Raw genomic sequence first — 50,736 nt, 5'->3', positions numbered from 1 at the left:
TGTTGGATCTTGCTCCGGATTGTCAGTAACAGGTTTAGCTACTGGATCTTGCACTTGTTTATTAGTATCCTGTTTGGTGCCATCTTCTTTAGAGTCTTCTACCTGAACAGGAACTGATATAGGTTGAACGATTGTTCCTAAAGGAAAAGCGATTTGAACTGATTTTTCTCCAGTTTTTAAAGTTGAGTTAAACACGGTATCAACTTTAATTTTTCCTTTAGCGTCTTTCAAATTTTCTACTTGATCATTAAATATCAATTTTAATTTATTATCTTTAGCTGTTATAAAATATTGACCAATATTTTTTTGATCTGTTACTAAATCCCCTTGCAAATCTTTAGATACTTTTAATGCAAGTGGTATTTGGACTACTGCTGTATCATTTGCATGTGCAACTTGTTGATCCTTTATTGACCAAGCGTATTCTACTTGAATGGTTGATCCTATCTTTATTAAGTTGTTAGGATTTTTTGCTTCGTCAATAATATGATTCGTTGCATCTTTCATTTCAACAGTGTCAAATAAGGAATCTCCTGTTAAGGTTTCCGCTTTTACTTGATTGTATGGAAAACTAGCAAGCTGCGAAAATAGTACGAATACAATTAAACATACATTGAAAAGTTTTTTCATTTTTCCTCCTCTGAACATTCATTTGTCCATTGGGGACTTATTCCACATGAACAAATGGAATATTAAAAGTATTTGTTATAAGCTATTTGTTTTTGCTATCCCTCCGTTTCTATACGCGTTCTCAGACAAACTGGGTTATGTTCAAAGTAATATTATTTAACGTAAAACAAAATGTATATTTACACAGTTATTTGGAAATATACACAATTCGACAAAAAATGTCGAAAAAAATACTGATATAAAGAATGATATCAGACCTTTATATGTGAGATAGTTTTCATGTATATCTAGTAAAAAAGAATGGTTATAAAGGTAAGTTTTACGATACATACTAACCAAGGTAGTGTATCCCCTTGTGAAGGCTTATTTTTGCCTTAAAGTTATGTGGAAATAAAAATCTAGATAGGGTTGTTTTTGGTCAGAATGAAGACAATATGTACTTTGAAAATAGTCATCTATTTTGTCTAAAGAGAGTTGTACGATTAGTGGACCGAAGTTGAAAGACGATAGTTTCTTACATTGTTAGAGGAATATAAGGATTACAGAATATTCGACTAACCCGTTACTACGGTCATTTTTGAGACTGTTTAAACAATAAAAAAGAAGGTGTTTTCCTCCTTAGCTACAATATCTTTTTAGTAAAGATAAGCTTAAGTAACCTCCGCTAAAGATTATATACTTAAATGATAAAGAGTTCAACAATAGTTCACATATTTTCCCAAAATTAAAAAACGGCTGTTTTATGTGGAATAAATCTACAAAACAGCCGTTTTTTTATATTAGATTTCTGTTAAGATTATTGGTTCGCCGCGTGTTACGACAACGGTATGTTCACATTGTGCAACAAGACTTTTATCAGGTGTAATGAATGTCCAACCGTCGTCACCACGCTCAATAATATGATCAGCTTTCATAGATATGAACGGTTCTACAGCGATAACAAGACCGTCTTTTAGAAGCGTATTATCCATTGGATCATAGTAGCTTAAAATGTGATTTGGTGCTTCATGTAAGCTAAGACCAATGCCGTGACCAGTTAAGTTTTGAATAACATTGTATCCACTTTTATGTGCGAAGTTTGAAACAGCACGACCAATTTGATTTTGTTTTGAGCCAGCTTTAACCTTTTTCATTGCTGCCCAAAATGCATCAACCGCTGCTTGGCAAAGCTTTTCTTTTGCCTCGTCTTCTCCAAGTACAAATGAAATACCTGTATCAGCATAATAGCCATCAAGTGCAGCAGATACATCGACGTTTACTAAATCGCCTTCTTTTAATACACGATCTCCTGGAATACCATGAGCAACTTCTTCATTTACACTAATGCAAGTTACACCTGGAAAATCATATTCTTTTTCAGGTGCAGAAATAGCACCATGCTCATCTAATACTTTTTTACCGATCAAATCAAGCTCTTTCGTTGTCATACCTGGCTTCGCTTGTTTTTTCATTTCTTCACGTGCAAGCGCAACGATGCGGCCGATTTTTCGTAAGCCTTCTAAATCTTGTTCATTACGAATAATCATGAAAACCACTGTCCTTCCTCGAATATATATCTTATCCGATTGTATCATGTTTATTTTCGTCCTGCTACTTGCTTGCGGTATGCGGGCTGATTCCTCTCACAAGGAATATATGACAATTGTCATATCGATGTCATGACGTATCATACTGTTTCCTAAGTTTTCCAGGTAATACAATGTAAATATAAGAAACAGTGGGGGTGGAGAGATGGAAAAGATTATTGAAGTAAATGGTGTTTCTAAAACATTTAAACATAAAAAAGCAGTAAATAACGTTTCATTTCACGTGGATAAAGGAGAAATAGTAGCATTACTTGGACCAAATGGTGCGGGGAAGACGACGATAATTTCGATGATGCTTGGATTAAAAGATCCTACAGAAGGTACGGTTTCTATATTTGGAAAGAGTCCAAAGCAGAGAGGCGTTCGTAATAATCTTGGGGCAATGTTACAAGAAGTAAGTGTGATTGATAGCATTACAGTGGAAGAGGCAATAGAGCTATTCCGCAGTTATTATAAGAATCCTGTAGCGAAAGAAACGTTACTGCAGTTATCAAATTTAGAATCAGAGCGAAAGCAAAGATGTGAGAAATTATCAGGTGGGCAAAAAAGAAGGTTAAACTTTGCGCTTGCACTTGCGGGAAATCCGGATTTGTTATTTTTAGATGAGCCGACAGTCGGAATGGATATTACGTCTCGAAGAACGTTTTGGGAAACGATTCGAAAGTTAGCAAGTGAAGGGAAAACGATTATTTTAACGACGCATTATTTAGAAGAAGCAGATGCTTTAGCAAATCGTATCTTATTATTTGCGAACGGAAAGATTATCGCAGATGGTACACCAGACGAAATGAAAGCAACGATTTCGAGAAAAACAATCACATTTTATTCGAAGGAAAGCATTCCTACAAAATTACTAAAGGAATTACCAAATGTAACAGAAGTAAAGTCAAACGAAGGACGCTTCATTTTAACAACGGAGGATACGGATGCAACTTTAAAAGCCATTTATCAAAGGAGTTTACCTGTAACAGATGTTTCAGTTGAACGTGGAAGCCTTGATGAGGCATTTGAACAGTTTGTCGCAAATCAGAAGGGGGAAATCGCATGAGAGCGTTATGGATGCAATGCAAAATAGAAATTTTACGTACATTCCGCAATAAATTATTTGTTTTTTTCTCATTATTAATGCCTGTTATGTTTTACTACATTTTTACAAATGTTGTTCAAGTACCACAAAACGGAGATGCGTGGAAGGCACACTATTTAATTTCGATGGCAACTTTCAGCATTGTAGGGACTGCACTCTTTAGTTTCGGTGTGAGACTTTCTCAGGAAAGAGGGCAAGGGTGGACACATCTTCTAAAAATTACACCGCTTCCAGAGGGAGCATATTTAACAGCAAAAATTATCGCTCAAACAGTAGTAAATGCTTTTTCAATATTAGTTATCTTTATTGCAGGGATACTAATTAATCATGTTGAGTTAACGGTAGGGCAATGGATTGGTGCGGGGTTATGGTTATTGTTAGGGGTAACACCATTTTTAGCATTAGGAACAGTAATAGGTTCCATTAAGAAGGCGGACGCAGCTGCTGGCTTAGCAAATATCTTAAATATGAGTTTAGCTATAGTTGGTGGGTTATGGATGCCGATTGAAGTATTCCCAAAAATATTAAGAACAATTGGTGAATGGACACCAACATACCACTTCGGAAGCGGTGCGTGGGATATTGTAGCTGGAAAATCAATTGGATGGGAAAATATCGCGGTATTAGGAGGTTATTTCCTTATATTTGTTGTAGTATCAATATATATAAGAAAAAGACAGGAAGCGGTATAAATGATAGAGAAAAAGAGGATTGAGGTTTTTCCGAAACATATGGGGTTCTTTCCGTATATGTGGCTTGTGTATTTAGCGTTTCCGATTTATGCACTTGTACAAGAGGAGGGCTTAAGGTTAATGTTTGGGACTGGTATGCTAATTCTTTTTGTATTAGCATACCGGCAGCTGTATTTTGTTACAAAAATGTTCGCGATGTGGGCTTGTATGCAAATGGTTATAGCCTTGTTATTTAGTTTTTTTTATAGTCCGTATCTTATTTTTTTATGTTTTTTCACATCAAATGCCATAGCATTCGCACCTACGAAAAAAATGTTTCGAATACTATTGGGATTATTAGTTGTAACACTTATAACATTTGTATATGGTGCGGGTTTTTCATTTACAAGCTTTATAAATACTGTACCGATGCTTATTTTAATGCTTGTTGCGCCTTTTGGGATGCACAATTTTAATCAAAAAAAGATATTAAGAAATCAATTAAACGAAGCAAACGAGCAAATTAAAGACTTAGTAAAACGTGAAGAACGGCAGCGGATTGCGAGAGATCTTCATGACACATTAGGGCATACGTTATCTCTTATTACTTTGAAAAGCCAGCTTGTAGAGAAGTTAATTGTGAAAAATCCAGAGCGTGCAAGTGTGGAAGCGAAGGAAATTACACAAACGTCTCGTACAGCCTTAAAGCAGCTGAGAGAATTAATTTCTGATATGCGTATGATTACGGTAGAAGAAGAGCTAGAGCAAATAAAGGCAATCTTACAAGCAGCTAATATTGAATTAGAAGTGAGGCAAGAAGCAAGCTCGAGCTCGTTATCACCAATTGAACAAAATATTGTCGGGATGTGTTTACGTGAGGCCGTTACAAATGTTGTAAAACATAGTAAGGCAAAGCGGTGTGCAGTTTCTGTATTAGAATCGCAAGGTGAGCTGATTTTGAAAGTAGAAGATAACGGAATTGGTTTAACAGATCAAAATCATGATGGAAATGGTATCCGCGGCATGAAAGAACGAATTGCTCTTATTGATGGATTTGTTGAACTAGGTACAATCAATCCAGGGACGTTGTTAACAGTAAAAGTTCCAGTTGTTATTAGAACAGGAAAAGATGAGGTGAGGGCATGATTCGAATTATTATTGCAGAAGATCAACGGATGCTTCGTGGTGCATTAGGTGCCTTACTTGATCTAGAAGATGATATCGAAGTAATTGGGCAAGCGGCAAACGGGGAAGAGGCGCTAAAATTAATTGAATCGTTAAAACCGGATATCAGTATTATGGATATTGAAATGCCAATTCAAAGTGGATTAGATGTTGCTGAAGCGTTAAAGAAAGAAAAATCACCATGTAAAGTTATGATTTTAACAACATTTGCACGGCCAGGATATTTTGAAAGAGCAATGAAAGCTGGCGTGCACGGCTATTTATTAAAAGATAGCCCAAGTGAAGATTTAGCAGCAGCAATTCGTAATGTAATGAAGGGGAAACGAGAGGTCTCCCAAGAGTTAATGTTCGGTCTATGGCAGGAGCAAAATCCGTTGTCAGATCGCGAAAAGGAAGTATTGTTGCTTGCGAAAGAAGGAAAGACGGCAAACGAAATTGCGAAGGCACTTTATCTTTCACCGGGTACAGTACGTAATTATATTTCTGAAGTATTAACGAAGCTCGATGCGAAAAATAGAATTGAGGCAATTACAATTGCGGAAGAAAAGGGTTGGATATAAGAAGAAGTTTACCTAAGAGGAGTAAACTTCTTCTTCTTTGTTATTGTACTTCTATTACCTTATTTACTTTTTGTAACGACTTGTAACCATGTGCTTCAAATGCCTTTGCAAATTCATTTGATACGGCAGTGCCATATAAATCTTTTGCAGCTTGTACGATGTGAGATTGAAGTGATTCAAAGTCTTCAGCGGAAGTTGCATAATTTTGCAATGCACGCATAACAACTTTGCTTACTTTTTCATTGCCTTGTTTTTGAACAGCAACACCGTTATATGTTTTACCTTCAGCTAATTGATATAATACGTGACTGATAATACCAGAATTCACGTGTGATTCTTGATTATTACCATCATTATAGAAATCTTTTAAATTTGTATATAATTTATGACCGCCGTCACCAATTTCCCTTGGGATATCACGAATTGTTAGGCCACCTAATGTATCGCCCATAATCCAGTTTCCTTTATCTTTCTTTACGTAATATTCGATTTGTGTACCCCAGAAATCCGCTAATCCCTCGTTTAGTGCAGATGTTTCAGCGCTTGGATATCTCACGACTTTATTTTTCGTCGTGCCACTGAATACAGCATGTCCAAATTCATGAGCTGTTACATCAAGAGCTGATGTTAGTTTGCCGTCTAAACCATCACCAAATACCATTTGGTTCCAAGCGGGATGCCAAAACGCATTTACATAGTCTTCTTTTATACCATCACTAACTTCAGTAGAATCAAAACCGTGTACACTAGCAACAACTTTTGAATCTTTATTATCGTAACTTTTTAGATTATGTTCTTTCTTAAAGTAATCATAAATATCACTCATGTTCTTCATAGCGCCCGCGGCTTCTTTATCTGCAAAATTAGGAGTGCTACTTGAAATTAGTGTCCCTGGATAACCAGCTTGACTATATCCCCCGAGGGAATCGGCGTAGTTTGCATTATAAATATAAATACCATTTCCGCGTGATAAATCCGCTAAATAAAATTTCCCATCAGTTCCTTTGGCAATATTGAAAGAGATGTTTTCTTGAAGTGCATTTTTCCCAGTTCCTTGCTCACTTGCAGTGGATAATCTAGGTGATGTTACTTGATTTATAGTCTTATTCTCTTTGTTTTTAATGAATTTTTCTTGGAAAAGTACTTCGCCAGTTTTTAGATCAACGATAGCATTGCCATTTATAATTTGTTCATTGTTTTCATAAGTAAATGTAATAACAGTTGCGAATGTATAATAGCCATCTTTTTTCTTATAAACAACGGTTTCGCTAGAGAATTCTGTCTCAACCGCATCACTTGGAATTTGAACTATATCGCGTAATTTAGATTTCACTTCATTTTTCGACAAAAAATTTGTTATAGTAAGATTAGGTTGTTGATTTAAATTTTGAACAACTTTACCACTAACAGTTGTGATCACTCCATTTTTATCTACTTTTACAATGAGATCTTGGCCATATACTTTATAGTTTTTATATGTTTGTGCAAGGCGAACTTCGGTTTGATTTTCTTTGGTTTCTTTATTTGTAGGTTGGAAATCTACATTTTTTTCAGTAGTGACTTGTTCTTGTTGAGCTTTAGCCCCATCTACCTCACCTTTTAAATACTTTTTAGCAATATTTTCTTTCGTATCATTTTGAGGTTGTGTTAATTTCCCGATTGTTAAACCAGGCTGAGCAATTTCAACTTTGACTGCACTTTTGTCTAATTCTTGAGCATGAATAGCTTCTGTTGATAAAGGGTAAAGAAGACCGAATGTAACGAAAGCACTGGCAAGTTTTCTATAATTCATCTATAACACTCCTAATCTATTATTGTATGTGAGATGAATTGTATGAAAAATTTGCCGAATTTTATATATATTATGCATTATTTCATATCAAAAATTGTCGAATGCACATTATTGTAGTGGTATGACAACTTAAAAAATTAGATTGTTATAATGGGATGGTGAGTAAGTATGCAAGCAGAGAAATTAGGAAGTGAAATTAAGAAAATTAGAGTGTTAAGAGGACTAACACAAAAACAGTTATCCGAGAACATATGTCATCAATCGGAAGTAAGCAGAATTGAATCGGGTGCAGTATACCCAAGTATGGATATATTGCAAGGTATTGCAGCGAAATTACAAATTCCCATTATTCATTTTTATGAGGTACTCATTTATTCGGATATTGAAAGAAAAAAACAGTTTAAAGATCAAGTCATTATGCTTTGTAAGCAAAAAAGATATAAAGAAATTTATAATAAAGTATGGAATGAGCTGAAAAAGGAAGAATATCATCCTGAATTCCAGCAATTTCTTCAATGGCAATATTATGTAGCTGCTTACGTGTTGAAAAAAGTCGATTACGAATATTGTATTTTAGAATTAAAGAAATTGCTCAATCAACAATTGACAGGAATTGATGTATATCAGAATCTTTATATTGAAAACGCAATTGCAAACATTTATGCTGAAAATGGCTATTTGAAGAAGGGTATTGATTTATTTGAACAAATATTAAAACAATTAGAGGCATTGCATGATAATGAAGAATTTGACGTGAAGGTAAGGTATAATCATGCAAAAGCATTATACTTAGATAGTCGATATGAAGAATCACTTTATCAAGTAAATAAAGCGATTGAAATATCATGCCGAATTAATAGTATGGCATTAATTGGACAGCTATATTATCAAAGAGGTGAATGCCTAAGGAAGTTGGAGTATGAAGAGGCAGAGATTGAAGATGCATATAAGAAGGCAAGTTTCTTTTTTGATATATTAGAAATGCATGCATATAAAGAAGCGCTCGTAAATAAAATCAGCAGATAAACAACCTAAAAAGTGGATATGCATAATTGCATACAATGTGAATAAATTTTCATGATATATTAAAAGTAAAAAATGTGGGTGATGGAATATGAAGAAATTACTTATTGGTAGTTTATTAACGTTAGCAATGGCATGGGGTATTTCATTAGGTGATACAACATTAGAGAAAAGTCAAATAATTTCTCATAATGATCAAGAGGTACAAGTAGCTGCAGATTTACCTTTTGAGTTTTAAAAAACAACCGCCTTATTTAGACGGTTGTTTTTTTATGGAGTAACATCCAAACGTCTTTACTAGAAACAGGTTTGCTAATAAAGAATCCTTGAATGTGATCACAATTTTGTCTATGTAAAAATTCCCATTCTTCTTCCGTTTCTACACCTTCTGCAATCACTTCTAAATTTAGTTCTTTTGATAGTGTAATAATGGAAGAGACAATTGCTTCTTCTAAAGGACTATTTGTAATTCCACAAATAAACTCTCGAGCAATTTTTAATGTGTTGATTGGATATTTTGTTAAATAAGCTAAAGAACTATAACCAGTTCCAAAGTCATCGATTGAAATTTGAATGCCGAGATTTTGAAGCTGTTCTAGTTTTGCAACTACAGATTGATTTTGATTAATTGCGATGCTTTCCGTAATTTCAATATCTAGTGCTTCTGGTTTCAGTTCTGTTTCTTCTAACACCTTTGAAATAGTTGGGATTAAATCAGCATGGTTAAATTGAACAACAGATAAATTCACACCAACTTTTAAGTGAGAAAAACCTTGATTATGCCATCTTTTTGCCTCTAAACAGGCAGTACGTAAAATCCAATTACCAAGTTCAATAATAAAACCAGTTTCCTCTGCTAGAGGAATAAATTGGGCAGGAGATACGATACCGAGTTTTGGATGCTTCCAACGTATTAATGCTTCAAAACCGATAATTTCTTTTGTTTTTGTGCTTACTTGTGGTTGGTATTCAAGGAAAAATTCATTTTGTTGTAATGCTTTTGAAAGTTCACCTTCTAAGAATTGAATTTCATTTTGAGCGATACTCATTTCTTTTGAGAAGAAAACAAATCTGTTTTTTCCATTTGCCTTCGCACGGTACATAGCCATATCAGCATTTTTCATTAACTCATTTACATCAGTTCCATAATCAGGATACATCGCAATTCCGATACTCGGTGTAATAGAGAGTTCTTCGCCTTGAATGAAGAATGGTTTGTTTAAAATAGTTAAAATCTGTTCAGCTATAAAAATTGCACTTTTTTCTGAGTACATTTCTGGTAATAGAATGGTAAACTCATCTCCACCTTGGCGAGCGACGACATCTTTTGAACGCAAGCAACCGCGTAGTCTGTTTGCTACTTCAATTAATAATAAATCTCCGACGTCATGACCAAGTCTATCGTTAATTTTTTTAAATCGATCTAAATCAAGGAACATGACGGCGACATCATTTGCGTTAGTTTGGGCTGTATTCAAAATGGCTTTTAAATCTTTTTCGAACTTTCGGCGATTTGGTAATCCAGTAAGTGCATCGTGAAAGGCTAAATGTTCTACTTGTTTTTGTTTTTCATATAAAGTGGTAATATCACGCGCTATCCCAAACATTCCGACCACTTCTTTGTTTATAAAAGTAGGGATAAGTGTAATATGGAGATAATAATAATAGCCTTCTTGTTCTTTTGTACGAACTTCTAACGTTTGTGGCTTACCTTCCTTTGTAATTTGTAAAGCCTTCTTAAGTAGTTCGTGGTCTTTTGAATCAATGAAGTGTACCAGAGAATAGCTTGCCACTTCGCAATAATAGGCAGTAAATAAGCTTTCGCATGCCTTATTAGATTGTTGAAAAATGCCATTCATATTTAAAGAGAAAACGGCATCGGGATGATCTTCGAATAAAGATTTATAGCGTTGTTCACTTTTTGATAATGCAAATGCACCTTCTTCAACTTCGCCCTCTAGTTGTGTAGTCAACTGTTCATATGTATGGATTAGTGCTTGATTATCTTTCCACATGTAAAGTTGCCGCAAGAATAACAAAATAAGTGATAACACGAGGCCGATTAACATGAATTTATCATCCCAAGGTTGAATGATAATAAAAGAAAAAGTAATAATTATACTAAAATAAGGTAGTATAAAACGTATATAATCGAATCGATAATATTTTGCTTTCGTTTCATGCTGCATTGGTTTATCCAAAATATATAGTATGGAAGAAAGTCCAATTAATAAAATAGAAGCAGTGTGTATTAAATAATTAATTTCAGCGGAAGTTTTCATCCCAAAATTCAATTGAAACAGATGAATATAACCGTATACGAGTATAATAGTGAAACCGATAATTAATGCGATTCTACTAGAAGAATATTGTTCTCTTCTATATAGGCTAATAACGGCGTAAATTACTAATGATTGTGCAATAAAATACCCAATTAAAATCCAAGTGTCCTTTGTTAACATGCGGAAGCTTGAAATATCTAAGATAAAAGTTAAGGTGAAATAAATGTTCATAATAATAATAAAGATGCTATCGAATGAGAATTGAGAAAGTCCCTTAATAGAGTAATTTTTTATAAACTTTATAGCAAATCCAACAAAGAGCAAAATATATTGTATGATAAAAAAAGGTAATGCTTTATATGAAAATATAGATTGATTATGCATGGAAATCGAACTAAGAAATAGGGTTATCTCCATAACTAATCCACATAGGCAAGTGCATAGTAATAAAATCCAAAATAGTTTATCACTGCGTTTCATTTTTTTAATAGCTTTATATAAACAGTGGCAAGAAAAAAGTGCAGCAAAACAGAATAAGAAAAGAATCCCAATTTCCTTTATATGCGACTCATTTGGAATAAAGAGTATCCAAAGAGCAAATATAGATATGTATATTATGACAAATTGTACATACTTTTTTTGATTAATCATATTATGACTCCGTTTCAATAAAGTTGAATCTCGGGGGAATGCTAATTTAAATAATAGCATATAAAATAGGATGTTTTTTACTATAAAAATTACTTTTTTGAAAAAATGGTGCAAAGTTACAATTTACCACTGTAACATTGCACCACTTATTCTTTTAATGCCTCTTATAGCAGAAAGTTCATCTATTAATCGGAATAGTGCTAAGTCTTTTTGTTTACTTTCAATCATAATATCGAAATTATGATTGTTTTTTTTTGCAACGTGTAAGAAGGGCTTAATAAACTCTAAATCGATATATTCAGCATGAGCCCTAAATTCTTTTTCCGATCTTGGGGAGGAAATGTGAACTTTAGGAGAGATATTTGTATGTGACCAAGTTTCAAAAATTGCAGGAAGCAACTCTTCTAGTGGTTGCTCGCAAAGATTGGCCATATGATGATGATAATCAAATACAAATGGGATATTTTCTTTTTGGCAAATTGATAAAGTTTCAGAAGTTGTATACGTTTTATCATCGTTTTCAAGGGTCATTTGTTTTTTTATATGTGCAGGAAGTTTTTTTATGTTTTCATGGAAGCGCTCAATTGCCTTTTCTTTATTTCCATAGGCTCCACCTACATGAATATTAATGTAAGAAGAATCTGCAATGCCTATAGCATCCAATATTTTATAATGATAAGTCATATCCGTAATAGCGTTAGTAGTAATATGTGGCTTGTCACTTGTAAATAAAGTAAATTGATTTGGATGAAAACTTATTCGTAAATTGTGTTCTTTAATTAAAGCCCCTATTTTACGCCAAAGTGGTGTGAATACCCCAATATAGTCAAACTCGACTTCGGGATGTGTTGCAAGTGGGACGATGGAAGACGATAGGCGATATAGCGGGATTTCATGCGCTATATTGTAATGAAGGATACGTATTGTGTGCTCTAAATTTTGCCTTATAACATGGTACAATTTGTCTTCTCGCTCTTGTTTGCTGAGTTTCTTAAAGCTTGTAAACGTCATTGTTTTGGCAGGAGAACAGTCCCAGAGTGCCATTGCATGTGAGACATATCCAAACCGCATAATCATATGAGATACACCTCTTTTATTCATTGTCTTTCCTATAAAAAGAAAGCAAGCATTGTTCCAATCCATTCTTTTCCTCTATCGATAAGAGAAGGTGGGTTTACATCGCTATAGGAAAGTACGGATGCATTCTCTAGATCTTCATGGAATTTATTTTTTACTGTTCGAATGAAATGTTTATTATATAACAGGCAGTTTATTTCATGGTTAATATATAAACTTCTCATATCAAAGTTTGCTGTTCCAATATCACAAATATCATCATCCACTATAATAATTTTGGCGTGAAAAAAACCTTGTTGAAATGCGTAAATATTGCAACCAGCCTGTATTAATTTTCGGCAGTACGGGAATTTTGCTTCTCGAACGAGAGGGTGATCAGCTTTTTCTGGAACGAGAATTGTGATTTGAACCCCTCTCTCTCTTGCTTTTAATAAGGCATTCATAATTTTTTTTCCAGGAATGAAATATGGTGTACCAATACAGATTTCTTTTTTTGCTCCGTTAATTAAATGTAAAAAAGTATGCTGTAAATAAGCACCATCAGTCGGAATAAATTGATGCATTATGGTACCTGGGTTTTGTTTTGGAAAATAAAGAGAAACATCCAATAAATTCTGTTTCGTATCATCAAACCAGTCATGCAAAAATTGCTTTTGTAAATCTTGAACCCCTTCTCCTGTAAGACGTAAATGATAGTCTCGCCATAATCCTAAATATTCATTATGCCCTAGATACTCTTCGCCGATATTAAAGCCCCCGATATAGCCAGTTTTCCCATCAATCACTGTAATTTTTCTATGATTTCTTTGATTGGCAGAAAAGAAAAGTAGAGGAAATTTTATCTTATGACAAAATGAAAAAGATACACCATGTTTTCGCAGGGAGCGAATAGCTTCGTTTGATAAATAATGGCTGCCAAATCGATCAAGTAAAAGTCGTACTTCAATTCCTTCCTGAGCCTTATCAATCAGCAACTTTAAAAATTCACGACTGATTTTATCGTTTTTTACAATGAAGAATAAAATATGAATGTGGTGCTGTGCTTGTTTTATATCAGTAAATAAGGCGTCATACAAATCTTTCCCGTATGTATAAAGGTGAAAATCACTTTGACGTAAAGGGAAAGTGCGAGAGCTTACCCGCTTTAAATGAAGAAGTCTCCCGTATGAAAGGTCAATTGTAATCCAAAGAGCAACGGATATTAACAAAAGAGATAAGTAGAGCATCAGTGAATTCCCTCCTTCGCATTCTTTTCACCTTCAGTGTGTTACAAATGATACGGGTAGCACGGTTGTTATTATAAATTTCATCAGAGGATAGTATGTTGCACTGATTAAAGTTTCACTTTATAGTTTCACCGAAATAAACAGCTTTATGAAAAAATGTGTTGTTCTATAACAAAAAACTGTTGACTGAATGCTCACTCATTATATAATGGGGGTAGGGGATATAATTCAGAAAATTATATATTTTTGAAGATTCTAAAAAGAAAGAGGGCTTACAAAGAGAGGGGTAGCATAAAAATGAATAGCTTACTGATCATTAATTGGCTGGCTGCCATTGCTGTTATTGCTTATGCAGGATATTTGTTTGTATATCTTATACGGACGAGAATAGCCTACATACAATTAGGAAAAAAAATTGAATTTGACCGTCGTTTTAAAGAGCGTTGGGATCTTCTTAAGGTCAATGTTTTCGGTCAGAAAAAGCTGCTGAAAGATAAGAAAAGCGGCATCATTCACGTTATGTTCTTTTACGGATTTATTCTTGTCCAATTTGGAGCAATTGACTTCGTTTGGAAAGGACTCGCACCAGGATCACATCTTCCACTTGGACCACTATACCCTGCATTTACATTCTTCCAGGAAATTGTCACACTTGTTATTTTAATTGCAGTATTTTGGGCTTTTCATAGACGTTATGTAGAAAAGCTTGTTCGTTTAAAACGTAACTTCAAATCAGGTCTTGTTCTTATCTTTATCGGTGGTTTAATGATCTCTGTGCTACTTGGTAACGGTATGGGACTTATATGGCATGGCGAGGAGCTTTCATGGAGTGAACCAATTGCTTCTGCAATCGCTTACGTTTTTAGCGGGATAAATGAAACCGTAGCCATTTCAGTGTTCTATTTCTCTTGGTGGGTGCATTTACTAATTTTGTTAACGTTTTTAGTGTATGTTCCACAATCAAAACATGCGCATTTAATTGCGGGACCAGCTAATGTATTTTTCGGTCGTATTTCAAATCCAGGGAAGCTTGAAAAGATTGATTTTGAAGATGAAACACAAGAAACATTTGGTGTTGGTAAAATTGAAGACTTTAGACAAAATCAACTTATTGACTTATACGCTTGTGTAGAGTGTGGCCGTTGTACAAATATGTGTCCAGCAACAGGCACAGGGAAAATGTTATCGCCGATGGACTTAATATTAAAACTTCGCGATCATTTAACTGATAAAGGGGCTGCGGTAACATCAAAAGCACCGTGGGTTCCAGTAGTTGCCTTCAATAATACACAAGGAAATCAGTTAGCGATGATGGCAGCTGGAAAAGGACAACAAGAATCAGCGGCTACAACGCTCGCTTACGATCCGAGTTTAATCGGAGATGTTATTACAGAAGAAGAGATTTGGGCATGTACAACGTGTCGTAACTGTGAAGATCAATGTCCAGTTATGAATGAGCATGTTGACAAAATTATTGATTTACGTCGATATCTCGTTTTAACAGAAGGAAAAATGGACGCGGAAGCACAACGCGCGATGACAAACATCGAGCGTCAAGGAAATCCGTGGGGTCTGAACCGTAAAGAGCGTGAAACATGGCGCCAAGGTGATGACGAAGTAACAGTTCCAACTGTAAAAGAAAAATCAAAAGCTGGTGAGGAATTCGAGTATTTATTCTGGGTTGGTTCAATGGGATCATACGACAACCGTAGTCAGAAGATTGCAATATCATTTGCGAAGTTAATGAACGAAGCAGGCATTTCATTCGCAATTCTCGGTAATAAAGAAAAGAATTCTGGAGATACACCACGTCGCCTCGGAAATGAATTTGTATTCCAAGAGATGGCTACAAAGAATATCGAAGAATTTGAAAAGGCAGGAGTGAAGAAAATCGTTACGATTGATCCTCATGCTTATAACACATTTAAAAATGAGTATCCGGACTTTGGCTTGCAAGCAGAAGTCTATCATCATACAGAATTGTTAGCCCAGTGGGTGAAAGAAGGGCGTTTAAAGCCTGTTCATGCTATTGAAGAAACAGTTACGTACCATGATTCCTGTTATTTAGGAAGATACAACGAAGTGTACGAAGCGCCACGTGACATTTTGAAAGCGATTCCTGGAGTGAATCTTGTAGAAATGGCACGTAACCGTGAGACTGGAATGTGTTGTGGCGCAGGTGGTGGCTTAATGTGGATGGAAGAAACAACAGGCTCTCGTATTAACGTTGCTCGTACAGAACAAGCATTAGCTGTACAGCCATCCATTATCGGTACAGGTTGTCCATATTGCTTAACGATGATCAGTGATGGCACGAAAGCGAAAGAGGTAGAAGAAAAAGTTCAAACTCTTGATGTGACAGAGATTTTAGAACGATCTGTTATCGGACAGAAAAAAGAAGCGATGTAGTTTATAAGAATGTATACAACTTTAGAAAGAGGTGCAATGATTGCACCTCTTCTCAACGTAGGGATACCGAGCGAGCGCTCAGTGTTAAAAAATGAAATGGGGGAAAGAAACATGAGTAAAACAGTTATTTTAAGTGCTGCAAGAACACCAGTTGGAAAATTCGGAGGATCTTTAAAAGATGTAAAAGCGACGGAACTTGGAGGAATTGCAATTAAAGCAGCGCTTGAAAGAGCAAATGTTGCAGCTAGTGATGTTGAAGAAGTTATATTTGGAACGGTTATTCAAGGTGGACAGGGACAAATTCCATCGCGCCAAGCTGCAAGGGCTGCAGGAATCCCTTGGGAAGTGCAGACGGAAACAGTCAATAAAGTTTGTGCATCAGGCCTTCGTGCGGTTACGTTAGCGGATCAGATTATTCGTACTGGCGATCAATCACTGATTGTAGCTGGTGGTATGGAGTCGATGAGTAACAGTCCTTACATTTTACGCGGAGCAAGATGGGGATACAGAATGGGCAACAACGAAGTTATTGATTTAAACGTTGCTGACGGTTTAACATGCGCATTTTCAGGTACACACATGGGTGTTTATGGCGGAGAAGTTGCGAAGGAAGATGGAATTTCTCGCGAAGCGCAAGATGAATGGGCATATCGTAGCCATCAGCGTGCGGTTTCAGCGCATAAAGAAGGACGTTTTGAAGAGGAGATCGTTCCAGTAACGATCCCGCAAAGAAAAGGCGATTCTATTGTCGTTGCAAAGGATGAGGCGCCACGTGAAGATACAACGATTGAAAAGTTAGCAAAGTTAAAACCTGTATTTGATAAGACAGCGGCGGTGACAGCTGGTAATGCGCCAGGCTTGAACGATGGTGGTGCCGCACTTGTATTAATGAGCGAAGACAGAGCGAAGCAAGAAGGAAGAAAGCCATTAGCGACAATTTTGGCGCATACAGCAATTGCAGTGGAATCTAAAGATTTCCCAAGAACGCCAGGTTATGCAATTAACGCATTGCTTGAAAAAACAGGCAAGACAATTGAAGATATCGATTTATTCGAGATTAATGAAGCATTTGCAGCGGTAGCAATTGCAAGTACAGAAATCGCAGGAATTGATCCAGAAAAATTGAATGTAAATGGCGGCGCAGTAGCGATGGGACATCCAATTGGAGCAAGCGGAGCGCGCATTATCGTTACACTAATCCATGCGCTTAAGCAGCGCGGCGGCGGAATTGGAATTGCTTCGATTTGTAGCGGTGGCGGTCAAGGGGACGCAGTGATGATTGAAGTTCACTAATTAAAGTTCGAGGGTATAAAATTTATTAACAATTAAGGGGGAAGAAAAAATGGGTGTACAAAACATTGTTGTAATTGGTGCAGGGCAAATGGGATCAGGAATTGCACAAGTATGTGCAATGGCAGGATATGACGTGAAGGTACAAGATTTAAAACAAGAGCAATTAGATAGAGGTTTGGCTATCATTACGAAAAACTTAGCGCGCCAAGTAGAAAAAGGACGCATGAAGGAAGAAGAGAAGGAAGCGACATTAAATCGTCTTACAGTAACGCTTGATTTAGATTGTGTGAAAGAAGCGGATCTTATTATTGAAGCAGCTGTTGAGAAAATAGATATTAAAAAGAAAATCTTTGCGAATCTAGATGAAATTGCTCCAGAACACGCAATTTTAGCGACGAATACGTCATCTCTGCCAATTACAGAAATTGCAGCGGTAACGAAGCGTCCGGAAAAAGTAATCGGTATGCACTTTATGAATCCAGTTCCAGTTATGAAGCTTGTTGAGATTATTCGTGGTTTGGCTACAGATGATGCGGTATATGAAGCAATTGAAGATATTACGAAAAAAATTGGGAAAATACCAGTTGAAGTAAATGATTTCCCAGGTTTTGTATCAAACCGCATTTTGTTACCGATGATTAACGAAGCAATTTATACGTTATATGAAGGTGTAGCGACGAAAGAAGCAATTGATGAAGTAATGAAGCTGGGTATGAACCATCCGATGGGGCCTTTGACGCTCGCTGATTTTATCGGTTTAGATACGTGTTTATACATTATGGAAGTGTTGCATGAAGGATTAGGAGATAGTAAATATCGCCCATGTCCGTTATTACGTAAGTATGTGAATGCAGGATGGTTAGGTCGTAAAACAGGTCGTGGATTCTACGTTTACGAATAAATTCCCCCTTTGTTACAAAATAGTGGTCTTACCAAATTGTTAAAAGGATATATAGCAAATGGAGGCGGAGTATATGAACTTTCGTTTTAATGAAGAGCAGCAAATGATGAGGAAAATGGTTCGGGATTTTGCACAGAAGGAAATAGCTCCCTTTGTTCCTAGTATGGAACAAGGGGGGTTCCCAAAAGAGGTTTTACAAAAGATGGGTAATCTTGGATTAATGGGGATTCCAGCGCCTGCAAAATACGGCGGGGCAGAAATGGATTTTATTTCTTACATTCTAGCAATTGAGGAAATCTCAAAGGTAAGTGCAACAGTTGGTGTAATTTTAGCTGTACATACGTCAGTTGGAATGAATCCGATTTTATATTTCGGAACAGAAGAACAGAAGAAAAAATATGTTTCTAAACTTGCAACCGGGGAATATTTAGGCGCATTTGCTTTAACAGAGCCAAATGCAGGATCGGATGCAGGGAGTTTGAAATCAAGAGCTGTAAAAAAAGGCGATCATTATATTATTAATGGATCGAAAGTGTTTATTACAAATGGTGGTGAAGCAAGTACGTACATTGTATTCGCTTCTACAAATCCAGATGCAGGAAAAAGTGGTATTTCTGCATTTATAGTAGAGAAAGATACACCTGGTTTAATCATCGGAAAAGATGAACATAAGATGGGGCTTCTCGGTTCTCGTACGGTACAACTTACTTTTGAAGATATGAAAGTGCCAGCTGAGAATTTACTTGGGGAAGAAGGACAAGGATTCAAGGTGGCAATGGCGAATTTAGATGTTGGGCGAATTGGAATCGGTGCACAGGCGTTAGGAATTGCTGAAGCGGCGCTTGCATGTGCGATTGATTATGCAAAAGAACGAGAGCAATTTGGGAAACCAATTGCGGCGCAGCAAGGGATTGGCTTCAAACTTGCAGATATGGCAACAAGTGTCGAAGCAGCAAGGTTACTCGTATATAGAGCGGCGTCTCTTAGGGCACAAGGATTACCATGCGGTAAAGAAGCATCTATTGCGAAATTATTTGCTTCTAAGACAGCGGTTGAAGTCGCGATTGAGGCGGTGCAAGTATTTGGTGGTTACGGTTATACGAAAGACTATCCAGTAGAACGATTTTTCCGTGATGCGAAAATCACGCAAATATATGAAGGAACAAGTGAAATACAGAAACTTGTTATTAGCCGTGCTTTATAAAAGGGCGAGGGGGAGACGGAGATGCATTTTAAACTATCAGAAGAACATGAAATGATAAGAAAAATGGTTCGAGATTTTGCTAAAAATGAAGTAGCACCAACAGCAGCTGAGCGTGATGAGGAAGAGAGATTTGATCGAGAGTTATTTGATCAAATGGCAGAGCTTGGTTTAACCGGTATTCCGTGGCCTGAAGAATACGGAGGAATTGGAAGCGATTACTTAGCATACGTAATTGCTATTGAAGAATTATCTCGAGTTTGTGCTTCAACAGGTGTAACACTATCTGCACATACTTCACTTGCGGGATGGCCAATTTTTAAATTTGGGACAGAAGAACAAAAGCAAAAGTTTTTACGACCGATGGCTGAAGGGAAGAAAATTGGTGCATACGGCTTAACGGAGCCAGGATCTGGATCGGATGCTGGTGGAATGAAGACAATCGCAAAGAGAGATGGCGACCATTATATTTTAAATGGATCAAAAATTTTCATTACAAATGGCGGTATTGCTGATATTTATGTTGTTTTTGCGCTAACTAATCCTGAATCGAAGCAGCGCGGTACGAGTGCATTTATTGTAGAAAGTGATACACCGGGATTTTCAGTTGGGAAGAAGGAGAGCAAGCTAGGGATTCGCTCTTCACCAACGACTGAAATTATGTTTGAAGATTGCCGTATTCCTGTAGAGAATCTACTTGGAGAAGAGGGGCAAGGATTTAAAGTTGCGATGCAAACATTAGATGGAGGTCGTAACGGTATTGCGGCGCAAGCTGTTGGTATTGCACAAGGGGCTTTAGATGCTTCTGTAGAATATGCAAGGGAGCGCCATCAATTTGGAAAGCCAATTGCGGCGCAGCAAGGGATTGGCTTTAAACTTGCGGATATGGCAACAGATGTAGAAGCGGCACGCCTTTTAACATATCAAGCGGCTTGGCTTGAATCAGAAGGGCTTCCGTATGGAAAAGAATCAGCGATGTCAAAAGTATTTGCGGGGGATACAGCGATGAAGGTGACGACTGAAGCGGTGCAAGTATTTGGTGGTTACGGTTATACGAAAGATTATCCAGTAGAGCGTTATATGCGAGATGCAAAGATTACACAAATATATGAAGGAACACAAGAGATTCAGAGGCTTGTAATTTCTCGTATGTTAACGAAGTAGGAACGAAAGCGTAGGTATTTTCCTACGCTTTTTCCTTCCAAAAAATAATAGAGAGAGGTGAAGGTAATGGTTAAACATAATGTACATGCATCGGTGAAAGATGAAAAATTAGTTGCGTTAAGACGTGAACAAATGATTAAAGGTGCGGTGCAACTGTTTAAACAAAAAGGATTTCCGCGTACAACAACGAGAGAGATTGCAAAAGCGGCGGGATTTAGTATAGGGACACTTTATGAGTACATTCGTACAAAAGATGATGTTTTGTATTTAGTTTGTGATAGTATATATGAACATGTAAAAGAACGATTAGAGGAAGTAGTATGTACAGAAAAAGGGAGTATAGAAAGTTTAAAGATAGCGATAACGAATTACTTTAAAGTGATGGACGAATTACAAGAAGAAGTATTAATTATGTATCAAGAAGTACGTTTTTTACCGAAAGAATCTCTCCCATATGTATTAGAAAAAGAGTTTCAAATGGTAGGAATGTTTGAGGATATTTTAGAACAGTGTACGGAAAATGGAACGTTTATATTAAATAAAAAAGAAATACAGCTTCTTGCACATAATATTTTTATACAAGGACAAATGTGGGGGTTTAGACGCTGGGCGCTGCAAAAACTGTATACGCTTGAAGAATACACAGAAATGCAAATTAGGTATGTGTTGCAAGGTGCCCATATGCTTCCGAAATAAGGAACAGACAAATTATTAATTTTATTACCATATAAAAGTTTCCCGTTTTTTTTGTAGCATATTTGTGCGACTTTTGTTTATAATGAATAGTATGGATTTTTTTAAGCAGACCGTTATATATAAGGTTATATTTGATGAAAGGAAGTGCCGCATAAGTGAATTTTAAGCAATATTCACCAGAAGAGCTAAAAGAATGTTCAATGATTGAAGTTGTACATAGCGTTTTAGGGGATAAAAGACAAGCAACGACATTCAACGAGTTGGTTCAAGAAATCGCTCAAGTGCTGGGACTATCTCAAGAGCAAGTTAATGCGAAACTCGCACAATTTTATACAGACTTAAACATCGATGGACGTTTCATTAATTTAGGAGAAAATCGTTGGGGACTACGCAGCTGGTACCCATATGAGCAAATTGATGAAGAAATCTTACCGCAGCCAAAACCGAAGAAGAAACGTAAAGTTGAAGAAGACGGTTTTGACGACTACATTGAAGAAGATGAAGATGACTTTGACGATGCAGACGGAAATGCAGACGAAGAAGATGATGTAGAAGATTTGGACAAGGTTCTTGAAGAAGAAGACGGAGATGACGACGATCTTGATGATTTAGAAGAAGATGAAGAAGACGACTTCGCTGAAGAAGAACTTGAGTATGATGAAACTGAAGAAGAAGAGGAAGAACTGTAGTTCTTGACTTTTCATTATCGTCCATGTAGAATCATTTTTGGGCTCTTTAAAAAAGGACGATAATACTTTTAAAGTGTAAATATAAAAGAAAATTGCTCCCTACTTATTACTTTATGTGATGAGGGGAGCAATTTTCTTTTTTGTTTTTTGTTTAGAAAATAAAAAGAGTCTAACAATAAGATGGATACAGTGTTATCTACATACGTTGCGCTTTGCAACGGTGATTATATAACAGCAAAATAGAAGGGAGCTTTTTCATGACTAAGTATATTTTTGTAACAGGCGGTGTAGTATCGTCTTTAGGAAAAGGTATTACAGCAGCATCTCTTGGAAGACTTTTAAAAAATCGTGGTTTAAATGTAACGATTCAAAAGTTTGATCCATACATTAACGTAGACCCAGGGACTATGAGCCCATACCAACACGGTGAGGTATTCGTAACAGATGATGGCGCAGAAACTGACTTAGACCTTGGTCACTATGAGCGTTTTATCGACATTAACTTAAACAAATACAGCAACGTAACAACAGGTAAAATTTACTCTTCAGTTCTTCAAAAAGAGCGTCGCGGTGAATATTTAGGAGGAACAGTTCAAGTTATTCCTCACATTACTAACGAAATTAAAGAGCGCGTATATCGTTCTGGCCGTGAAACAAATGCGGATGTTGTTATTACAGAAATCGGTGGAACTGTTGGTGATATCGAGTCTCTACCATTCTTAGAAGCAATCCGTCAAATTAAGAGCGACATCGGTCGTGACAATGTAATGTACATTCACTGTACGTTAATCCCGTACTTAAAAGCAGCGGGTGAAATGAAAACAAAACCAACACAACATAGTGTTAAAGAACTTCGTAGCTTAGGTATTCAACCAAATATTATCGTTGTTCGTACAGAACTTCCTGTTTCTCAAGATATGAAAGACAAGCTTGCATTATTCTGTGACATCGATACAAAAGCAGTTATCGAAGCTCGCGATGCAGATACTTTATATGCGGTTCCATTATCTCTTCAAGAACAAAACATGGACCAAATCGTTTGTGATCACTTAAAATTAGACAATCCAGCTGCAGATATGACAGAGTGGACTGCGCTAGTTAACAAGGTACGTAACCTTTCTAAGAAAACAAAAATCGCTCTTGTTGGTAAATATGTAGAACTTCAAGATGCATATATTTCTGTTGTAGAAGCACTTCGTCATGCTGGTTACTCATTCGATACAGATGTAGAAGTAAAATGGGTAAATGCTGAGCACGTAACAGCAGAAAATGTACAAGAATTAGTAGGAGACACAGATGGTATCCTTGTACCAGGTGGCTTCGGCGATCGTGGTGTAGAAGGTAAAATCGTTGCGATTCAATATGCTCGTGAAAACAAAGTTCCATTCTTAGGAATTTGCTTAGGTATGCAACTTGCATCAATCGAATTCGCACGTAATGTATTAGGTTTAGAAGGTGCTAACTCTTCTGAAATTAACCCTGATACACCATACGCAATCATTGACCTATTACCAGAACAAAAAGATGTAGAGGACCTAGGTGGTACACTTCGTCTTGGTCTATACCCATGTAAGCTTTCTGAAGAAACAAATGCTTACAATGCTTATAATGAGCCGGTTGTATATGAGCGTCATCGTCATCGTTATGAGTTCAACAACCAGTTCCGTCCGGATATGGAAAAAGAAGGATTCGTATTCTCTGGTACAAGCCCAGACGGTCGTCTAGTTGAAATCATTGAATTAAAAGACCACCCTTGGTTCGTAGCAGCACAGTTCCACCCAGAACTTGTTTCTCGTCCAAACCGTCCACAACCATTGTTCCATGACTTCGTAAGAGCTTCTATTACGAATAAAGAGAGCAAGTAATAAAAAAAGCGCCGTCACTTTAAAGTGACGGCGCTTTTTTTTAATATTCGTTTAACATTTCATCGATTGTAAATTTGATTCCGTGATAAGCAAATAAAGCTACTATTAAGCTTGGGAACCCGTAGCGATTACCTTCATCGTCTGGAATAAGGCCTTTTAACAGTTTTGTATCAATATGTACGTCTGTATATTGTTCCAGTGATTTCGTACCTTCTTGAAGAGCAGAAATGCCGACAATAGAGTGTCCCTCTTCTTGTAGTTTTTTTGCAATTTCTACAACTGCTTCATCTGTTGAAAAACGGCTAATAAGAAGTACACGATCCGCAGAGGTTACTTCTGCTTCTTTACCATTTTCAAATAAGCGTTTTGCTTGCTTCATTGGTTCAGCACCGAATAGTGCTTCGGTAACAACACCATCCATTTCATTTGTACCATATAAATAAATGAAACCATCGCCAATTAGTGCTTGAGCAAGTAAACGAGCGCTATCTTCTATATTCATTTCTTCTTTTTGAGAAACTCTGGAGAAATAACCACTTAATTGAGTTGAAAAAATTTTTAACATAATGTTACTCCCTTCGTACGTGTTTGCCGGCTTTCATTATAGTTTATTTTTTTAGAAAGGTGAAATCGTAGGGTAGCATAACAAAATAGGAAACGGTAAAATAAGAAAGAATAGGAAGGAATTTGCCAAAGAATAGCGAAAATAAATCGTTAAGATATAAGAAGCTTTAAATCTTGTACTTACACAGAAAGGTTGGGAATTATGGAAGGTAAAATTTTAATCGTTGATGATCAATATGGGATTCGTGTGTTATTACATGAAGTGTTCCAAAAAGAAGGTTATCAGACATTCCAAGCAGCGAATGGATTTCAAGCTTTAGATATCGTGAAAAAAGATAATCCGGATTTAGTAGTATTAGATATGAAAATTCCAGGCATGGATGGTATAGAGATTTTAAAGCATGTAAAAGAAATTGATGAGAGTATTAAAGTCATTTTAATGACTGCTTATGGAGAGCTTGATATGATCCAAGAAGCAAAAGATTTAGGTGCTTTAATGCATTTTGCTAAACCATTTGATATTGATGAAATTCGTCAAGCTGTGAGAAATGAGCTCGCTGTAGAGGCGTAAAAATGAATTTTTTATAAAAAATATGGAAAAAAGCGTTTACATGGACTATTGTGCAGGTGAATACGGTTGAGTTTTTGAGTACAAGTTGTTATCCTATTGAGTGTAGAAAAAAGTCCGGTATGTAGATATACATATTTTACCTTATTCTGGTCATACTACCAGCGATAAGAACTTATCGGATACAAAAAACGTTTTTTAGGAGGATTCACCATGCCTTTAGTTTCTATGAAAGAAATGCTAAACAAAGCACTAGAAGGAAAATACGCAGTTGGTCAATTCAACATGAACAACTTAGAGTGGACTCAAGCTATCTTAGCTGCTGCGGAAGAAGAAAAATCTCCTGTAATCCTAGGTGTATCTGAGGGTGCAGCTCGTCATATGACTGGTTTCAAAACAGTTGTAGCTATGGTTAAAGCTTTAATCGAAGAAATGAACATCACTGTTCCTGTAGCGATTCACCTTGACCATGGTTCAAGCTTCGAAAAATGTAAAGAAGCAATTGATGCAGGTTTCACATCTGTAATGATCGACGCTTCTCACCACCCATTCGAAGAAAACGTTGAAACTACTAAACAAGTAGTAGAATACGCACACGCTCGTAACGTATCTGTTGAAGCTGAGCTTGGAACAGTTGGCGGACAAGAAGACGACGTAATCGCTGAAGGCGTAATTTACGCTGATCCAGCAGAGTGTAAGCACCTTGTTGAAGCAACAGGTATCGATTGCCTAGCTCCAGCTTTAGGTTCTGTACACGGTCCTTACAAAGGTGAGCCTAACTTAGGATTCGCTGAAATGGAACAAGTTCGTGACTTCACTGGCGTACCTTTAGTATTACACGGTGGTACTGGTATCCCAACTGCTGATATCGTAAAAGCTATCTCTTTAGGTACTTCAAAAATCAACGTAAACACTGAGAACCAAATCGAGTTTACAAAAGCTGTTCGTGAAGTATTAAACAAAGACCAAGAAGTTTACGATCCTCGTAAATTTATCGGACCTGGCCGCGACGCTATTAAAGCAACTGTTGCTGGTAAAATGCGTGAGTTCGGTTCTAACGGTAAAGCGTAAGAATAAAATTCCGTTTTGGAAACCGTCTAGTCTTTTAGACGGTTTCCTTTCGTTGTATAATGAAAGCGTGAACAAGTCGAAAGATTTTATCATTTTTGGTTTTTAAATAGAAAATAATGTGCATAGTCCTATTAATAAATGTGATAACGTATCTAAATTGATAAAGTGAATTCGATGAATAGTTGATCTTTATCTATTCGTGCTACAGGAGAAATGAAGATAATGGTTTCCTATTTATCCCGCATTAAAGGGCAGTAAGACCCCCACCTCAAAATTTAGTGGAAGCAAAAAAGTTAGGTGGGGGTCAACTGCCCGTAAAAGCCCGATTGGTTCAACTAATAACCAGTGGGGGATAAACACCCCCGACTAATTAAAGTTTCACTTTATTGAGTTTTGGGATGGAAAGAGTAATTGAGATTCTTAAGGGGAGCTTTCTATAAAAATATAGAAAGTAAATACATTCACAAGAAGGGAGCTCAATATGGAAAAATTGCTAATTGAAGGCGGAAGAGCTTTAAATGGAACAATTCGAGTAAGCGGTGCAAAGAACAGTGCCGTTGCATTAATTCCAGCGACAATTTTAGCAGATACTCCAGTAACTATTGGTGGTGTCCCTAATATTTCGGACGTGAAAATGTTAGGAGACTTACTAGAGGAAATTGGAGGGAAAGTAACTTATGGACAGGAGGAAGAGATGGTAGTCGATCCTTCTAACATGGTTGCAATGCCTTTGCCAAATGGAAAAGTGAAAAAGTTGCGCGCTTCTTATTATTTAATGGGTGCGATGCTTGGCCGTTTTAAAAAAGCTGTTATTGGGCTTCCGGGTGGATGTCATTTAGGACCGAGGCCAATTGATCAGCATATTAAAGGGTTTGAAGCGCTGGGTGCACATGTTACAAATGAACAAGGTGCCATCTATTTAAGGGCAGATGAACTACATGGAGCACGTATTTATTTAGATGTTGTTAGTGTGGGAGCTACGATTAATATTATGCTAGCAGCTGTACGAGCGAAAGGTAGAACTGTTATTGAAAATGCAGCGAAAGAGCCCGAGATTATTGATGTAGCTACATTGTTAACAAGCATGGGAGCACGTATTAAAGGTGCTGGTACAGATGTAATCCGAATAGATGGTGTGGACTCTTTACATGGTTGTCACCATACTATCATCCCAGATCGTATCGAAGCTGGTACGTATATGATTCTAGGAGCTGCATCAGGAGGAGAAGTAACGGTTGATAACGTTATTCCTCAGCACTTAGAATCAGTTACTGCAAAGCTAAGAGAAGCTGGTGTTCAAGTTGAAACGAACGATGATCAAATTACGGTGAACGGTAATAGAAAGTTAAAAGTAGTTGATATCAAAACGCTTGTATATCCAGGTTTTCCAACAGATTTACAACAGCCGTTTACGACGCTTTTAACAAAAGCGCACGGGACGGGAGTTGTAACAGATACAATTTACGGTGCCCGTTTCAAACACATTGATGAATTACGTCGTATGAATGCTCAAATTAAAGTAGAAGGTCGTTCGGCAATTGTAACTGGTCCTGTGTTACTGCAAGGTGCAAAAGTGAAGGCGAGTGATTTACGAGCGGGAGCGGCACTTGTTATTGCAGGGTTAATGGCAGATGGAATTACAGAAGTAACAGGACTTGAGCATATTGATCGAGGTTATGAGAATATAGTGGACAAGCTTAAAGGGCTTGGAGCAAACATTTGGCGAGAACAAATGACAAAACAAGAAATTGAAGAGATGAAGAACGCATAAGTGATACTTCCGCAAGGGGGAAGCGAAGGATCACTACTTGCGGAAGTACACTTTATAGAAAAACACGGTTCACAAAATACGGCAGAAATATAAAGACTTAAAGGAGAGGGATTATTGTGGAAAGAAGTTTATCTATGGAGTTAGTACGTGTAACAGAGGCTGCAGCATTATCATCAGCGCGTTGGATGGGGCGCGGGAAAAAAGATGAAGCAGACGGTGCAGCAACATCAGCTATGCGTGATGTATTTGATACAATTCCGATGAAAGGTACAGTTGTAATTGGTGAAGGTGAGATGGATGAAGCACCAATGCTATATATCGGAGAGAAATTAGGTACAGGATATGGACCACGTGTAGACGTTGCAGTTGATCCTTTAGAAGGGACAAACATCGTAGCAGCTGGTGGCTGGAATGCTCTTGCTGTTATTGCAATTGCAGACCATGGTAATTTGTTACATGCTCCTGACATGTACATGGATAAAATCGCGGTTGGCCCAGAAGCAGTTGGGGCGGTCGACATTGATGCGCCTATTATTGATAACTTACGTGCAGTTGCGAAAGCGAAAAATAAAGATATTGAAGATGTTGTAGCGACAGTTTTAAATCGCCCACGTCATCAAGAAATTATCGAAGAAATTCGTAAAGCTGGTGCTCGTATTAAATTAATTAATGATGGAGATGTAGCTGGAGCGATTAATACAGCGTTTGATCGTACAGGTGTAGATATTTTATTTGGATCTGGTGGAGCACCTGAAGGTGTATTAGCAGCAGTTGCTTTAAAATGTTTAGGTGGAGAAATTCACGGAAAACTATTGCCACAAAACGAAGCTGAATTAGCGCGTTGTAAAAAAATGGGCATAGAAGACATTAATCGTATCCTTCGTATGGAGGACTTAGTAAAAGGTGACGATGCAATCTTTGCAGCAACAGGTGTAACAGATGGAGAACTATTACGCGGTGTTCAATTTAAAGGTAGCGTAGGAACAACGCAATCTCTTGTTATGCGTGCGAAATCAGGCACAGTTCGCTTCGTAGATGGTCGTCATAGCTTAAATAAAAAACCGAACTTGGTTATTAAGTAAAAGGTGGAAGCGGCTCGCTCAGAATCGCAGGACATTGGAACTCTCGACCTTGAAGCGCTCTTTGCTTCGAGTGAGAGAGTGAAATGACCGGAGATTCTAGCCGCTGGAACTGGATTTAAGTAAAAAGCGTAAGCAGCTTGCTCAGAAGGGGAAGGCATTGGAACTCCTGACGAAGAGGCGTTTTGTGCCTCGCAGGAAGGGGTGAAATGACTGACCCTTCTAGCCACCGACCATTCTAGCTGCTGAAGCTGGATTAAATAAAAAGCGTAAGCGGCTCCTTCAGAAAGGTTAAAATGGTCGATCTTTTTAACTATCGGAGCTGGAACTAAACTAAATAAGAAGCGAAGACAAATTTTCTTGTCTTCGCTTCTTGTATTTGTGTTCCAACGTATTGATTAAAACTAGATAAAAGGGTTACAATAGTGAATATTACCCTACTTGAACTTATTGCCTTTCATTATTAATTATTTGCCTTCCGTATTTTTCCCTTTACCCATGAAAAAAGAGAATAACGTTAAAGTGTGGTGTCTGAATGAATTTGTCAATTGCAGCATTAGAAAACATGAAATTAAAAGAGTTATACGAGCTTGCGAAAGAATTTAAGATTTCATATTATAGCAAGTTAACGAAAAAAGAGTTAATCTTTTCTATTTTGAAAGCTCGAGCAGAAAAAGAAGGTTTCTTTTTCATGGAAGGCGTATTAGAAATTATTCAATCAGAAGGATTTGGATTCCTACGTCCTATCAACTATTCTCCAAGCTCAGAAGATATTTATATCTCAGCTTCGCAAATTCGTCGTTTCGATTTACGTAATGGAGACAAAGTTTCTGGTAAAGTACGACCTCCGAAAGAAAATGAACGCTATTTTGGGTTATTACAAGTTGAAGCTGTAAACGGAGATGATCCAGATTCAGCAAAAGAGCGTGTGCATTTCCCTGCATTAACACCATTATACCCAGATCGCCAAATGAAATTGGAAACGGAACCGAAAAAGTTACCGACACGTATCATGGATTTAATCGCACCAGTTGGATTTGGACAACGTGGTTTAATTGTTGCGCCTCCAAAGGCTGGTAAAACAAGTCTATTAAAAGAAATTGCACACAGTGTTACAACAAATCATCCAGAAGCAGAATTAATTGTTCTTTTAATTGATGAGCGTCCAGAGGAAGTAACAGACATTGAACGTTCTGTTAAGGGTGACGTTGTAAGTTCTACTTTTGATGAAGTACCAGAAAATCATATTAAAGTAGCTGAACTTGTGTTAGAACGTGCAATGCGTCTTGTAGAGCACAAAAAAGATGTTATCATTTTAATGGATAGTATTACCCGTTTAGCGCGAGCTTACAACCTCGTTATTCCGCCAAGTGGTAGAACATTATCGGGTGGTATCGACCCAGCGGCTTTCCATAGACCGAAGCGTTTCTTTGGAGCTGCACGTAATATTGAAGAAGGCGGTAGCTTAACGATTTTAGCAACAGCCCTTGTTGATACAGGATCTCGTATGGACGATGTTATTTACGAGGAATTTAAAGGAACTGGAAATATGGAACTTCACTTAGATCGTTCGTTAGCTGAACGTCGTATCTTCCCAGCGATTGATATTCGTCGTTCTGGTACACGTAAAGAAGATCTATTAATTCCAAAAGAGCATTTAGACAAGTTATGGGGCATTCGTAAAACAATGCGTGATACACCAGACTTTGTTGAAAGTTTCTTACGTAAGCTTCGTCAAACGAAGACAAACGAAGAATTTTTACAAAACATTGTTGCAGACTCTAAAAGGTATGTAACAACTAAGTAAAGGGAAAAGATTGGGACTCGCTTATTTTATAGTAAGCGAGTTTTCTTATGCCTTTTAGGTGATATTAAAGAGAGAAATAAGTGGGAGAACCTTAGCTGGTCAGAGCCGATCGAGCCCAAGCCACTTTAAATTTCAAAAGACAAAAACAGGTAGTTGCAAAATGAAGTTAGCCTTGTTATAATTTCATCATATGTGTTTCATCAATATAGTTGTGTATGCAGCTGAAGATGAAAAACTCTGTTTCGAAAATGATTCAGGGCGGAAGGAGATGAAAAGAATGAAAGCAGGAATTCACCCAGATTACAAGAAAGTTGTATTCATGGACACAAACACAGGCTTCAAATTCTTAAGCGGGTCTACTAAAGGCTCTAGCGAAACTGTTGAGTGGGAAGATGGTAACACTTATCCATTACTAAAAGTTGAGATCAGTTCTGATTCTCACCCATTCTACACTGGACGTCAGAAGTTTGCTACTGCAGACGGACGCGTTGATCGCTTCAATAAGAAATACGGTATCAAGTAATAAAAACATAAAACAGGCAAGTGTATGTATTCGCTTGTCTGTTTTTTTTGTGAAAATATTATACCTTTACCCTACTTTTAACTAAAAAGTAGATGAAAGGAGAGCTTCATGTACTTAATAAATCAAAATGGCTGGATTGAAGTGATTTGCGGTAGTATGTTTTCTGGTAAATCAGAAGAGTTAATCCGCCGTGTGCGCCGTACGCAATTTGCAAAACAACATGCAATTGTATTTAAACCATGTATTGATAATCGCTATAGTGAAGAAGACGTTGTATCACATAACGGATTAAAGGTAAAAGCAGTTCCTGTTTCAGCTTCAAAAGATATATTTGAACATATCACTGAAGATATGGATGTAATTGCAATCGATGAGGTACAATTCTTTGATGGGGACATTGTGGAAGTGGTGCAAGTATTGGCAAATCGTGGCTATCGTGTCATTGTAGCTGGTTTAGACCAAGATTTCCGTGGTCTACCATTTGGACAAGTTCCTCAGCTGATGGCAATTGCTGAACATGTGACAAAGCTACAAGCAGTATGTTCTGCATGTGGATCTCCGGCAAGTCGTACACAACGATTAATTGATGGAGAACCAGCGGCATTTGATGATCCGATTATTTTAGTTGGGGCTTCAGAATCGTATGAACCACGATGTCGTCATTGTCATGCAGTTCCTACAAACAAAGACAAGTAAAACTCGCTGCGCAAGGCGGGTTTTTTTCAGAATAGAGAGTGTGGGTGGTGTGAGCCGCTTATGCTTTTAAATATTATCTAGCTCCAGCGGCTAGAATCTCCGGCCATTTCACTCTCTCGCTTGAAGCAAAAAGCGCTTCAAGGTCGAGAGCTCCAATGGCCTGCGATTCTGAGCAAGCCGCTTACGCTTTTAAATATAATTTGCGTTTTTTTGAGTAAGTACCATATACTATTTGTATTAGATACTAGGATGTAGAGGTGAATGATGTGTTAGATCGTTTGCAAGCTGTAGAAAATCGTTATGAGAAGTTAAATGAATTGTTAAGTGACCCAGAGGTTATTAGCGATACAAATAAGCTTCGTGAATATTCAAAGGAACAGTCTGATATACAGGAAACGGTAGAGGTGTATCGTGAGTATAAGGATGTTCGTGAGCAATTAAAAGATGCGAAAGCAATGTTAGAAGAGAAGTTAGACGCAGAAATGCGTGACATGGTAAAAGAAGAGGTTTCTGAGTTAGAATCACAAGAAAAAACGTTATCAGAACGTCTGAAAATTTTACTAGTTCCAAAGGACCCTAATGATGATAAGAACGTTATCGTTGAGGTTCGTGGGGCTGCTGGTGGCGACGAGGCCGCTTTATTTGCTGGTGACTTATACCGCATGTATAGCCGTTATGCTGAGGTTCAAGGTTGGAAAACAGAAATTATCGAGGCTAGCTATACAGAGTTAGGTGGATATAAAGAGATTATCTTTATGATTAACGGTAAAGGTGCTTTCGCGAAGCTGAAATTCGAGAATGGTGCTCACCGTGTACAACGTGTTCCTGAAACGGAATCTGGTGGACGTATTCATACATCTACAGCAACTGTAGCTGTATTACCAGAGGCAGAAGAAGTAGAAATCGACATTCACGAGAAAGATGTTCGTGTTGATACATTCGCTTCTAGTGGTCCTGGTGGACAAAGTGTTAATACAACGATGTCAGCGGTACGTTTAACACATTTACCGACTGGTGTAGTTGTATCTTGTCAGGATGAGAAATCACAAATTAAGAATAAAGAAAAAGCGATGAAAGTATTACGCGCACGTGTTTATGATAAGTTTAGACAAGAAGCACAAGCTGAATATGATCAAAACCGTAAACAAGCTGTTGGTACGGGCGATCGTTCAGAGCGTATTCGTACGTATAACTTCCCGCAAAACCGTGTTACAGACCATCGAATCGGTTTAACGATTCAAAAGCTAGATCAAATCTTACAAGGTAAGTTAGATGATTTCATCAATGCCTTAGTGATGGAAGATCAGGCTCAAAGGATGGAGGCAGCTGAGTAATGCGTGTCTATGAAGCCCTGAAATGGGCTTCTTCTTTTTTACAGGAAAATGGACGAGATGAAAATGCGGGAGAAATTGTCCTTTGTCATGTATTAAAGATGAACAGAACAGGATTACTTATGAATATGCGTGAAGAAATAAATGAGGAACAAGAGGCAAGCTTTACGGAGTTTATCCACAAGCATGTAGAAGGTATTCCTATTCAATATATGATTGGTTATGAAATGTTTTATGGCCGGTCGTTCTTTGTGAATGAAGAAGTATTAATACCAAGACCGGAAACAGAAGAACTTATAGTAGGAGTATTAGAAAGAATTGAGCGCCATTTTGGTGACAAGGAACTACATGTAGCAGATATAGGCACAGGTAGTGGAGCGATTTCTATTACGCTTGCTTTAGAAAATAAAAATCTTCACGTGTATACAGTAGATATTGCACAAGAGTCGATTGAAGTTGCAAAAGAAAATGCAAAAGCTTTAGGTGCAGAAGTAACGTTCTATCACGGTGATTTATTGTCACCATTTGATAAAACGGGTCAAAAGCTAGATGTTGTTGTTTCAAATCCTCCATATATACCGGAAGAGGATTGGCGTGGTCTTTCTCCTGTTGTGAAAGAGCATGAGCCGAAGAGAGCACTTGTTGGTGGAGAAGACGGATTAGATTTTTATCGCCGTTTTATGGAAGAATTGCCGAATGTATTGCAGGAGAAAGCAATTGTAGCGTTTGAAATTGGAGTAGGACAGGGTGAGGATGTAAAAAGATTGTTACAACAAGCTTTTCCACATGCTCATGTTGAGGTTGTTTTTGATATTAACGGAAAAGATCGTATGGTATTTGCAGAGATGGAGTAAGGTTCACACCTTACTCTATTTTTTTGTGGGAAAATTCATATAGATTTTGAATTTAATAGTTTAGAAATATGAAAGTCTGTCCACACTGTTTGTAGAAGGGACGGTGGAGGAAATGAAAAAACAAGTTATTGCTTATCTTCTTATATTATTAATTGGTGCACAGTTACTTGTGCAGTTTGGATATATGAAAGCTGATGCGAAAGGGCCTTCAGTTATTCCCAAAGAGGCCGTTCGATTACGAATTTTAGCAAATAGCGATTCAGATAAAGACCAGGCATTAAAGCGTAAAGTGCGTGATGAAGTAAAAGCGCAAATTGATGGATGGGTAGCGGATTTAACTTCATTTGAAGAGGCACGCAAATTAATTCAAAGTCATATTCCAGAAATCGAGAAAACGGTGGAAAATACGTTAAAAAGGGAAGGAAGTAAAGAATCATTTCAAGTGAAATTTAGTAAGAATGTAAAGTTTCCTACAAAGGTATATGGGAATTTTATTTATCCAGCAGGAGAATATGAAGCAGTATTGATCACAATTGGAGAAGGTGAAGGGGCGAACTGGTGGTGTGTATTATTTCCACCAATGTGTTTCTTAGATTTTTCGAGTGGGACAGCTGTAAGAAAAGAAGAGCACGTTGTGAAGGCGGAATCTCCTGAAGAGGAACAGGTGAAACAACTAGATGAAGAAGTAGTAGATACAGAAGAGAAGAAAGTGGATAAGGTTAAAGAAACGAAAGTTGTAAAACAGGAAGTAGTAAAAGAAGTAACAGCTTCTGAAAAGAAAGTAGTAAAAAATGAAACAAAAGTCGAAGAGCAGCCTGTAAGTGAAGAAGAAACAAAAACTGTGGAAAAAGTGGAGAAACCTGTGGAGAAAAAACAAGAAAAGCAAAATGAGTATGTAAAAGTAGAAGAGGAAGAAGAAAAGCCAGAAGTTAAATTGTTTATTGTAGAAGCTTTTACATCTTTATTCTCTAAATAGTACTATTAATAAATCCCTCCTCATATATAAAAATGAGGAGGGATTTATTATGAAGAAAGTGTATTTTGCTACGAAAGCAGATGTGGAAAGATTACATTCTTTTTTCGGACAAGCTAATAAAAAAGATGATAAAATAAATGAGTTATACGCACAATTTATGATTTTGGAAGAGGCGGAAGAAATAAGAGCTGTAATTGGTTATGAACAAAGTGGGGAAGATGTACTTATTCGTTCTTGTTTATTCACACCTCATGTGGATAAACAGACTTTCTTATATTTTTTTGAAATGTTTTTGCAGTATATGAAAGAAAAAAGTGTTCAACAATTGTACTTACTAACAAACCATCCACAATCTGTACCGATCTTTCAGTTCTTTGACTTTTTTACTATAGAAAAGGATGAGGTTCCAGAGGGTATTCAACAGTTAGAACATTTTTGTAAAAATATAAAAGAGCAGAATGCAATAATACTAAATTGTCAGCTATTCACAAAGTTATCCACGGATTAATTGGGTTTATCCACATTTTGTGGATAAACCTTGTTTGTCTTTTGGATAAATCTCATAGTAAACTAAAAATAGACAAGTATTTAAGGGTAGAAAAGGACGTGGAAAAAAATGCATACAAATATGTGGGTTGTGGATAATGTTGTGGAAAGAAAAAAATATTATCCACAGTTACAAGAAGCAGCAAAATTATTAAGAGAAAATGAGGCGGTTGCTTTCCCTACGGAAACAGTATATGGGTTAGGTGCAAATGCGATGGATGATGAAGCAATCGCGAAAATTTTCGAAGCGAAAGGAAGACCGAGTGATAATCCACTCATTGTCCACATAGGTACAAAATCTCAGTTAGATGGGATTGTGAAAGAAATTCCACCAGTTGCAGAGAAGTTAATGGCGCATTTTTGGCCAGGACCATTAACAATTATTTTGCCGAGAAAAGAAGGGATTTCAGAGAGGGTGACGGCGGGACTTAATACGGTTGGGGTAAGAATGCCTGATCATCCAGTTGCACTTGCTCTTATTGAAGAGGCGAATGTACCTGTTGCGGCACCAAGTGCGAATCGTTCAGGGCGTCCAAGTCCAACACTAGCTTCTCACGTATATGAAGATTTGAATGGGAAGATTGCAGGTATTGTTGATGGTGGTGCAACTGGAGTAGGCGTTGAATCAACTGTAATTGATTGTACAAGCACGGTTCCAACAATATTACGTCCAGGTGGGATTACGAAAGAACAATTAGAAGCGGTGATAGGTACCGTTTCTTTAGATCCAGCTTTAAAGGATGAGAAGGAAAAACCGAAATCACCTGGAATGAAATACACACATTATGCGCCGAAAGCACCACTTAGTATTGTTGAGGGCTCGCGTGAGTTTATTCAGCAACTTGTGGATGAGAAAAAGGAAGAAGGATTTAAAGTAGGCGTATTAACGACAGAAGAGTATCAGCATGTATATAACGCAGATGTTATATTGTCTTGTGGTGTTCGAAGTGACTTAGCTAGCGTTGCGACTAAATTATATGATGTACTTAGAACATTTGATGCAAGTGAAGTGGATGTTATTTTTAGTGAGTCGTTCCCTAATGAAGGAATAGGAAATGCTATTATGAATCGTTTAACAAAAGCGGCAGGACATCATATTATTATTGAATGATAAGGTAAGGTTAGCAAACAGAATATTTCTCCTTGGATAAGCATATTGTGAAGTAGCACGTCCAAGGAGGGGCATGAATGACGTTTGAACAGCTAATACCTTTAATAATTATGGCATTCGCCTTAGGGATGGATGCGTTCTCGGTGAGTCTTGGTATGGGGATGATGCCCCTAAAGTTAAGACAAATCCTGTATATTGGTATGACGATAGGGATATTTCATATTATTATGCCGTTTATAGGGATGGTACTAGGTCGTTTTTTATCAGAGAAGTATGGAGATATTGCACATTTTGCGGGTGCTATTTTATTAATCGGACTAGGTTTTTATATCGTATATTCGACCATTTTACAAAATGGAGAGACTAGAACTGTCCCTATTGGAATTAGCTTATTCGTATTTGCATTTGGCGTTAGTATAGATAGTTTCTCAGTAGGGCTTAGTCTTGGTATTTATGGGGCACAAACAATCATTACGATATTACTTTTTGGAGTTGTTAGCATGTTGTTAGCGTGGATTGGTTTATTAATTGGTAGACATGCGAAAGATATGCTCGGTACATATGGCGAGATAGTAGGTGGCATCATTCTAGTTGGATTTGGATTATATATCCTTTTTCCTATATAATTTTATGTAGGAGGGAATTATGAACAAGCTATTGGGATGGTATGTTAAGTTTTTAACCTTCTTTCCTCGATGGCTAAGAAGGCTTATAATTTGGGGTATTATTTTGCAAATTGCAATTTTAGGTTGGATTAAGTTAATTCGCGAATAGTAAGATAGCTCCTTTCTGTGCATAGTTTTGTTTGTACTATATTGATTGCGCTAAAAAATTACACATATAGAAAGGATGAGATGAATGACAAGATTGAAGCAAGTTTTTGGTATTATTATTAGTTTTTTTGTTTTTTGGTTTAGTATGCTCGGTGTACAAATGTTTGCTGAGTTTTTAGATATTGAGTCATTGAAATTTGTTGCGGGAAAGACTGAGGCGGCGCGTGCTTTTTACTCTCCGTACCCGTTTTTAATTGTTTTTCTTATTACACTGCTTTCCCTATACTTCTTCGTAATTAAGCTAGGGAAACCGAAAAAAGAAAAACTCCCTACTTTAGAGGAAAAGAAGGAAGAATTACAATGATAAAATCCCCTGCTAAAAAGCAGGGGATTTTTATGTTTGAGTGATGGCAGGAATCGATTCTGAGCGAGCCGCTTCCGCTTTTAGATATTATCCAGTTCCAGCGGCTAGAATGGTCGGTGGCTTCGCGTCTTCCTGTGAGGCAAAAAGCGCCTCTACGTCAGAAGCTCCATCCCCCTCTCATTCTGAGCGAGCCGCTTCCGCTTTTAAACTGGCCTAACCAGTTCAAATTGTTCTCCTAATTTTGCATAGTTGTGTCCTGCTAGGCGGCTTATTGGTTTGAGTCCTTCTGCGTGAATGCGCCCTTTTTCATATAGATGCTCGGCAACGTGGAAACGAACGACGCGTCCAATTAGTAGATCACAAGCTGGTGAGTCTTCTGTTCCACCAAGTGGAATTGCACGTTCTAATATACATTCCATTCGAATATTTGCTTCTTTTACACCTGGAACAGAGATGACTTCACTTTCAATTGGTGTTAGTTTTGCTAGTTCAATTTCACTTTCATTTGGCGGGAGATTAGCTGCTGTTTCGTTAATTGCTGCTACATATGATTCGTCAGAAATATGTACGACAAATTCACCTTTTTCAATTGCGTTTCGGGAAGTGTCCTTTCTTTCTCCGGCTTTTCGTTGTACAGAAACAGAGATAAGTGGTGGATTAGCAGCGACAATATTGAAATAACTATATGGTGCGCCGTTTAATACACCGTCTTTTGTTACAGAAGTAACGAATGCGACAGGGCGAGGGATGATACTTCCAGTAAGTAATTTGTAATTATCTTTTTCAGTTTGTTCATTTGGATTAATGGATAACATGCTTGTAATCCCCTTTCTAAATATGAATACTTATTGTTTGTTTACAAGATATCGGTGAGAAAATCCTGCTGGAAATAATATTTTGTTTCATAAAAAGAACTTACTTCAATTGTAATGAAGTAAGTTCTTTTTCAAGAATCTCAAGATTGAGATGAAAATTAAAGTAAAACGTATGCGCCAGGTCCGATTAAAGCTACACCAACAGCAACAGCGATTAACATTAAATTATATTCATATCCGTTTTGTGTCACCCAGTAACCATTTTTCCCGTGAACAGTGAAGATAGCCATTAACATTGTTCCAACGATAAATAATGAGCCAACTATAATGAAAATACCTGATGCGAATAAGAAACCACCTAGTAATTCAGTTGCACCAGCCATAAATGCCATAAATACACCAGGACGTAAACCGATTGATTCCATCCAGCCACCTGTTCCTTTTAAACCGTAACCGCCGAACCAACCAAATAATTTTTGAGCACCATGACCCATGAATGTAATTCCTATAATAAGACGAATAATAAGAAGACCGAAATCCATCATTTTTAAAAACCCCCTAAAAGTTATTAACTTACCTTATGTAAGTAATGATAAAATAGTTACTTACTTTAGTCAAGCGGATTTTGAAAAAAGTTTGAATTAAATTTTACAAATTAACAACAAAAAACAAAATGTAGTAAAGACCTCTAGACAAGTTGGGCAAAAAAAGAGAAAATATAAATAGAAGTTAACTTCTTATTGTTATTCAGACAATCAGAATTGACTGGAATTTTGTGAAGCGCTACAATAAGAGTCTATTAGTAATGACGTAATTTATTTCGAAAGCGTTTTTACAGTATAATATTCGAAGTATGAAGTCTTACATGTATCCCGAGCTTTACTAGGGATTGCCCTATAAACTTTTAGGTAAATTATAAGGAGGACTATCCTATGTTTAAAAAATTATTTGGTCTTGGTTCAAAAACAAATGAAGAAACAATCGTAGCTCCATTAACTGGAGCAGTGAAAAATATTGAAGAAGTACCAGATCCAGTATTCGCTGGTCGTATGATGGGTGACGGTGTTGCAATCGATCCTACTGAAGGTGTAGTTGTATCTCCAGTTGATGGTGAAATCGTACAATTATTCCACACAAAACATGCTATCGGAATTAAAGCGAAAAACGGCACAGAAATTTTAATCCACGTTGGATTAGAAACTGTAAAAATGGAAGGCGAAGGTTTCGAAGCTCACGTTTCTGAAGGCCAAGCTGTAAAAGCTGGAGATAAATTAATCTCATTCGACTTAGAATTAATCCGTGAAAAAGCGAAAAGCACAATTACTCCAATCGTTATTACAAACACAGATGCAGCTGAGTCTATTAAGACAACTGTAGGCGTAACAGCTACAAAAGGTTCAACAGAAGTAATGAAAGTTACAATGAAATAATTGCTGTATAAGAGGAATCCGTTTCGTATGAAATGGATTCCTTATTTTTGTTGCATATTCAGTAGGTATGTTAAAATACTCTGGGCACTTGGAAATAGGGTTTCACATATATGTGGATAAGGCGCATTTTTCTTAGAAAAAATATAAGAGAACTGCGCTTTTTGTATATTCACATTTCTTTTGTTCTATTCTAATGTAAGTTATGATGAGTGGTAAGAAATCGAATATAGGGGTGGGGTTGGATGAAACGAGTGTTATTTGTTTGTACTGGCAATACATGTCGTAGTCCGATGGCTGAGGCGTTGCTTCGTCATCACGGAGGAGATAGGTTTGAAGTGCAATCTGCCGGTGTTTTCGCCTATCCTGGGAGCGATGCATCGGTATATGCGAAGGAAGCTTTAGCTGAAAAAGGGATTTCAATTAATCATGCCGCGCAGCAAGTAAACGAAACTTTGCTTGATTGGGCTGATATTGTCGTAACGATGACAGAAAATCATAAACACATTGTACTTGGGCATTATCCGAGTGTTGAAAAGAAATTGAATACGTTATATGGATTAACTGAAGGTATAGGTAAGGACATTTCAGATCCATTTGGAGGCTCGCTTTCTATTTATAAAAAAACGTTAGATGAGATGGAAAAACTTGTACAAACTTTACTGAAAAAACATTCAGTAGGTTGATGTTTCGTGTATAATACGATATTGGAGATCACTTCGTCCTATTGAGGTAGCGAGTGTGAAATGAAGATAATTGATTGAAACTTTGGAGGGGTAAAAATGAAAGTAGTAATAGCATCTGATCACGGCGGTATGAATATCCGCAAAGAACTTGTAAGTTTATTAGAAGAGTTAAATATTGAATATATTGATTTAGGTTGTGAATGTGAAGCTGGTTCTGTTGATTACCCTGACTTTGCGTTTCCGGCAGCTGAAATGGTAGCGAACGGTGAAGTAGATCGTGGTATTTTAGTTTGTGGGACAGGCATTGGTATGTCAATCGCAGCAAACAAAGTAAATGGTATCCGTTGTGCGTTAGTTCATGATACTTTCAGTGCGAAAGCAACGAGAGAGCATAATGACACTAACATGCTAGCAATGGGCGAGCGTGTAATTGGTGCTGGTCTAGCGCGTGATATCGCAAAAATCTGGTTAACAACTGACTATGAAGGTGGTCGTCACGAAAACCGCGTAGGAAAAATTAAAACATACGAAACAAAGTAATAGATTCTAACTATTAGTAGTGTGAAATATAATTTGGTGAACCAACCTGTGAAAGGAAGAGGCGTAATGACAGAAATCGTAAAAGTAAGAGAACAGCTACAAATGTCGCTTTCTGATTTCCAAGAACAAGCTTCATTACAAAGCGGTCAAATTTTTGTAGTGGGTTGTAGCACGAGCGAAGTGCTAGGCGAAAGAATTGGAACATCAGGAACGATGGAAGTAGCAGAGGCGATTTTTTCTGAGTTAAAACAATTTCAAGAGCGAACAGGTATTGAATTAGCGTTTCAATGTTGTGAGCATTTAAACCGTGCTTTAGTAGTTGAGAGAGAAGTAGCGATAAAATATCAATTTGAAATTGTAACAGTTACGCCTGTTAGATCAGCAGGTGGTGCATTGGGGACATATGCGTATCACAATTTGAAAGATCCGGTAGTAGTTGAGTTTATTAAAGCAGATGCAGGAATGGATATTGGTGATACATTTATTGGTATGCATTTAAAACATGTAGCTGTTCCGGTTCGTACAAGTGTGAAGGCAATTGGAAGTGCGCATGTAACGATGGCCAAAACACGTGGAAAACTAATTGGTGGAGCACGTGCTGTTTACGCGGTGACGGAAGAGACTACCACTTGCCGTTAAATATGAGAAATTAGGAAGTCATATAGTAGCTGTTTATCATAAGATAAAAGGTATGTTGTCTGACTTTATAGTAGAAGAAAGAAAAGACCGATTTTCGGTCTTTTTTTTCTTTTATGATATAGAAAGTCATGTTAGAATGTAGTTGAAAACATGAAGGTTCGAAAGAATTACAACCTGAATTTTCGTTTTTTCTGAATAAATGAGAAAAAACTGTTGGGAATCGATGTAATTCGTTCAGAAAAGGGGGATTTTGGTGGATCATTTAAAACGTCAAGATGAAAAGGTATTTGCTGCAATTGAGGCAGAACTAGGAAGACAGCGTTCAAAGATTGAGTTAATTGCTTCGGAAAACTTTGTAAGTGAAGCGGTAATGGAGGCGCAAGGTTCTGTTTTAACAAATAAGTATGCTGAAGGATATCCTGGAAAACGTTACTATGGTGGCTGTGAACACGTAGACGTAGTAGAAGATATCGCACGTGATCGCGTAAAAGAAATTTTTGGCGCAGAGCACGTAAACGTTCAACCACACTCTGGTGCACAAGCGAACATGGCAGTATACTTCACAATTTTAGAGCAAGGCGATACAGTACTTGGTATGAATTTATCTCATGGTGGTCACTTAACACACGGAAGCCCTGTTAACTTCAGTGGAGTACAATATAATTTCGTAGAATATGGCGTGGATGCTGACTCTCACCGTATTAATTACGATGATGTATTAGCAAAAGCGAAAGAACATAAACCAAAATTAATCGTTGCAGGTGCAAGTGCATACCCTCGTGTTATCGATTTCAAACGATTCCGTGAGATTGCAGATGAAGTGGGTGCATACTTAATGGTGGATATGGCACATATCGCTGGTTTAGTAGCTGCTGGCTTACATCCAAATCCAGTACCACATGCACATTTCGTTACAACGACAACACATAAAACGTTACGTGGTCCGCGCGGTGGTATGATTTTATGTGAAGAGAAGTTTGCAAAACAAATTGATAAATCAATCTTCCCTGGTATTCAAGGTGGTCCACTTATGCACGTAATCGCTGCAAAAGCTGTTGCGTTTGGTGAGACACTTCAAGAGGATTTCAAAACGTATGCACAAAATATCATTAACAATGCGAACCGCTTAGCTGAAGGTCTTCAAAAAGAAGGACTTACACTTGTTTCTGGCGGAACAGACAATCACTTAATCTTGATTGATGTTCGTAACCTAGAAATCACAGGTAAAGTAGCAGAGCACGTATTAGATGAAGTTGGTATTACAGTGAACAAAAATACAATTCCATTTGAAACAGCAAGCCCATTTGTAACAAGTGGTGTACGTATTGGTACAGCAGCTGTAACATCTCGTGGTTTCGGTTTAGAAGAAATGGATGAAATTGCGTCACTTATTGCTTATACATTAAAAAATCATGAAAATGAAGCTGCATTAGAAGAAGCACGTAAGCGTGTAGAAGCGTTAACGAGCAAATTCTCAATGTATCCAAATCTATAATAGATTGAAGAAGACTGCTGAAACGTAATTGTTTTGGCAGTCTTTTTTGTGGACATATATTATTTTTAAAGTATGTATACAAATGATGAATAAATTTTGGCGATATAATGAAGGATACAGCTCCCATAATTGGTAAAGATACTAGATAGATTCATCGTAAAATCATGATTTTGCCAAATTTGCCCTTGAATATTAGTAGCGTTTTCTTTACAATCGTAAATAGTGTAAAAAAGCGTGCAAACGCATGAATATCATCTAAAGGAGAGATTCACATGGGAAAACTGTATGTATTTGATCACCCGTTAATTCAACATAAGATTACATATATTCGCGATAAGAATACAGGTACGAAAGATTTTCGTGAATTAGTGGACGAAGTAGCAAGCTTAATGGCTTTCGAAATTACTCGCGACCTTCCGCTTAAGGATATTGAAATTGAAACGCCTGTAAGCAAAGCGACAACAAAAGTGATCGCTGGTAAAAAACTTGGTTTAATTCCGATTTTACGTGCAGGTTTAGGAATGGTTGATGGAATTCTGAAATTAATTCCAGCAGCAAAAGTAGGACACGTTGGTTTATACCGTGACCCTAAAACATTGCAACCGGTAGAATACTATGTGAAACTTCCAACGGATGTAGAAGAGCGTGACTTTATCGTACTAGATCCGATGCTAGCAACAGGTGGTTCTGCGGCTGAAGCAATTAACTCTCTGAAAAAGCGCGGTGCGAAACAAATTAAATTAATGTGTATCGTTGCAGCTCCAGAAGGGGTAAAAGTAGTACAAGAAGAACATCCCGATGTTGATATTTATGTAGCAGCATTAGATGAGAAATTAAATGACCACGGATATGTAGTACCAGGTCTTGGTGATGCTGGTGACCGTTTATTCGGAACGAAGTAAGACAACTGACGAGCAGGGGAGATTCCCCTGCTCGTTTTTTTTTGCTGTAAGCAAGTAGGGGAGGGGAGAGGATAAATATACATCGTATATACAACATAAGTTGCATACACATCACATATAATATAGAAGTCTTACGTCTGAGGAACACTATATTATGGAAGAAAAGCGTTATATCTCGAAAATATAATAGTGACAAACTTGTGAACATTTCCTTCTATTATAAAGAGAAAACTGTTAGAAATTGCATATATGTAACCAGTATTTAGAAGGGGAACGTTTTCATTTTTGGGAGGAAATGCCTAATACTCAAATTTTTAGATTTTTTACGATTTCTCGTTGACACTGTTAATACCCTATTGTATGCTAACAACGGGGATAGATGGTAGGGCTTTCAGTGACAAAAATACATCTATTCCGTGACGAAAATGTAAACTTTTTGTTTTGTATAGGATTTATGCAAAAAAATGAGTTATTATTAACACATCGTGAATGAGGGTTACATATTGGAGGGATGAATCCTTGCAAAAAAACGATCGCAGCCATATAAAAGCATATGCTTTAATGTCAGGAATTCTTGCTCAATTAGTCGGTTCTATACTTGTTGGAATCTTTGGTGGGCAGTGGATTGATAATAAGGTTGGAACGTTTCCATTGTTTCTTATTATAGGGTTATTACTCGGGTTAGGAACAGGGGTATACGCAATGATTCGACTCATTCGACATTACTATTCGGGAGAGCAATGATGATAGACGTACATGGACTTGTCCAAAGACAAAAGAAATATATGTACTACTTGCTTGCGCTTCTAGTGCTAGGATGGGGATTTACCTCTTACAAGGATGTATTTCTTGGGCTGATTATCGGAACGATTTTCAGTTTTCTTAGTTTGCGCATCATTGCACGTAGAACAGACAAGCTGTTAGATCGCGTAACAAATGGAGAAAACGTGAAGTTTAAGGCGACAGCTGTAAGTACATATTCAAGATTCGCCACGATTGGGTTATTAATTTTATTTGCAGCCAAATATCAAGAGTTAATTGCGATGTGGGGCTTAGGTGTAGGATTGCTGACAGGATACCTTGTCATGATCATAGATTTTCTTTATTTAGAGTATAAGAGCAGGGAAGAGAGGTGAATTACTAGTGGAACACGGTAAATTAGTTAAATTTCTAGGTTTAACGTTCGATTTGTCATCAGTTATGATGGTTACTGTAGCAGCAGTTATTGTTTTCTTAATCGCTGTTATCGGAACTCGCAGCTTAGCCCTTCGCCCAACCGGGATGCAAAACTTCATGGAATGGGTGTTTGACTTCGTGAAAGGGATTATCAATAGTACGATGGACTGGAAAACAGGTGGACGTTTCTTAACGCTTGGCGTTACGCTTATCATGTTTATCATCGTATCGAACTTCCTTGGTTTACCATTCATGTATTCAGCAACTGAAGCTGGCGAACATATTGCATGGTGGAGGTCACCAACGTCTGATCCAGCAGTTACATTAACATTAGCCGTGATGGTAGTTACCCTCACCCATTATTATGGAATTAAGATGAAGGGTACGAAAGAGTATATTAAAGGTTATTTCCAACCTATGAAATTCTTATTCCCATTAAAGGTTATTGAAGAGTTTGCTAACACATTAACGTTAGGTCTTCGTTTATTCGGTAACATTTATGCAGGTGAGATCTTATTAGGATTACTTGCTAAGTTAGGCGGGGCATCATTCCTTGGAGCATTAGGTGCGCTTGTACCGATGTTAGCATGGATGGGATTCAGTGTATTCGTTGGATCAATCCAAGCATTTATTTTCGTTATGTTAACGATGGTTTATATGGCTCATAAAGTAAGTCATGACCATTAATATAATTTAAGTAAGAAAAAATTTATTTTTTTATAATACAAAGGAGGACAAATTAAATGAGTTTAGGTGTAATCGCAGCTGCAATTGCAATTGGTTTATCAGCATTAGGTGCAGGTATTGGTAACGGTCTTATCGTATCACGTACAATCGAAGGTGTTGCTCGTCAACCAGAATTAAAAGGCGCACTTCAAACAATTATGTTCATCGGGGTTGCTTTAGTTGAGGCACTTCCAATCATCGGTGTAGTTATTGCATTCATCGTAATGAACAAATAAGGGAGACTCCCCTTACATAGATGGCGAAGAGTGTTTTTCCGAACTTTCTTCGCCATTGCTTTATGAACGAAACGTATGTCTTTTTTTTTCATATGATCAATTTAGATATTTTGAAGGGAGTGAATCCTTGTGCCAACTTTATTATTAGGAGCTGCCATTCCATTTGGAACGATTGCTTATACATTGTTCATTTTCTTAATTCTATTAGTAATGCTACGCAAATTTGCGTGGGGTCCTTTAATGGGAATTATGAAAGAACGTGAAGAGCATGTTACTAATGAAATCGACGCTGCAGAAAGAAGTAACGCTGAAGCGAAGAAGTTAGTAGAAGAACAACGTGAAATGTTAAAACAATCGCGTGTTGAAGCACAAGAGTTAATCGAAAGAGCGAAAAAACAAGCTGTAGATCAAAAAGATGTGATTGTTGCTGCTGCGAAAGAAGAAGCAGAATCAATTAAAGCATCTGCTGTACAAGAAATTCAACGCGAAAAAGAGCAAGCAATTGCTGCTTTACAAGAACAAGTCGCTTCTTTATCTGTTCAAATTGCTTCTAAAGTAATTGAAAAAGAATTAAAAGAAGAAGATCAAGTTAAGTTAATTCGCGATTATATTAAAGAAGTAGGAGAAGCGCGATGAGCAATGGGATTGTAGCAAAACGTTATGCTGTCGCTCTTTTTAAAATTGCAAAAGAAAAACACGTATTAGAAATGTTTGAAGAAGAATTACGCCTTGTACAAAACGTTTATGTAAAGAACGGGGAACTACATAGCTTTTTAACGCAACCAAACATTTCAAAAGAGCAGAAGAAAACGTTTCTTGCAAACGTATTCGGATCTGTTTCTGAATCAATTTTAAATACGTTATATATTTTAATTGATAACAAGCGTATTGATATCTTACCTGAAATTGCAGATGAATATGTTGTTCTTGCTAATGAAGAACGTAACGTAGCGGATGCAACTGTATATTCTATTCGTCTTCTATCTGAAGAAGAGAAGCTTAACATTGCAGAAGCATTTGCAAAGAGAACGGGAAAAGATGCAATTCGCGTGAAAAATGTTGTAGATGAAGATTTACTAGGCGGAATTAAAGTACGTATTGGAAATCGCATTTATGACGGAAGTTTACAAGGAAAATTAGCACGTATTCAGCGTGAATTAATGAAGAATAGATAGGGGTGAAGCACATGAGCATCAGAGCTGAAGAAATTAGCGCACTGATAAAGCAACAAATCGAGAACTATCAGTCTGAAATCGAAGTTAGTGATGTTGGTACAGTTATCCAAGTTGGTGACGGTATTGCGCGTGCTCATGGTCTTGATAACGTTATGGCTGGTGAACTTGTAGAGTTCTCTAACGGCGTTATGGGACTAGCACAAAACTTAGAGGAAAACAACGTAGGTATTATCATTTTAGGACCTTACACAGAAATCCGTGAAGGTGACGAAGTTCGTCGTACTGGTCGCATCATGCAAGTACCAGTAGGAAAAGAACTAATTGGTCGTGTTGTAAACCCATTAGGTCAACCAGTTGATGGTTTAGGCCCAATCAATACAACAAACACTCGTCCAATCGAAAGTCCAGCACCAGGTGTAATGGATCGTAAATCTGTTCATGAGCCACTTCAAACAGGTATTAAAGCGATCGATGCTCTTGTACCAATTGGCCGTGGTCAACGTGAGTTAATCATCGGTGACCGTCAAACTGGTAAAACAGCAGTTGCACTTGATACAATCATTAACCAAAAAGATGAAGATATGATTTGTATCTATGTAGCTATCGGACAAAAAGAATCAACTGTACGTAACGTAGTAGAAACACTACGTAAGCACGGTGCATTAGAGTACACAATCGTTGTAACTGCATCTGCTTCTCAACCAGCTCCATTATTATACTTAGCTCCTTATGCTGGTGTAACAATGGGTGAAGAGTTCATGTACAATGGTAAACACGTATTAGTAGTATATGATGACTTATCAAAACAAGCAGCGGCTTACCGTGAGCTGTCATTACTATTACGTCGTCCTCCAGGTCGTGAAGCTTATCCAGGGGATGTATTCTACTTACATTCTCGCTTATTAGAGCGTGCAGCAAAATTAAGTGATGCAAGAGGCGGCGGTTCTTTAACTGCACTACCTTTCATCGAAACACAAGCAGGGGACGTATCAGCTTACATCCCAACAAACGTAATTTCTATTACGGATGGACAAATCTTCTTACAATCTGACCTATTCTTCTCTGGCGTACGTCCAGCGATCGATGCGGGTACTTCTGTATCTCGTGTTGGTGGATCTGCTCAGATTAAAGCAATGAGTAAAGTATCAGGTACACTTCGTCTTGACCTTGCATCTTACCGTGAGTTAGAAGCGTTCGCTCAGTTCGGCTCTGACCTTGATAAAGCAACTCAAGCGAAACTAAACCGTGGTGCTCGTACTGTTGAGGTATTAAAACAAGGATTACACAAACCGTTACGTGTAGAGAAACAAGTTATCATTCTTTACGCTTTAACACGTGGATTCCTAGATGATATCCCAGTAGTAGATATCACTCGTTTCGAAGAAGAATTCCATGCTTGGTTAGATTCTAATGCGACTGACTTATTAGAAGAAATCCGCACAACTAAGAAACTTGCGGATGACGACAAATTTGCAGCAGCAATTAACGGATTTAAAAAAGTATTCGTAGCTTCTGAGTAATAAAAGCGGAAGCGGCTCGTCCTGAATGTGAGGGGGAAGAAGTGAAGCCACCGAACATTCAAGCCGCTGGAGCTAGATAATAATATATATAGGCATCTCAATCTTTGAGATTGCTGACGGTTATGTAAAGGAAAAGAGTAGGTGCACCTATTCTTTTCCTTCAATCATGAGCAAGAATATCTTGCAACGTAGATTAGGAAGAGGATTCTTACTAATCGTGCCAACTTCCGGAAAAAAGGTGGTGAAAACCTGTGGCATCTTTACGCGATATAAAAGCGAAGATTACCTCGACAAAGAAAACGAGTCAAATTACGAAAGCGATGGAGATGGTATCTGCATCTAAGTTAAACCGTGCAGAACAAAATGCTAAATCTTTCGTTCCGTATATGGAAAAGATTCAAGAAGTAGTAGCGAGCATTGCGCAAGGAAGTAAAGGAATTAATCATCCGATGCTAAATGCGCGTCCTGTAAAGCGTACAGGATACATCGTTATTACATCTGATCGCGGACTAGCAGGTGGTTATAACAGTAACGTATTACGTACAGTGAGTAACGTAATTCGTGAACGTCATAATATGGATTCAAACCAATATTCAATTATTGTGCTTGGACGACTAGGACGTGATTATTTAAAACGTCGCGGCTTTAACATCATTGATGAAGTAGTTGGATTATCTGACCACCCATCATTTACTGATATTAAAGATCTTGCTTCTCGAGCAATTGCGATGTTTGCAGATGGTGCTTATGATGAGCTGTATATTTACTACAACCATTACGTAAGTAAAATTTCACAAGAAGTAACGGAAAATAAAATTTTACCGCTTACTGATGTGGCGTCTGATAAACCGACGACAGCTTATGAATTCGAACCTTCTGAAGAAGAGATTTTAAAAGTACTATTGCCACAATACGCAGAAAGCCTAGTGTACGGTGCATTACTAGATGGTAAAGCAAGTGAGCACGCAGCGCGTATGACAGCAATGAAGAGTGCTACAGACAACGCAATGGAAGTTATCGATTCACTTACACTTTCATTCAACCGTGCGCGTCAGGCAGCGATTACGCAAGAAATTACGGAAATCGTTGGTGGAGCAGCAGCGTTAGAATAGTATTAAAAAGCGTAGGCGGTTCGTTCAGAATGAGAGGGAGATGGAGCTTTTGACGTAGAGGCGATTTGTGCCTCGTAGGAAAAAGCGAAGCCACCGACCCTTCTAACCGCCGGAGCTAGATTCAATAAAAAGCGGAAGCGGCTCTTTCAAAAGAGTCGCGTAAGCTAAACTAATAAAAAATTAAAAGCCAACTTCTCTTAGAAAGCTGGCTAATTAAAAGAAAGCTAGGAGGGAACCCGATGAATAAAGGGCGCGTTACGCAAAT

At 37.5% G+C, this 50,736-nt stretch carries 53 protein-coding genes; 44 read left to right on the top strand and 9 right to left on the bottom strand.

From position 1 onward, the window contains the following. A partial coding sequence (locus MR167_RS15240) for an Ig-like domain-containing protein (RefSeq protein ID WP_242314927.1) occupies nt 1-630 on the bottom strand: 630 nt, incomplete at its 3' end. Nucleotides 631-1,409: 779 nt separating this feature from the next. After that, nucleotides 1,410-2,204 carry a type I methionyl aminopeptidase gene (map, locus tag MR167_RS15235; RefSeq protein WP_002083543.1) on the bottom strand — a complete coding sequence of 265 codons (795 nt, stop codon included), beginning with the start codon at nt 2,202-2,204 and terminating at the stop codon, nt 1,410-1,412. Nucleotides 2,205-2,361: 157 nt separating this feature from the next. Between map and MR167_RS15230 the strand changes: the two genes are divergently transcribed. From MR167_RS15230 to MR167_RS15215, 4 genes are read left to right on the top strand one after another with little or no spacing between them, the layout of a single operon-like run. After that, nucleotides 2,362-3,264, top strand: a complete 903-nt coding sequence (locus MR167_RS15230; protein WP_242314925.1) for an ABC transporter ATP-binding protein — start codon at nt 2,362-2,364, stop codon at nt 3,262-3,264. Further along, nucleotides 3,261-3,995: an ABC transporter permease gene (locus MR167_RS15225; RefSeq protein ID WP_001202435.1), complete on the top strand. Its 735-nt coding sequence runs from the start codon at nt 3,261-3,263 to the stop codon at nt 3,993-3,995. Before MR167_RS15230 ends, MR167_RS15225 begins: the two co-directional genes overlap by 4 nt. Further along, the gene (locus MR167_RS15220; protein ID WP_242314923.1) at nt 3,996-5,120 is read left to right on the top strand and encodes a sensor histidine kinase; all 1,125 of its coding nucleotides are present in this window, start codon (nt 3,996-3,998) and stop codon (nt 5,118-5,120) included. It abuts the gene before it with no gap. After that, a complete protein-coding gene (locus MR167_RS15215; protein ID WP_000619243.1) occupies nt 5,117-5,719 on the top strand; it encodes a response regulator transcription factor in 603 nt (200 codons plus the stop codon). The genes MR167_RS15220 and MR167_RS15215 overlap by 4 nt, the downstream gene beginning before the upstream one ends. Nucleotides 5,720-5,759: 40 nt before the next feature. Here the strand turns inward: MR167_RS15215 and MR167_RS15210 are convergent, their stop codons facing one another. Beyond that, on the bottom strand, nt 5,760-7,511 hold the full coding sequence (locus tag MR167_RS15210) for a M4 family metallopeptidase (protein WP_001109525.1): 1,752 nt from the start codon (nt 7,509-7,511) through the stop codon (nt 5,760-5,762). A 168-nt stretch (nt 7,512-7,679) separates the two neighbouring features. Between MR167_RS15210 and MR167_RS15205 the strand changes: the two genes are divergently transcribed. After that, nucleotides 7,680-8,537: a helix-turn-helix domain-containing protein gene (locus tag MR167_RS15205; RefSeq protein ID WP_001147494.1), complete on the top strand. Its 858-nt coding sequence runs from the start codon at nt 7,680-7,682 to the stop codon at nt 8,535-8,537. Between the two features lie 88 nt (nt 8,538-8,625). Further along, nucleotides 8,626-8,772 carry a quorum-sensing peptide PapR gene (locus tag MR167_RS15200; protein WP_000734733.1) on the top strand — a complete coding sequence of 49 codons (147 nt, stop codon included), beginning with the start codon at nt 8,626-8,628 and terminating at the stop codon, nt 8,770-8,772. A gap of 16 nt (nt 8,773-8,788) precedes the next feature. Here MR167_RS15200 and MR167_RS15195 read toward each other — a convergent pair whose 3' ends face one another. The 3 genes from MR167_RS15195 to cls all read right to left on the bottom strand — a co-directional run bounded on the left by MR167_RS15195 (nt 8,789) and on the right by cls (nt 13,770). Then, on the bottom strand, nt 8,789-11,467 hold the full coding sequence (locus MR167_RS15195; RefSeq protein WP_002162962.1) for a DUF4084 domain-containing protein: 2,679 nt from the start codon (nt 11,465-11,467) through the stop codon (nt 8,789-8,791). A gap of 123 nt (nt 11,468-11,590) precedes the next feature. Next, the gene (gene uvsE / locus MR167_RS15190; RefSeq protein WP_014895365.1) at nt 11,591-12,544 is read right to left on the bottom strand and encodes a UV DNA damage repair endonuclease UvsE; all 954 of its coding nucleotides are present in this window, start codon (nt 12,542-12,544) and stop codon (nt 11,591-11,593) included. Nucleotides 12,545-12,576: 32 nt separating this feature from the next. Beyond that, entirely contained in the window at nt 12,577-13,770 is a 1,194-nt protein-coding gene (gene cls, locus MR167_RS15185) for a cardiolipin synthase (RefSeq protein ID WP_000966425.1), read from the bottom strand. A 297-nt stretch (nt 13,771-14,067) separates the two neighbouring features. Here cls and MR167_RS15180 point away from each other — a divergent pair, with 297 nt between their 5' ends. The 8 genes from MR167_RS15180 to pyrG all read left to right on the top strand — a co-directional run bounded on the left by MR167_RS15180 (nt 14,068) and on the right by pyrG (nt 23,988). Then, nucleotides 14,068-16,179, top strand: a complete 2,112-nt coding sequence (locus MR167_RS15180; protein ID WP_001086753.1) for a (Fe-S)-binding protein — start codon at nt 14,068-14,070, stop codon at nt 16,177-16,179. Nucleotides 16,180-16,188: 9 nt separating this feature from the next. Then, nucleotides 16,189-17,472 (top strand): acetyl-CoA C-acetyltransferase, encoded by a 1,284-nt coding sequence (locus tag MR167_RS15175; RefSeq protein ID WP_002083553.1) that lies wholly within the window; start codon nt 16,189-16,191, stop codon nt 17,470-17,472. Nucleotides 17,473-17,521: 49 nt separating this feature from the next. Beyond that, nucleotides 17,522-18,373, top strand: coding sequence for a 3-hydroxybutyryl-CoA dehydrogenase (locus tag MR167_RS15170; protein WP_242314920.1), 852 nt, complete (start codon nt 17,522-17,524; stop codon nt 18,371-18,373). Nucleotides 18,374-18,446: 73 nt separating this feature from the next. After that, the gene (locus tag MR167_RS15165; protein ID WP_242314918.1) at nt 18,447-19,577 is read left to right on the top strand and encodes an acyl-CoA dehydrogenase; all 1,131 of its coding nucleotides are present in this window, start codon (nt 18,447-18,449) and stop codon (nt 19,575-19,577) included. A 21-nt stretch (nt 19,578-19,598) separates the two neighbouring features. Further along, nucleotides 19,599-20,738 (top strand): acyl-CoA dehydrogenase AcdA, encoded by a 1,140-nt coding sequence (gene acdA / locus MR167_RS15160; RefSeq protein ID WP_000545547.1) that lies wholly within the window; start codon nt 19,599-19,601, stop codon nt 20,736-20,738. A gap of 66 nt (nt 20,739-20,804) precedes the next feature. Further along, nucleotides 20,805-21,434 carry a TetR/AcrR family transcriptional regulator gene (locus tag MR167_RS15155; protein ID WP_000238594.1) on the top strand — a complete coding sequence of 210 codons (630 nt, stop codon included), beginning with the start codon at nt 20,805-20,807 and terminating at the stop codon, nt 21,432-21,434. Between the two features lie 155 nt (nt 21,435-21,589). Next, nucleotides 21,590-22,123 (top strand): DNA-directed RNA polymerase subunit delta, encoded by a 534-nt coding sequence (rpoE, locus tag MR167_RS15150; protein WP_001009774.1) that lies wholly within the window; start codon nt 21,590-21,592, stop codon nt 22,121-22,123. 257 nt (nt 22,124-22,380) lie between these two features. Then, nucleotides 22,381-23,988 carry a CTP synthase gene (gene pyrG / locus MR167_RS15145; RefSeq protein ID WP_000170448.1) on the top strand — a complete coding sequence of 536 codons (1,608 nt, stop codon included), beginning with the start codon at nt 22,381-22,383 and terminating at the stop codon, nt 23,986-23,988. Between the two features lie 40 nt (nt 23,989-24,028). Here pyrG and MR167_RS15140 read toward each other — a convergent pair whose 3' ends face one another. Continuing rightward, a complete protein-coding gene (locus MR167_RS15140) occupies nt 24,029-24,553 on the bottom strand; it encodes a DUF2529 domain-containing protein (RefSeq protein WP_000912391.1) in 525 nt (174 codons plus the stop codon). A gap of 201 nt (nt 24,554-24,754) precedes the next feature. Here MR167_RS15140 and spo0F point away from each other — a divergent pair, with 201 nt between their 5' ends. From spo0F to MR167_RS15070, 15 genes are all read left to right on the top strand, one after another. Continuing rightward, entirely contained in the window at nt 24,755-25,123 is a 369-nt protein-coding gene (spo0F, locus tag MR167_RS15135; RefSeq protein ID WP_000398594.1) for a sporulation initiation phosphotransferase Spo0F, read from the top strand. Between the two features lie 210 nt (nt 25,124-25,333). Next, complete coding sequence (locus tag MR167_RS15130; RefSeq protein ID WP_001131856.1) at nt 25,334-26,191, top strand: class II fructose-bisphosphate aldolase; 858 nt, start codon at nt 25,334-25,336, stop codon at nt 26,189-26,191. A 481-nt stretch (nt 26,192-26,672) separates the two neighbouring features. Beyond that, nucleotides 26,673-27,962: a UDP-N-acetylglucosamine 1-carboxyvinyltransferase gene (murA, locus tag MR167_RS15125; protein ID WP_000413248.1), complete on the top strand. Its 1,290-nt coding sequence runs from the start codon at nt 26,673-26,675 to the stop codon at nt 27,960-27,962. Nucleotides 27,963-28,078: 116 nt separating this feature from the next. Next, nucleotides 28,079-29,044, top strand: coding sequence for a class II fructose-bisphosphatase (gene glpX, locus MR167_RS15120; RefSeq protein ID WP_000442340.1), 966 nt, complete (start codon nt 28,079-28,081; stop codon nt 29,042-29,044). Between the two features lie 532 nt (nt 29,045-29,576). Further along, on the top strand, nt 29,577-30,848 hold the full coding sequence (gene rho, locus MR167_RS15115; RefSeq protein ID WP_001053903.1) for a transcription termination factor Rho: 1,272 nt from the start codon (nt 29,577-29,579) through the stop codon (nt 30,846-30,848). A gap of 277 nt (nt 30,849-31,125) precedes the next feature. Further along, the gene (locus MR167_RS15110) at nt 31,126-31,371 is read left to right on the top strand and encodes a type B 50S ribosomal protein L31 (protein ID WP_000643435.1); all 246 of its coding nucleotides are present in this window, start codon (nt 31,126-31,128) and stop codon (nt 31,369-31,371) included. 108 nt (nt 31,372-31,479) lie between these two features. After that, nucleotides 31,480-32,067 carry a thymidine kinase gene (locus MR167_RS15105; RefSeq protein ID WP_000280851.1) on the top strand — a complete coding sequence of 196 codons (588 nt, stop codon included), beginning with the start codon at nt 31,480-31,482 and terminating at the stop codon, nt 32,065-32,067. Nucleotides 32,068-32,333: 266 nt separating this feature from the next. Beyond that, nucleotides 32,334-33,401, top strand: a complete 1,068-nt coding sequence (prfA, locus tag MR167_RS15100) for a peptide chain release factor 1 (protein ID WP_000887066.1) — start codon at nt 32,334-32,336, stop codon at nt 33,399-33,401. Further along, nucleotides 33,401-34,252, top strand: a complete 852-nt coding sequence (gene prmC, locus MR167_RS15095; RefSeq protein WP_001267022.1) for a peptide chain release factor N(5)-glutamine methyltransferase — start codon at nt 33,401-33,403, stop codon at nt 34,250-34,252. Before prfA ends, prmC begins: the two co-directional genes overlap by 1 nt. Nucleotides 34,253-34,364: 112 nt before the next feature. Next, entirely contained in the window at nt 34,365-35,228 is an 864-nt protein-coding gene (gene spoIIR, locus MR167_RS15090; RefSeq protein ID WP_242314917.1) for a stage II sporulation protein R, read from the top strand. 49 nt (nt 35,229-35,277) lie between these two features. Beyond that, nucleotides 35,278-35,736, top strand: coding sequence for a GNAT family N-acetyltransferase (locus MR167_RS15085; RefSeq protein ID WP_000758437.1), 459 nt, complete (start codon nt 35,278-35,280; stop codon nt 35,734-35,736). 108 nt (nt 35,737-35,844) lie between these two features. Beyond that, a complete protein-coding gene (locus tag MR167_RS15080; protein WP_000557357.1) occupies nt 35,845-36,885 on the top strand; it encodes an L-threonylcarbamoyladenylate synthase in 1,041 nt (346 codons plus the stop codon). Nucleotides 36,886-36,962: 77 nt separating this feature from the next. Further along, the gene (locus MR167_RS15075; RefSeq protein ID WP_242314915.1) at nt 36,963-37,511 is read left to right on the top strand and encodes a manganese efflux pump MntP; all 549 of its coding nucleotides are present in this window, start codon (nt 36,963-36,965) and stop codon (nt 37,509-37,511) included. A gap of 19 nt (nt 37,512-37,530) precedes the next feature. After that, nucleotides 37,531-37,659: a hypothetical protein gene (locus MR167_RS32960; RefSeq protein WP_001037654.1), complete on the top strand. Its 129-nt coding sequence runs from the start codon at nt 37,531-37,533 to the stop codon at nt 37,657-37,659. Nucleotides 37,660-37,743: 84 nt separating this feature from the next. Then, complete coding sequence (locus MR167_RS15070; RefSeq protein WP_000197471.1) at nt 37,744-38,022, top strand: DUF3935 domain-containing protein; 279 nt, start codon at nt 37,744-37,746, stop codon at nt 38,020-38,022. A 203-nt stretch (nt 38,023-38,225) separates the two neighbouring features. Here the strand turns inward: MR167_RS15070 and MR167_RS15065 are convergent, their stop codons facing one another. Continuing rightward, nucleotides 38,226-38,837, bottom strand: coding sequence for a flavin reductase family protein (locus tag MR167_RS15065; protein ID WP_000949048.1), 612 nt, complete (start codon nt 38,835-38,837; stop codon nt 38,226-38,228). Between the two features lie 158 nt (nt 38,838-38,995). Further along, on the bottom strand, nt 38,996-39,382 hold the full coding sequence (locus tag MR167_RS15060; protein ID WP_000968613.1) for a DoxX family protein: 387 nt from the start codon (nt 39,380-39,382) through the stop codon (nt 38,996-38,998). 387 nt (nt 39,383-39,769) lie between these two features. Here MR167_RS15060 and MR167_RS15055 point away from each other — a divergent pair, with 387 nt between their 5' ends. The 15 genes from MR167_RS15055 to atpG all read left to right on the top strand — a co-directional run bounded on the left by MR167_RS15055 (nt 39,770) and on the right by atpG (nt 50,471). Then, complete coding sequence (locus MR167_RS15055; protein ID WP_000473666.1) at nt 39,770-40,267, top strand: PTS sugar transporter subunit IIA; 498 nt, start codon at nt 39,770-39,772, stop codon at nt 40,265-40,267. Between the two features lie 242 nt (nt 40,268-40,509). Continuing rightward, entirely contained in the window at nt 40,510-40,950 is a 441-nt protein-coding gene (locus tag MR167_RS15050) for a low molecular weight protein arginine phosphatase (RefSeq protein WP_000832378.1), read from the top strand. A 96-nt stretch (nt 40,951-41,046) separates the two neighbouring features. After that, on the top strand, nt 41,047-41,490 hold the full coding sequence (gene rpiB / locus MR167_RS15045) for a ribose 5-phosphate isomerase B (protein WP_000869542.1): 444 nt from the start codon (nt 41,047-41,049) through the stop codon (nt 41,488-41,490). Nucleotides 41,491-41,556: 66 nt separating this feature from the next. Beyond that, nucleotides 41,557-42,129: a TIGR01440 family protein gene (locus MR167_RS15040; protein WP_000136383.1), complete on the top strand. Its 573-nt coding sequence runs from the start codon at nt 41,557-41,559 to the stop codon at nt 42,127-42,129. 253 nt (nt 42,130-42,382) lie between these two features. Next, a complete protein-coding gene (gene glyA, locus MR167_RS15035) occupies nt 42,383-43,624 on the top strand; it encodes a serine hydroxymethyltransferase (RefSeq protein ID WP_000349800.1) in 1,242 nt (413 codons plus the stop codon). 272 nt (nt 43,625-43,896) lie between these two features. Next, entirely contained in the window at nt 43,897-44,526 is a 630-nt protein-coding gene (gene upp / locus MR167_RS15030; RefSeq protein ID WP_000517539.1) for a uracil phosphoribosyltransferase, read from the top strand. Nucleotides 44,527-44,905: 379 nt separating this feature from the next. Further along, nucleotides 44,906-45,019 (top strand): DUF4024 domain-containing protein, encoded by a 114-nt coding sequence (locus tag MR167_RS15025; RefSeq protein ID WP_000232961.1) that lies wholly within the window; start codon nt 44,906-44,908, stop codon nt 45,017-45,019. Between the two features lie 26 nt (nt 45,020-45,045). Further along, nucleotides 45,046-45,270: an AtpZ/AtpI family protein gene (locus tag MR167_RS15020; protein ID WP_001171223.1), complete on the top strand. Its 225-nt coding sequence runs from the start codon at nt 45,046-45,048 to the stop codon at nt 45,268-45,270. After that, nucleotides 45,270-45,662 carry an ATP synthase subunit I gene (locus MR167_RS15015; protein WP_000567600.1) on the top strand — a complete coding sequence of 131 codons (393 nt, stop codon included), beginning with the start codon at nt 45,270-45,272 and terminating at the stop codon, nt 45,660-45,662. The genes MR167_RS15020 and MR167_RS15015 overlap by 1 nt, the downstream gene beginning before the upstream one ends. Before the next feature lie 7 nt (nt 45,663-45,669). Then, on the top strand, nt 45,670-46,389 hold the full coding sequence (gene atpB, locus MR167_RS15010) for a F0F1 ATP synthase subunit A (RefSeq protein WP_106081693.1): 720 nt from the start codon (nt 45,670-45,672) through the stop codon (nt 46,387-46,389). Between the two features lie 56 nt (nt 46,390-46,445). After that, on the top strand, nt 46,446-46,664 hold the full coding sequence (atpE, locus tag MR167_RS15005; protein ID WP_000052064.1) for a F0F1 ATP synthase subunit C: 219 nt from the start codon (nt 46,446-46,448) through the stop codon (nt 46,662-46,664). A 129-nt stretch (nt 46,665-46,793) separates the two neighbouring features. Then, on the top strand, nt 46,794-47,300 hold the full coding sequence (gene atpF, locus MR167_RS15000) for a F0F1 ATP synthase subunit B (protein WP_001142615.1): 507 nt from the start codon (nt 46,794-46,796) through the stop codon (nt 47,298-47,300). Beyond that, nucleotides 47,297-47,839: a F0F1 ATP synthase subunit delta gene (gene atpH / locus MR167_RS14995; RefSeq protein ID WP_000064682.1), complete on the top strand. Its 543-nt coding sequence runs from the start codon at nt 47,297-47,299 to the stop codon at nt 47,837-47,839. The genes atpF and atpH overlap by 4 nt, the downstream gene beginning before the upstream one ends. 11 nt (nt 47,840-47,850) lie before the next feature. Then, a complete protein-coding gene (gene atpA, locus MR167_RS14990; RefSeq protein ID WP_000027521.1) occupies nt 47,851-49,359 on the top strand; it encodes a F0F1 ATP synthase subunit alpha in 1,509 nt (502 codons plus the stop codon). Between the two features lie 251 nt (nt 49,360-49,610). After that, nucleotides 49,611-50,471 (top strand): F0F1 ATP synthase subunit gamma, encoded by an 861-nt coding sequence (atpG, locus tag MR167_RS14985; protein ID WP_000157703.1) that lies wholly within the window; start codon nt 49,611-49,613, stop codon nt 50,469-50,471. Nucleotides 50,472-50,736: the final 265 nt, after the last annotated feature.

The sequence above is a fragment of the Bacillus cereus group sp. BfR-BA-01355 genome, from assembly GCF_022663675.1.
Classification (GTDB): domain Bacteria; phylum Bacillota; class Bacilli; order Bacillales; family Bacillaceae_G; genus Bacillus_A; species Bacillus_A thuringiensis_S.
The sequence above is the reverse complement of the archived record's forward strand: the minus strand, read 5'-3'. Positions and strand labels throughout refer to the sequence as shown.

Excerpts from the sequence above, each read along its gene's own strand:
- rho (WP_001053903.1), top strand. The coding sequence starts at position 29,577 with ATGAATTTGTCAATTGCAGCATTAGAAAACATGAAATTAAAAGAGTTA.
- MR167_RS15155 (WP_000238594.1), top strand. The coding sequence starts at position 20,805 with ATGGTTAAACATAATGTACATGCATCGGTGAAAGATGAAAAATTAGTT.
- upp (WP_000517539.1), top strand. The coding sequence starts at position 43,897 with ATGGGAAAACTGTATGTATTTGATCACCCGTTAATTCAACATAAGATT.
- MR167_RS15210 (WP_001109525.1), bottom strand. The coding sequence starts at position 7,511 with ATGAATTATAGAAAACTTGCCAGTGCTTTCGTTACATTCGGTCTTCTT.
- MR167_RS32960 (WP_001037654.1), top strand. The coding sequence starts at position 37,531 with ATGAACAAGCTATTGGGATGGTATGTTAAGTTTTTAACCTTCTTTCCT.
- acdA (WP_000545547.1), top strand. The coding sequence starts at position 19,599 with ATGCATTTTAAACTATCAGAAGAACATGAAATGATAAGAAAAATGGTT.
- MR167_RS15065 (WP_000949048.1), bottom strand. The coding sequence starts at position 38,837 with ATGTTATCCATTAATCCAAATGAACAAACTGAAAAAGATAATTACAAA.
- MR167_RS15130 (WP_001131856.1), top strand. The coding sequence starts at position 25,334 with ATGCCTTTAGTTTCTATGAAAGAAATGCTAAACAAAGCACTAGAAGGA.
- spoIIR (WP_242314917.1), top strand. The coding sequence starts at position 34,365 with ATGAAAAAACAAGTTATTGCTTATCTTCTTATATTATTAATTGGTGCA.
- MR167_RS15110 (WP_000643435.1), top strand. The coding sequence starts at position 31,126 with ATGAAAGCAGGAATTCACCCAGATTACAAGAAAGTTGTATTCATGGAC.
- MR167_RS15050 (WP_000832378.1), top strand. The coding sequence starts at position 40,510 with ATGAAACGAGTGTTATTTGTTTGTACTGGCAATACATGTCGTAGTCCG.
- prmC (WP_001267022.1), top strand. The coding sequence starts at position 33,401 with ATGCGTGTCTATGAAGCCCTGAAATGGGCTTCTTCTTTTTTACAGGAA.
- MR167_RS15165 (WP_242314918.1), top strand. The coding sequence starts at position 18,447 with ATGAACTTTCGTTTTAATGAAGAGCAGCAAATGATGAGGAAAATGGTT.
- MR167_RS15230 (WP_242314925.1), top strand. The coding sequence starts at position 2,362 with ATGGAAAAGATTATTGAAGTAAATGGTGTTTCTAAAACATTTAAACAT.
- rpiB (WP_000869542.1), top strand. The coding sequence starts at position 41,047 with ATGAAAGTAGTAATAGCATCTGATCACGGCGGTATGAATATCCGCAAA.
- MR167_RS15060 (WP_000968613.1), bottom strand. The coding sequence starts at position 39,382 with ATGATGGATTTCGGTCTTCTTATTATTCGTCTTATTATAGGAATTACA.
- MR167_RS15200 (WP_000734733.1), top strand. The coding sequence starts at position 8,626 with ATGAAGAAATTACTTATTGGTAGTTTATTAACGTTAGCAATGGCATGG.
- MR167_RS15180 (WP_001086753.1), top strand. The coding sequence starts at position 14,068 with ATGAATAGCTTACTGATCATTAATTGGCTGGCTGCCATTGCTGTTATT.
- MR167_RS15205 (WP_001147494.1), top strand. The coding sequence starts at position 7,680 with ATGCAAGCAGAGAAATTAGGAAGTGAAATTAAGAAAATTAGAGTGTTA.
- MR167_RS15175 (WP_002083553.1), top strand. The coding sequence starts at position 16,189 with ATGTATACAACTTTAGAAAGAGGTGCAATGATTGCACCTCTTCTCAAC.
- MR167_RS15075 (WP_242314915.1), top strand. The coding sequence starts at position 36,963 with ATGACGTTTGAACAGCTAATACCTTTAATAATTATGGCATTCGCCTTA.
- atpH (WP_000064682.1), top strand. The coding sequence starts at position 47,297 with ATGAGCAATGGGATTGTAGCAAAACGTTATGCTGTCGCTCTTTTTAAA.
- MR167_RS15195 (WP_002162962.1), bottom strand. The coding sequence starts at position 11,467 with ATGATTAATCAAAAAAAGTATGTACAATTTGTCATAATATACATATCT.
- MR167_RS15055 (WP_000473666.1), top strand. The coding sequence starts at position 39,770 with ATGTTTAAAAAATTATTTGGTCTTGGTTCAAAAACAAATGAAGAAACA.
- MR167_RS15215 (WP_000619243.1), top strand. The coding sequence starts at position 5,117 with ATGATTCGAATTATTATTGCAGAAGATCAACGGATGCTTCGTGGTGCA.
- MR167_RS15025 (WP_000232961.1), top strand. The coding sequence starts at position 44,906 with ATGGTAGGGCTTTCAGTGACAAAAATACATCTATTCCGTGACGAAAAT.
- murA (WP_000413248.1), top strand. The coding sequence starts at position 26,673 with ATGGAAAAATTGCTAATTGAAGGCGGAAGAGCTTTAAATGGAACAATT.
- MR167_RS15085 (WP_000758437.1), top strand. The coding sequence starts at position 35,278 with ATGAAGAAAGTGTATTTTGCTACGAAAGCAGATGTGGAAAGATTACAT.
- MR167_RS15070 (WP_000197471.1), top strand. The coding sequence starts at position 37,744 with ATGACAAGATTGAAGCAAGTTTTTGGTATTATTATTAGTTTTTTTGTT.
- MR167_RS15170 (WP_242314920.1), top strand. The coding sequence starts at position 17,522 with ATGGGTGTACAAAACATTGTTGTAATTGGTGCAGGGCAAATGGGATCA.
- atpA (WP_000027521.1), top strand. The coding sequence starts at position 47,851 with ATGAGCATCAGAGCTGAAGAAATTAGCGCACTGATAAAGCAACAAATC.
- MR167_RS15105 (WP_000280851.1), top strand. The coding sequence starts at position 31,480 with ATGTACTTAATAAATCAAAATGGCTGGATTGAAGTGATTTGCGGTAGT.
- cls (WP_000966425.1), bottom strand. The coding sequence starts at position 13,770 with ATGCTCTACTTATCTCTTTTGTTAATATCCGTTGCTCTTTGGATTACA.
- MR167_RS15080 (WP_000557357.1), top strand. The coding sequence starts at position 35,845 with ATGCATACAAATATGTGGGTTGTGGATAATGTTGTGGAAAGAAAAAAA.
- uvsE (WP_014895365.1), bottom strand. The coding sequence starts at position 12,544 with ATGATTATGCGGTTTGGATATGTCTCACATGCAATGGCACTCTGGGAC.
- MR167_RS15040 (WP_000136383.1), top strand. The coding sequence starts at position 41,557 with ATGACAGAAATCGTAAAAGTAAGAGAACAGCTACAAATGTCGCTTTCT.
- map (WP_002083543.1), bottom strand. The coding sequence starts at position 2,204 with ATGATACAATCGGATAAGATATATATTCGAGGAAGGACAGTGGTTTTC.
- MR167_RS15140 (WP_000912391.1), bottom strand. The coding sequence starts at position 24,553 with ATGTTAAAAATTTTTTCAACTCAATTAAGTGGTTATTTCTCCAGAGTT.
- spo0F (WP_000398594.1), top strand. The coding sequence starts at position 24,755 with ATGGAAGGTAAAATTTTAATCGTTGATGATCAATATGGGATTCGTGTG.
- pyrG (WP_000170448.1), top strand. The coding sequence starts at position 22,381 with ATGACTAAGTATATTTTTGTAACAGGCGGTGTAGTATCGTCTTTAGGA.
- MR167_RS15015 (WP_000567600.1), top strand. The coding sequence starts at position 45,270 with ATGATAGACGTACATGGACTTGTCCAAAGACAAAAGAAATATATGTAC.
- MR167_RS15225 (WP_001202435.1), top strand. The coding sequence starts at position 3,261 with ATGAGAGCGTTATGGATGCAATGCAAAATAGAAATTTTACGTACATTC.
- atpE (WP_000052064.1), top strand. The coding sequence starts at position 46,446 with ATGAGTTTAGGTGTAATCGCAGCTGCAATTGCAATTGGTTTATCAGCA.
- MR167_RS15220 (WP_242314923.1), top strand. The coding sequence starts at position 3,996 with ATGATAGAGAAAAAGAGGATTGAGGTTTTTCCGAAACATATGGGGTTC.